Raw genomic sequence first — 46,043 nt, forward strand, 5'->3', positions numbered from 1 at the left:
CGACTTTTTGAATTGTATGTAGATCGGTACGGTGACCGTCGAAAGCTTGTCGGCACCCGTTTCTTGCTCGTCGATATCAAGAAGCCGAAAGGGCATCTCGTTTGAGCACCAACCTAGATAAAACGACACGTCCGCTTCGATCTGCTTTTCCGAAAGCTGGCTTTTTAATAAGTACGATGGAGACATGCCGTTACTCTTGACTAAGTGATTTGATCGTTGCCGGAGAGAACTCGACAAGTTGCTTGTTACCGAAGGCTGAAGCTGGCGGTGCTGTGCACTATTCTGCGACGTCGGGAAAGCCGGTAAAATTTAATCGGAACTTTCGCGGCGCGGAATTCTGTGGCCGGCCTCATTTCGGCCGTTACGTTAAAGACCAGTATACCTCTGCGGCCGAGCAATTTCAGCGCGTTAGCTCTATATAAATAACAGGGTTGAAGGTTCCTATCCTTTCAAGGCGCCCATTACATCACCTTCCGAACCTCCACCTCGAAGACCGCCACATGATCCGTTGCGATCTTCTCGGCCCGATCCGCATCACCTGAGCAAACCGCCTCCAGCATCAGTACCTGCTCGCGAAGAACGTCCTCGAGACGAGGGACTAACGTCGGGCACCACTTCATCGCCACGTATAGGATCCTTAGCGACAGGTTGTGATAGTGATCCAGCGTGTTAGAGAGATATGGGTTCTTCGCCGCCTTGTAGACGAAACGGTGAACGCGCCGGTCCAGAGCCAGGATATCTTCCAGCGCCATTGGTCCAGTCGTCTCCTTCAGCTCCTCGATCAACTGACGAGCGTCCAGCCTGCGAACTCGCGTAGACGTTCAGCGGCAAGCCGCGTAGCCCAAGATTCGATTCGTGCGCGCGCTTCGTAGACATCCGTCAGGTCGTTGATGTCGATCGTGCTCACGAAGGTGCCTCGCCGCGCGCTGACGAAGACAAAGCCGTCATACTGCAGACGTTGGATCGCTTCGCGAACCGGCGTGCGACCGACGTCCAGCCGCTTCATAAGCTCGGCTTCGCGTAGAAGGGTCCTGGAGGGAGAACGGTCGTTATGATGTCATCGCGTGTGTCACTTCTTGGTCTCGGTGGAGGTAGCGAGCACCTCAAACGGGTTTATGTTCTCGCCACGCTCCAGCACCTGGAAGCCAAATTCTTCGTCTGCTACCTTGCCGAGGAGGTCATCCGCATCGACCATGTCGCCTGTTTGTTATTGAACGGCGGTCAATCCCTGAAGTACCGATACAAAACCGTTTTGATGATCAATCTCGATCGTTGAGCGGTTCTCTGATTCTTTCTTGACGGTGATCATCTCAATTCCTGTCGCCCAAACCGCAGCTCCCCGTACGTTCTCGAATTCCAGAACAACATTTGAGTTGGGCTTTATCGTTCCCACGATTGGCCAGTTCAGTTTTCCCGTGACGAGTGGAACCTTGAGCACTTCTCCCGGAACGATCCCCAGGTCGCTAACGCCACCATTTTGTAGCCACAGGGAATCCGTTGTGACACCAAATAGAGCGGCGATATCCGATATGTCGCCGGCCCTCTGCTGGAAATGTAGCCACCAGTGCCAAGAGACGTATCTAGAGTCCGAATTACGAGACGAGCATCTGAAACACGCAAAAAACGTGCGCGTCGAAGGTGGTTCGCCAGTTTGCAAATGGCGCGTTGCTATCGAATCAACACATACCCATCACAACACGAAAAGCCGTCGCCTCTGGCCACCGGATGTGGAGAGCCGTGACGCCTCGCCAGCATCCCCTCAAGGGCGACGATAATTGATCGCCGAAGACTGATTGAAGGAAGTGCGCATGGGCAATATGAAGCGCGGCACAAGGTTGAGCAAAACTGCCAGCATGGCGTTAGCAATCGCGTTGTCCGGCATTGGACTGGCTTTTCTTAAAGCTGACGTCACCTGGGCCGATCCTGATGGTATGACCATCATCACCCAGACGGGCACTGGCGCTCATCGTAGCATAAAGTTGGGTTTGAAGAAGGCGCTCGTCGTTGACCTGCCGGTCGACGCCCACGATATTCTCGTAGCTGATCCCACCATGGCCGATGCAGTCACACGTAGCTCTCGTCGCATCTATCTTTTTGGGAAAACTGTCGGTCAGACAAATATATTTATCTTCGGCTCCGATGGTCAGCGCATCGTCAACCTTGATATCGCTATCGAGCGCGACGTTACCGGTCTCGAAAGTAATCTCCGACGCTTCATCCCAGATTCCAACATCAATGTTGAAATCGCGTCAGACAATATTGTTCTGACAGGCACGGTACGCACACCGCAGGACGCCGCACAGGCCACCCAACTCGCACAAGCCTTTCTGAAGGGCGGTGAAGCAACGACTCGCAACGAAACTGCCACCGCCTCCGGCGGAGACAACGCTGTGCAGCTATTTGCGGAAGGCCGGCAGAGTTCGCAGATCGTCAATTTGCTTCGTATTGAAGGAGAAGATCAGGTCACACTCAAAGTTACCATCGCAGAGATCCGGAGAGACGTGCTGAAGCAACTCGGATTCGATAATTTGATTTCAAACTCCGCGGGCTTGACTGTTGCCCAACTGGGAACACCCGCGGCCGACGGTGCAGCAGCAACAACCGCTGGCGGCTTGGCAGCGCTTTTCAAAAGCTCTATCGGTAAATATGACATCTCGAACTATCTGAACGCGCTGGAGCAGGCCAAGGTCGTCAGGACGCTAGCTGAGCCGACATTGACTGCAGTATCCGGCCAGGCCGCTACCTTTAATTCGGGCGGTCAAGTGCTCTTCACCACCACCGATAATGACGGTAAGGCGACGGTCACTCCTTTCGACTTCGGCATCAATCTTTCCTTCAAGCCTGTGGTCTTGTCGTCCGGCCGCATCAGCCTACAAATTACGACGAATGTCTCCGAGCCGGCGCCGTCTGCGTCCGGCGCGCAACCGACCTTTCAACGTCGTTCAGCTGAAACGACGGTAGAGCTTCCGTCGGGTGGCGCGATCGCGCTAGCAGGCCTTATCCGCGACAACGTTGCTCAAACTACAAGTGGTACTCCCGGCGTGAGCAAGGTTCCGCTTCTCGGCACATTGTTCCGGCAGCGCGTCGTCCAGCGTGATGAAACCGAACTCGTCATCATCGCTACACCCTATCTCGTCCGCCCGACGGCCCGCAGTCAGCTAGATCGTCCCGACGACAATTTCAGCCCGGAGAATGACGCCAAGACTTTCATGCTCAACCGCATCAACAAGCTTTACGGCGGCCGGGATATGCCAGCACGCGAGGGGCAGTTCCACGGGTCAATCGGTTTCATTTACAAATAGGGAAGTTGAGCAGCAGACCGCGAACGGAAATCAATGCATAAGAGCAGAAGATATCTGTTAGGATCAATTAGTTAAATATTGGTTACGCGCCTACGCCATTGACAAGGTTGCTGCCCTCGTCGCACGAGCGCAGGCCGAGGACGAGCAATTTGCACGCGACATGGCGACGTTCCTCGCTGACCTCGATTGAGGTCAGCTTTCGAGGGAGGCGTCATCCTCCCTCGAACTTCTTTTGTCCGCTACAAGCCGTAACGTTGTGGCGGGTGCTTACTCTTTGTCGTTGCGTCACAGTCGGCAAGTCTATCCATTTGCAAGGAGTTCGACCGCGGAGATTCGGCAATCGCGGCCGCTGCGGGTCTTGGCATCGCGCTTCTGATAGGAGACCGAAAGTAAACTGCGCTTGGCTGAAAATAAGTTGTCATCGAGATTGGCTTCCACGAGCCAATTTCGATGATCCCGAATTTTGATGGCCAGTGTCACCAGGACGCACTAATAGGGACGGGAACAAGAGGAGTGCAAAATCGTACGCGGCATTTATCAACCAAAGACAGCTACGGCTGATTTGATGCTGATGCCGCCATCCGGGCTTCGACGCATCTGCCGCCCGATCGCCGCGCGAAAGACATTCGGCAACTGCAGGGCTGGAGGCACGCGCGACCAGAGGGTTCGCACGATTGCGCGGCCATTCCGGGTTTTGCGAACGGTACTTCCTGTGACGACACGCTGCGACCAGCGGAAGCCGATCTCGTGGAAATACAGATCGGCATGCTGCGGACTGATGTGGTGAAAGACGCCGGCAATCGTGCGGCGAACACGCGAATTGAACCCTTCTACCGAATTGACGTGGACAGCGTCGCGAACATATTCGCCGCTGGAGTGCTTTACGGTCTCATGCTCGGCGAAACGCTCACCAATGGCCATGAACGCCTTCGCCTCGTCGCTCATCAAGCGGGCATCGGGCGTGATCTGCGTTTCGATGACGCGCGCCGCGCCGCGGAACGAAAGGCCGGTCACGACCGCGGCACGAGCATCGCCCGCCGGAGCGCCCGGCGTGTCGTCGTTCGGCCGCTGTACCATCGCCATGACAGGCGTTTTCTGCGTATTCGGCTGACCTTTTCGGCCTCTTCCGGGCGGTGGATCATCTGGATGCTTCTTTGGGCGGCCACCGAGATGGAAATGGTCGATCTCCACAGTGCCATCAAGCATGTGCTCGCGCGCAACCATCAGGCGCAGCGCATGCCCCATGCGCCAGGCGGTGGGCTGGCTCACCCCGAGAGCCTCGGCGAGGCGCACCGAGGACAAGCCCTTGTCCGACTGCAGCATCAGCCACATCGCTTTGAGCCACATACGCAAGGGAAGCTTCGTGGCGTGCAGGGGCGTGTGGGTCGTCACCGTGAACTGGAACCGGCAATCACCGCTGGAGCATTGATAGAGACCCGGCCGTGCACGACGCTTGCCCATGTCGCGGCCGGCTATCGCGATCGAGCGTTTGTAACCACAGGCTGGGCAGATTCTCCCCTCCGGCCACACCATGCCTTCCAGGAGTCGCCGACAATGCTGCTCATCCTCGAACGCCACGATCATGTCTTCGACTGTCCGAATGTTGGAAAGCGTTGCCAGCATCGTTTCAGACATCCTGATTTCCTTCGCTTCAAGCCCGAAGAATCGCATGGAAAGCAGTGGAGTACAAGGGTATTGCTGTCTTTGGTTGACAAAGGCCTCGTACGCTAAGGGCGAACGGAATGAGAACTTATGCGACCCGCCGCAGCCCGCCTGGCAGGCGGGGCGATCGAAATCCGTTCAGCATCTGATGTTCGGCATCCCAGGTGTAGATGCCGGTAAGGTTGATATGCTCCCAACTGAGCGGCGAGATGTGCTTCAACAGAGTATCAGGAATATCTCGTTCTACTCGTTTCAGCTGTGTGACCGCGCGGTCAAGATAGACTGTATTCCAGTGGACGATCGCACTGACGACGAGGTTGAGACCAGAGGCGCGGAACGCTTGGCTCTCCTGAACCTCGCCTATCGGTGGTTCTGCCGGCTCGGCCTGGAAGGCGATGTGCCGGATCGTTCGACTTTCTCCAAGAACCGGCATGGCCGCTTCCGGGATAGTGATCTGCTGCGCGAGCTATTCGAGACGACAGTAAGGCGTTGCATCGACGAGGGTCTTGTCGGCGGCGAAGGCTTCGCCGTCGATGCGAGCCTGATCAAGGCGGATGCGAACAAGCAACGCTCGGCGGAAGGGTCGGAAACTGTCGACTGGAGTGCGATGGCCGAGACCCGTCGCTCGGTCCAGGAATATCTCGACACGCTCGATGACGCGGCGTGGGGTGTGGCCAGTGAGGTGAAGCCGAAGTTCGTATCGAGGTCTGATCCGGCGGCGCAGTGGACCGGAGCGCAGAAGGGCCATGCCTTCTTCGCTTACGCCACCAACTATCTGATCGATATGAACAATGCCATTGTTGACGTCGAAGCGAGCCGGGCGATCCGACAGGCCGAAGTCGGCGCGGCACGCACCATGATCGAACGCACCCAGGATCGCTTCGACCTTTATCCAGAACGGCTGGCCGCCGATAGCGCCTATGGTTCTGCCGAGATGCTGGGCTGGCTGGTGCACGAGCGGGGGATAGAGCCGCATATCCCGGTCTTCGACAAGTCCGAGCGGCGCGACGGCCCTTTCGAAAAAGCCGACTTTGTCTACGACCACAAACGCGATCTCTATACCTGCCCTGGCGGCAAGGAGTTACGCTCGCGACAGATCACCTACAAAAATGAGCGTCCGCTTGTCGACGAGGATGGCATGGTACGCTACCGAGCCAGCAAGCACGACTGCGATCCCTGCGCCCTGAAACCCAAATGCTGCCCGAACACCCCCGGCGCGCAAAATACCACGCTCCATCCATGAGGGCGCTCGCGACATGGCTCGCGATATCGCCAAAACGGAAGCCTATGTCACTTCGAGACGGGAGAGGAAAAAGGTCGAGATGCTCTTTGCTCACCTCAAACGCATCCTCAGATTGGATCGCTTGCGACTACGAGGGCCGAATGGAGCTAGAGATGAGTTCCACCTCGCAGCCGCAGCCCAAAACCTCCGGAAACTCGCAAAGCTAATACCGACGCCGATGCCGAAACCAGCATAAAGGGAGCTGCACCTTGGCGCGCCAGCCGCAATCCAGATGCTGCCGCACGATCTCGACGCGACTTTATCAACGGTATCGGTGCTTCTCTACCATGACGGCAGTCGGCCCTAAGCCGCCGTTGACAACTCGCCCGTCTGCCATTCATTTCCTTTGGATGATCAGCGTCCAGAAAGCCTGCCCTATCGTCACCAGAGCTACCGAGCATGGGCTCGAAGTTCTCGACTTTCGGCATCCGTCGGCGGGGTGCCAGTTTGTGAAGGTACCATTGAGGAAGGTGAACTGCCTCGAGATGCGGCTAGCCGTGAACTTCTTGAAGCAAGTGGTTTGGTATGTCCGGTGGAGATGGCTGCCTTGGGAACAACGGATGTAGGGCCGGAACGGATAACCTGGCACTTCTTCACTTGGGGCTCGACAGGGCTCCCGGACTGCTGGGAATATGCTACGGACGACGATGGCGGCCACACATTCGCATTCTTCTGGCATCCAATCAGTTTGCCGCATTCCAGTTCGTCTGCAGTCGTCGAGCTGCTCGATGACTGCCTCTCGCGCGTTCTGGCCATCAATAGCGTAGCGGCGTTTGCGGAATAGCTATTCGAACTTGGTCAATGTGCGAGGAAAAGATCGCTTACCCTCAACCTGCATGCAGCGTTTGCTTAGTGATGGCAGAAACCGTGCCAGGGTACCACCAGACGACGACAATCACTCAAGTTGAAAATCCCTGTTTTAACGCGCCTTGACAGGAATTTAGGGAAAAGAGTATATTGGGTCGGTGTCCCGAGTAGCGGGACATTCTTCACGGCAGCGTCGTTGGACGACGGTCACTTGAAGGCTGAAGACGGGATGGAGAAACGGATGGCCTTGGTGGCTGACCTTTGGGAGCGAGGAAATGATGACGATCAGCAGACGAAATTTTATCGGTGGCGTTTCGCTATTGGCGGCCGCCACGACGTTCAGTGTAAAGCGCTCTCAAGCGGCGGAGTTCTCCTACAAGCTTGCCCTTGAACTTCAACCACAAGAGCCGATGCCAAAACGCATGCTCGAAGCGTGCAAGCTTATCGAAGATGACACCAAAGGAAGGCTTGTCATCCAAGGCTTCCCCAACGGCCAACTGGGAAATCCGGTCGAGGAACTCAGCCAGGTCCGATCAGGTGCGGTAGAATTCCTCACGTCTTCTTTTGGGATTTTGTCGAATATCACGCCCGCGGCCGGACTGCCGACTTTGGGCTTTATCTTCGAAAGCCAGGAGAAGATTTGGCCGGCCATCGAAGGAGAACTCGGGAATTATCTGGCCGATCAGATCAACAAGCGCGGTGAGATTGTTGTGTTGCCAGGGGTCCACGATCTCGGCATGCGGCACGTCACAAGCAACAAGCACTTCATGCTCGAGCCGAAAGACCTTCACGGTTTCAAGGTGCGAACGCCCCCTACACCCTTCCTGACGTCGCTTTTTTCAGCCCTTGGCGCGTCTCCGACCCCGATCCCTTTTGCTGATCTCTATACTGCACTGCAAACAGGCCTGGTTGACGGGCAGGAAAACCCGCTCACCGTGGTCGACACCTTCAAGTTCAACGAGGTGCAGAAGTTCTGCACTCTCACCGGTCACTCCTGGGATGGGTGGGTACCGGTTGCCAACAAGGACGCTTGGGAACGCTTGCCCACCGATATTCGAAACGTGGTCTCCCAGCGATTTAAGGAAGCAGCGCTCAAGCAGCGTCAGGATTTTGCCGGTCTCAACCAGACTGTACAAGTCGATCTGGAGAAACGCGGCATGCAGATCAAGGCTCCGGCTGCTGGCCTTTTCCGCGAGACGCTTCGTTCGACCTCATTCTATGTCGACTGGAAGAAAAAAGTCGGGGGCGAGGCCTGGTCGGTGCTGGAAAACGCGGTTGGAAAACTCGTCTAGTCTCGACTGGCGGTCTGCAATGTCTGAGCGAACTCCGCTCGTTCGCTCAGGCGCTTTATTCACCGTGTGAGGTGCTGCTAAGTTGGCCGCTCGATTGTTCGGGACTGACAACCGGCAGACAACTCGCTGGTGCAAGCACCGCCCGCGGATCTAGCCGGCGCTGGGACAAGACATAGATGCGGGTTGAAATTTCTCCCGAGCAATCTTTGATAGTTCCGTCGTCGTCTGGGCGCGATGCCGCATCCATCGGGCTGGAACAGCTACGGCTGAATTGCTGTCGCTAGCGCTTGCCTGCACGGGGCTTCGCGCCCGCCACAAACAACCCTCACCGGACGCGCCGGTTGGCGACGGCGGTCTCTAACGCTGCAGCCGCCAGCTTTTATTTCCGAACATGCTACAGAGCACGAAGTTCGTTCAGCGACACGTGGACCCGGATTATCGCATAGCCTTCGTCATCCACGATTTTACGCCCTCCCGCGGACAATCGGTCGGCTGGCCGAACTTTCAGTAAACGCCAATCATCACGTTGCAGTCCGTCCGGCATCATCGCGTCAGTCGCTATGACCATGCGGTAGTCAGGGTGGCGTATGTGCACGTAGTCCGAATAGGTTTCAGCCATTTTATTGTTCCTCATGCCGGGTTCATTTGCAGTTCAGTTCATTTGAGAGAATGTCCTGTTGATAGGATCCAAACCCTTGAGCATCCACGTCCTCGAGCACGGCTTCATTCACTCGATCCCTCGGTCGCTGCTCAACGAGGCGCCAATCCTCGAAGATGAGCTTTTCTGGAAAGGGGGTGCCCTCCTTCACGACAAGCCGATAGCTCTTGGCTCTGACATGTGCGTAGTAAGAATATTCTAGCATCGGGTCCTCCGGAAGAATTCAATGGTCCGTCATCGCAAGGCCCTCGAATCCGGAGGATACGAGAATCTTGCGCGCGGCGTTGCCCAGTTTCGCGCCTTGGCTCTCGACGAGCCAATCCCGACTGGAATTGAGGTTATCAAGCACCTTGTCCACCTCTGGATAAATCAGTTTACCGTCTTCCTTGACGATTTTCCCGTTGATCATCACCAGGGAAACGTCGGCCGGGGTGGCTAGCAAAGTGATTGTAGCGATTGGATTATTGGCTGGCGACAAACGCGGCGATCGCGTGTTGACGAGGACGATATCGGCGGCTTTTCCGATCTCCAGCGAGCCAACCCGCGCTCCCAGACCCAAAGCGTCAGCGCCAAGCTGGGTCGCCATTTCAAATATGTCGCTGGTGGTCACCGTCCAGGGCGCGACACCCTCATCGCGGTCCGTCGCTTCGGCTGCGATCGTGCCGCGCAGCGCGGCCAGCGTGGAACGCATGGTGCCGAACATATCTCCGGCAACGAACGTCACCGAGTCCGTCGACAATGCCGGCTTGAGGCCGGCTTGGAGCGCGTTGCGTGTTGCGGGCATTCCGAACCCGACATACATTTCGGCGCATGGCGACATAGAGATGTAACCGCCGCTGTCGCGGATCATCCGATATTCATCGTCCGCCAAATTGTTGCAATGAACGTAGACGGTTCCTGGCCAGAGCAAATCGTCTTGAGCGAGGAGGCGGATCGGAAATTTACGCCCGCCCCACAGACCGGCGCCGATCCCGCCATCCGTCACGATTCTCAGATCGAGTTCTCTTGCGAGCTTCCAGTCATGGTTTCGCACTTCGCGCTGAACCAGTTGTGGCGCTCGTGCGCCGAATGCCATGGTGACAAGCGCGTGTTCATCTGACAGGATTTCTCGCAGCCGTCGTACGTCGCTGGGGTGAGGTCTAGCACTATCGGACCACCACAGCGTTGCCTCGAAATCGTTTGGAGCGCTGGGTGCAAAAACCGCTCGTAAGCCGGACGCCTGGAGAGCGGCAATCGACGCATCGGCATGCTCGGGGCTGTTCAGGATATGAACCCAGTCTAGGACCGTGGTGATACCACAATCAATGAGTTCAAGCGCGCCTGCCAATGTCGCTGCGTATACATCCTGAGGACGGTATGCTGGCACCAGCGCCTCGCGAACTTCGTGACGATATTCCGGCGCGATCAGATCCGAACACATTCCCCGCAATGTGGTCTGCCATAAATGCCGGTGCGAATCGATAAGACCAGGCATGACGATCGAATGGCGCGCGTCAACAACCTCGCAGCCCGGGGGCACCTCTGTACCACTCGGCTTTATCGCTGTGATTTTCTGACCGGATATCCAGACATCGTGTGATGGGAGGATTGCCTTGCCGGTCACGACGGTACCGCCATGAATAGCGCAGGTAGGCCGTTCAGACGATTCCATGAGACCCTCCCTCATTGACCGAAAGCCGAACCGTCCCTTTTTGCGGGACGACGACCCAGTTAGCACTTCAATCAAAGGGCGTCAATTCCACCAAGCAATCCTTCGCAGAATTACCGATTTTTCGCCGTGAGGACGTGCACCGTCTTTCGCGTATTCTTGACCGCGCATAAAGGGGGATACACGCTCGTCTTGGGTCAAGGTCCCGATAAACGGGACGAAATGGCGAGGAGAGCCTATGAACCGTTTTATTTATTACCGACACATTCGCTGCCCGGACTATCGGATGGTCTTGATGATCGGCACCGTTTTTCCCAGCTCCTTGGATCAGACCGATTGGGTACGTGTCGAAGAGCGCGCGGATGAAAGAGTGCATGGCGAAGTACGAGACGAAATCTCTCTTCGGGGCGTCAGCTTTTACAAGCAGAATGTCACCGTCAAAGACATCGACGACGATTACACGCAACTCAAGCCCTGAACATGAGGTCCCGATGACGTTTTATTGTGATTTTGTGCACAAGCAAAGCCCGTCTTCTGGTTGGTTATCGAGGAGGGCGCCAAGTTTCCGGATGGTCTTCACGCCGACGACTGGCAACTGGTGCGAACGAGAGATGGCCGGTTCATGTCGGACGGCGGCGCCAAGCAGGTCGCTCAGAACGGCTACGCGGTCATCCGCGTCAATGTGCCGCTTGCCGAAGTCCTGACGCTGTAGCGGCTGGCCACCGGTGTTTAGCCTTGATTAACCCGTTGCGGCCAGTCGAAACAACTTTGTCGGTCTGGTCGGGCCGTTGACAGGCAGTAGAGGGCGATATAAATAAGCTGGGTCGATGTCCCGTTAAAAGGGACGTGCTTTCGGGAGGAGGCGCAGAAAGGACACGGAAACGAGGCCGCGGCCTGTCGCAATCGTTCTGAGCGACGAGGGGAGGGCGGTCCGTCATTGTTTCTTAATTCAATGGATCAGTTCGCCGGTCCGTGACACCGGATCGAGTCCGCAATCGCGGGAGGAGACTTTAATGGACCTGAATGCAACACTTGCCGAGGGACCGTCGAGCACGTCGTCGCGGTGGCTCGACCATCCCATTCAGTGGATCGAGCATGCCGCGGGAATCCTCGTGATCGTCGAGCTTATCGTTCTGGGCGCCGCTGTCATCTTTCGCTACGTCTTGGATATGCCCTTGACCTGGTCTGATGAACTTGCCGAGCTTGTGATCGTTTGGCAGGCCATGCTTGGCGCCGTCATCGCCTTTCATCGGCGTCAGCATCTCGGTTTGAGCAGTATCCTCGGTCGCCTCGAATCCACGAAAACACAACAGAACCTTGAAATGTTTTCGTCCCTCATAGTGTGTATCGTCTGCCTGCCGCTTGCTTACTTCTCGCTCATGCACGTCATCGGCGACGCAGACCTCATGTCCCCATCGCTGGGCATCTCACCCTCATGGACTTCAGGTGCCCTGACGGTTGGCTTGACCTTGATCGGCCTGCTCAGTCTATGGCGATTGGCTTCATCGACAACGGATATCAAGACCCTTGTCTGTGCTGTGGCACTCGTCGTGGTGTTGGTGGCCGCATACTTTTTCGGCAGGGGGGCTTTCGTCAATCTGGGCAACTGGAACCTGCTCATCTTTTTCATCGGTGTTGGCGGCACATCGATGGTTTTGGGAGTTCCTATCGCCTTCGCGTTTGGCTTGGCTGCGATGGCATATGTCGGTTTGGCCACGTTTGCTCCCATGAGTATCGTCGTGACCCGGATGGAAACGGGCATGGCCCACGTCCTGTATCTGGCTGTCCCCCTTTTTGTCGTTCTGGGGTCCCTCATCACGTCAACAGGAATGGCTCGCCGTCTGGTGGAATTCCTGGCATCGCTGCTGGGCCACGTCAAAGCCGGCCTGCAATATGTGCTGATCGGGGCGATGGTTCTCGTGTCAGGCATATCCGGAGCAAAGGCAGCCGATATCGCTGCCATTGCTCCCGTGCTGCTGCCGGAAATGAAAAAACGAGGAGAGGACGAGGGAGAACTTGTCTCGCTTCTTGCAGCGTCCAGTGCGATGTCAGAGACGATACCGCCAAGTCTCCTGCTGATCATGATCGGCGCCCTGACCGGCGTGTCGATCGGCGCCCTGTTCACGGCCGGCTGGGTACCGTCCTTGTTGCTGGCTCTTATGCTGTGCGCTCTCGCCCGGTGGCGCAGCCGCGGTTCAGATACATCTCACAACAAGAAATTCGATTGGCGTCTATGCGTGAAAACCGGAATCGCCGCCATTCCGGTCCTGGTCCTGCCATTCTTGATCCGGATCGTAGTCGTCGAGGGGATCGCAACCGCAACAGAGGTTGCCACCGTCGGTATTGCCTACATCCTTATCGCATCGCTTATCATCCAGCGGACCCTCAATCTCAGGGCCGTTTACCACGCCATGAAGGAAGCCGCAGTCCTCACGGGAACAATTTTTATCATCCTGGCCATGGCGAATGCGATGGGCTGGGCGTTCATCCAATCCGGCTTCGGCAATACTATACAAGCATTCGCCAACGCTCTACCTGGAGGGGCAGCGACCTTCATGCTCGTCTCGGTCGTCATCTTCTTTGTTCTAGGAAGCGTGCTCGAAGGCGTGCCCGCCCTTGTCATTCTCGGACCGCTGCTCTTTCCTGTTGCAAAGAACCTCGGTATTTCCGACGTCCAATATGCAATCGTGGCTGTTTTGTCATGTGGCCTTGGCCTCTTCACACCGCCATTTGGTGTCGGGTTCTACATGACCTGCGCGATAAGCCAGGTCAGCCCGGCGACGGCTATGAAGGCAATTGCACCCTACCTTTTCGTTATCCTTATCGGCGTGGTCATCGTCGCACTTGTTCCTTGGTTCTCGACCGGGTTCCTTTGATGGTGAACTCTGGGCGGAGAAGCGCCATCACAATGCTGCTTCTCAGCCGGACGTTAGTCGCACCTGTCACCTTGTGCCGTTTGCTGGATCGAAAAGCCAGAGTTCAAATTCCGTCGCCAATGCGGCCCAGTTCTAAGACGAGGGCCGGTCGTCCGCATGGATGCTGGCAGCCGTGAAGGAGATCCTCAGGCGAAGAAATTGGGATAATCCGGTCGTTTACGGCAAGTCATGCAAATAGTGGCTTGCTGGTCAGCAGCTTGACGCATTCTTCATCTTCATCAAATCGTTCATGTTGACATAGCGGTTGGCTTCAAGCCGGTTTTCGTGGTTTCTCGACGGCGAGCGAGCGGATGAGGCGTAGGCAACTGTCTACGTTGGGCAAGGTGCGCAGCACGGTTGTCCGTTTGATCGCCTCATTGAAACGCCCAAGCATGCTCGTAGACTTCATGTGTTTCGGTGCTGGCGCGGTGGACGGTAAAAGTGAAAGTCTCATCGACGGTCTCCTCCGCCCAACCGGCGAGTTTGGGGTATCGCGGCGACCATTTCCTCAGCCAGGGAGCGAGGTTGCTCTTGGCCTCTGATAATTCGCGGCGGTCATGATCCAACGCTGTTCCTGGAGGCAAGCGTCGTCTGTTTTGTGGGGCACGTGATCGAGTGCGTTGCGGAGGAAGTGCACATTGCAGCACTGGAACCATGCGTCGGGCAGAACCTCGCGAACGGCTGCATGCAGGCCGGCATGGTCATCGGCCATGATGCGACCCTTCGGAGCGTTGATAGTGCTCGAAATAGCTCAGTTGAAAACCGCCCATCGCGATCCTGCGGCACCCGCAGCTCGAGCTTGCTGACCCGCGTAATCAGCGTCCGATTGTAACGCCCAGCCCGATAGCCGATCCGTCCCTCAAACCCTGCGCAAATTGCGTAAAATGGCGCGGTGAAACCGCGGCATTCGTGTAGTGGCATAGCCTAAGCCATGCCAGCTGCTTTACGTCACGCGTCGCAGGATTTGGATCTCCACAGCTCACTAACCAATGCATCGCATTTCCTGGTTGCAGAAGATGCGAAACGGCATTGGGCGCGCCGGTTCGCAAGCTTAATGCTTTAGAGCCTTGACGATGTCTTCATTCATTTTTTTCGCATCCCCCAGCAGCATCATTGTCCCATCCTTGTAGAACAATGTGTTGTCGATGCCGGCATAACCGGAGCCAAGCGAGCGTTTGACAAAGAGGCATATCTTTGCCTTATCGACGTCAAGGATCGGCATGCCATAGATCGGGGATGATCTGTCGTCGCGGGCCGCCGGATTAGTCACGTCATTTGCGCCGATAACGTAGGCCACGTCCGCTTGTCCAAACTCGGTGTTGATGTCTTCGAGCTCGAAGACTTCATCATAGGGAACATTTGCCTCGGCGAGCAGGACATTCATGTGGCCAGGCATACGACCGGCGACCGGATGGATCGCGTATTTTACTTGCACGCCCTTGGCCTTCAAGGTGTCGCTCAATTCGCGCAAAGCATGTTGGGCCTGCGCTACCGCCATGCCGTAACCAGGAACGATTATCACCTTTGACGCATTTTGCATCAGGAAGGCTGCATCATCGGCTGAGCCCTGCTTTACCGTCCGCTGCTCCCCGTCCTCCCCAGGACCAACCGACGTATCGCCGCCAAAGCCGCCCAGGATGACCGAAATGAACGAGCGATTCATGCCTTTGCACATGATGTAAGATAAGATAGCGCCCGACGAACCGACCAGTGCACCGGTGATGATCAACGCGAGATTGCCAAGCGTAAAACCGATACCTGCCGCAGCCCATCCCGAATAGGAATTCAGCATCGACACCACAACGGGCATATCTGCGCCACCGATTGAGATGATGAGAAGGATCCCAAGGACCAAAGCCGGGGCCACTACGAGCCAGAAATCCATGTGGCTTTCGGTCTGCACAAGGCCGAATATAAAAATCCCAATCACTGCAAGCAGTGCGATATTGATCGCGTGTCTGAAGGGTAAGATAACCGGCCTGCCCGACATGCGTCCTTCGAGCTTCAGGAATGCGATGATGGAGCCAGAAAAGGTCACCGCTCCGATTGCCGCTCCGAATGCGATTTCGACCAGAGCTTGGGAATGAATATGACCTTTGTCGCCAATCCCGAAGGCCGACGGCGCGTTAAGCGCTGCCGCCGCGACCATCACGGCGGCAAGGCCAACGAGGGAATGGAAGCCTGCCACAAGCTGCGGCATCGCTGTCATCGGTATGGTGCGGGCGATGTAGGCGCCCGTGGCGCCGCCGAGAACAAGAGCTCCCAGGATCAAGGCAGACCCGGTCCAAGTCGGCGTGGTCAGAAGAAGCGTCGTTGCGATGGCTATGGCCATGCCGACTATGCCGTACAGATTTCCCCTGCGCGCAGTTGTCGGGTGAGAAAGGCCTCGGAGAGCTACGATAAAAAGGACCCCAGAAATGAGGTAAAGCAAGGCTGCGAGATTTTGCGTCATGTGTGTCTCTGATCCCGTCAGCGTTCTTTTTTCTTGTACATGGCAAGCATTCTGCTGGTCACGAGGAACCCGCCGAAGATGTTTACCGACACGAGAACCAGCGCCACGAAACCAAAGCCCGTGGCAAGACCGCTCGACGGAATGCCGACGGCCAGCAGAGCCCCGACGACGATGACCGATGAGATCGCATTGGTAACGGCCATCAGAGGCGTATGCAGCGCCGGCGTCACCGACCAGACGACGTAATAACCGACGAAGATCGACAACACGAAGATAGCCAACCGAAAGACGAAGGGATCGATTGCGCCTCCTGTCACAGCGCTCGCGGCCTCGGGAGCCTGGGCCGCTGCGCTCACTACGGCGTTGACGGCATTGTCGAGTTGCTCCAGCGCCGTATTCATGGCTTGATTGGCCATCAGATCCTCTCCTCACTATTGGGCGGGGTTGCATTGACGATAGTCGCGAAAGACGGGTGCACGACCTTGCCTGAATGGGTCAGCATGGTTGCTTTGATAAGTTCGTCTTCCGGATCGATTACGAATTGTTTGGTATTTCGCTCGACCATCGTTTCCAGAAAAGCGAAAACGTTGCGGGCATAAAGTGCCGATGCGGATGCCGCTATCCGTCCCGCAACGTTGACATATCCGATCACCGTCACGCCCTCGACTGTCGTCGTTTCGCCCGGTTGGGACCCCTCGATATTGCCTCCGCGTTCCACGGCAAGATCGACGGCAATAGACCCTGGCTTCATTGTCGCAAGCATTGCTCGACTGACCAGCCTCGGCGCCGGTCGGCCCGGAATAAGGGCCGTGGTGATGACGATATCCTGTTTCGCAATATGGTCGGCCACCAAGGCGGCTTGCTTGACCTGATACGCTTGCGACATCGGCTTGGCGTATCCCGCGGTGGTCTCGGCTGCTCTGAACTCGTCGTCTTCGACTGCAATGAACTTAGCACCCAGAGAGGCAACCTGTTCCTTTGCTGCCGGTCGCACGTCAGTCGCTGTCACAACAGCGCCAAGTCGGCGAGCCGTCGCGATCGCCTGCAATCCCGAGACCCCAGCTCCCATGACAAACACCTTCGCCGCGGGAACGGTCCCAGCCGCTGTCATCATCATCGGCATGGCGCGACCGAACGCGTGCGAGGCATCAACGACGGCGCGATAGCCCGCAAGGTTTGCCTGGGACGACAGGGCATCCATGGATTGAGCACGCGTAATCCGGGGCATCAGATCGATCGCGAAGGATGTGAGCCCGGCCTTTGCCATTTCGGAAAGTGCCGCCTCATTGCCATAAGGGTCCATGATGGCAATGACGACCGATCCCGGACGGTATGATGCGTGTTCGGTAGGCGTTGGTCGGGCAAGCTTGATGATAATGTCTGCCGACTGAACATCGCCAGACGACGCGATCGTCGCCCCGGCAGCCACGAACTCGGCGTCGGGGATGCCAGAGGCAATGCCTGCCCCTTCTTCGACCCGTACTGAAAAACCAAGTGCCGTGAAACGCTTCACCGTGTCAGGGGAAGCCGACACGCGGGGCTCTTGCGAGCCTTCGCGGCCGACGAACAGAACTTTTGTCATCTCTGGCTCGCTTACAATGCTGTTTTTAACTGGGGGAGGGCCTCAAAGAGGTCGGCGACAAGGCCATAGTCTGCGACTTGAAAGATTGGAGCGTCTTCATCCTTGTTGATGGCAACGATCACCTTGCTGTCCTTCATGCCGGCGAGGTGCTGTATGGCACCTGAGATACCCACCGCGACATACAGATCCGGGGCGACAATCTTGCCCGTTTGCCCGACCTGCCAGTCGTTTGGCGCATAGCCCGCATCGACTGCGGCACGCGACGCACCGATTGCGGCGCCAAGCTTGTCGGCCAGGGGCATCAGCATCTCGTTGAATTGATCCGCAGAGCCCAAGGCACGACCTCCGGCGACAATGATCCTGGCAGAGGTAAGCTCCGGCCGTTCGGAGGCGGCAAGGTCCTCGGATACGAACCACGACAATTCGGGATCGGCGGCGGCCGCTATGATGTCAATCGAAGCAGACCCATCGCCGCCGGCTGTTGCGAAAGATCCCGTGCGCACCGTAATGACCTTTTTTGCCTCGTTCGACTGAACTGTCTGAATAGCATTGCCGGCATAGATCGGGCGTTTGAACGTGTCCTGAGACACAACGTCCACGATGTCCGAAATCTGCATGACGTCGAGCAGGGCAGCGACGCGCGGCAGGATAGTCTTTGCCGAGGCCGTTGCCGGCGCGATGACTACGTCATAGGGACCCGCAAGCGATACGATAAGCGCCGCAAGCGCCTCGGCCAATTTGTGACCATAGGACGGATGCTGTGCGAGAAGCACCTTGGAGACGCCGGAAAGCTTGGCGGCCGCGTTCGCAGCGTCAGTCGCGTTGGCACCGGCGACAAGGATATGGATCTCTCCGCCGATCTGCTGTGCTGCAGTCAGCGCTTTCGCCGTCTGGTCATTCAGTCCGGAATCGTCATGTTCCGCCACAAGAAGAATAGTCACGGTATTGTTTCCTCAGTCCATTCGGTTCTAAATCAGAGCACACCGGCAGCGTTGAGACTGGCGATGAGGTCCGCTACCGACGCCACCTTCACGCCGGCTTTGCGGCGGGAAGGCTCCTCGGTTTTCAACACAACCAGGCGCCGCTCGACGGATATGGCAAAGTCAGCCGGGCTTTTCTTTTCAAGCGGTTTCTTCTTCGCCTTCATGATATTTGGCAAAGATGCGTATCGCGGCTCATTGAGACGCAGGTCGCTCGTGACGACAGCCGGAAGCTTGATTCCGATCGTCTGCAGCCCGCCATCGACCTCGCGGGTCACTGTGGCGCTGTCCCTGTCCATCTCTATTTTTGAGGCGAAGGTCGCCTGCCCACTGCCAAGAAGAGCCGCAAGCATCTGTCCGGTTTGGTTGCAATCGTCATCGATTGCCTGCTTGCCCAAAATGATCAGGCCTGGCTTTTCCTCGTCGGCGATCGCCTTGAGGATTTTTGCGACAGCAAGCGGTTCAACGACCTCATTTGTCTCGACAAGGATGGCGCGGTCGGCGCCCATGGCAAGTGCGGTGCGCAACGTCTCTTCGGCCTTGGCTGGACCGATGGAGACAACGACCACTTCCTCTGCCTTGCCCTTTTCTTTCAAACGCAGTGCCTCTTCGACGGAAATTTCGTCGAGCGGGTTCATCGACATTTTCACATTCGCAAGCTCGACACCGCTGCCGTCCGGATTGACCCGGATCTTGACGTTGTAGTCCACCACCCGCTTCACCGGGACGAGTATCTTCATGTGGCAGCTCTCCTTGGTCGTTCGTCTAAGCTGGTTGTTGCCGAAGCATGTCTTTGATGATGTCCGACATGCGCTCGCCAATCATCATGGTTGGAAGGTTCGTGTTCGCCCGTGGGATGCTGGGCATGATCGATGCGTCACAAACACAGAGCCCGCTCAGGCCTCTGACGAGACCGTCGGATGTCACCACAGCGGCATCGTCGTCACGAGCGCCCATCCGGCAGCTCCCGACCGGATGAAAGAGCCCCGTGACCATGTTCGACAACCCTTGCGAAGCCAGCATGATGTCGCTTGGGCCTGTGTCTTGCGGGGCAGTCCGGAGGATCTGTCGGATGATCTGAGCCTCGACGGCAGGCATGCGGGGCAGAAGGGCTCCGGACACATGGTCGAAGATAGAATTGGCGGTGCTCCGCTTGGTGATGCGGCGTATCAGGTTACTCATCTTTACAATCCCAGTCTGGCGCACCAGCGGACGGACCGACGTGGATTGAATGAGCGCATCCGCCAGAAGGAGTGCCCGAAACAGACGTGGACCGTCGCGCTCGTCAGACAGGAATTGAAACTCCGGAGTGACCTTTAGTCCGCCAGAGATACGCTCCAGCATCACTCTCCCGCGTGAGAAGGGTTTGTGGAGAACCGTATTGATGGCGGCAACGCGCGCCCCAAAGTAGCTCCAGCTCGTTCGGTCAAGGACAGAAAAATAAAGGTCTGACCGCATCATGGTCGACGAGGCTCGAATGGCGACAAAGGCAGAATTCTGGCTGATCGGCGTAGACGCTGCAGCCTGGGAAAGATGCACCCCCAATGTCACTCCGGCGTGATTTTGCAGATTCTTTCCAACCGCCGGAAGATGGTGGACAACATCTATTCCGACATTTTTGAGCTCGATCGCATTTGCAATCCCCGATTTCATCAAGAGGCGGGGGGACCCGATCGCACCTGCTGACAAAACCGTCAGCCGAGTCCGAACGTGGACCGGTCCGTTCCTCCGACGCAAGACAGCGCCCGTGACATTCTTATCGGCCACAAGCAGCCTCTCACATTCGGCGTCAGAGAGAATGAGGAGATTGCGTCGCCTTCTCACCTCCGCCGACAGATATGCCCGGGCCGTCGAAACTCGGCTCGAATGCGTGGCGGAGATAGGAACCCTGTAGATCCCGTCCTCAAACTGCGTGTTTATATCCGGTATATATTTGAGCCGCTGCTGCTTGGCCGCTTCAACGACCCGGCGTGTGAAGACGGGCCATGTCGCCTCTTTCTGTCTGTGGATGGCAACAGGTCCCGGATCGCCGGCCCGCGGAAAATCGAGATCGTTTTCAATGCGATCGAAGTAAGGAAGGAGGGTCGTCCAGTTCCAACCCGTCGCGCCCCCCTGTTCCCATTCATCGTAGTCCTGAGGAAAGCCTCGCAGAGCCCACATTCCCATAACCAGGGAACTGCCCCCAACGCCCCGCCCTACAGGAAACGGTGTCTGGGGCGACGCCTGCGACCACCTCGCCATCGTGTTCGGCCATAAATAGTCTGGGTTGAAGTAGGATAGCGGATAGAGGTTGGCGATTTCCGCGTTTTCGTCGGGGCCAAAATCCGATCCTGCTTCTGCCAAGACTACCTTGAGGCTGGGGTCCTCAGACAACCGACTGGCGACAACGCAACCGGCAGAGCCTGCGCCGATTATCAGAACGTCACAGCTGATCTGACGGGCCTCGCTCAAGACTTGTCTTTCTCCAGACATGCAAGTGCTTGTCCGAGCAGATGTTCTATTTTCTGCTTGGCCGCCGGGACGTAGCGTTTATAGAAGTGGGCATTAAATGGCCCGATGCCGTGTTCAGCGCTAAAGCTTCCCCCATGGCTGGCGACAAGATCATAAACCGTGGTTCGCAGCTCTTCGACCAGTTCCACATCATATGGAACATCGTGCGGCCAGATCATGTTGAAATGCACACCGCCGTCACCCAGGTGGCCGAAATCCACGATCATGACGAAATCTGCCTGGCGCAGGACCCGCTCGCAGGCTTCTTCACGAAACTGGATGAAACGGTCGCGAGGGACCGAGACATCGAGCGCGATGACCTTTCCCCTCCGTTTCAAACTGTCGGAAATATGATGGCGAATAGACCAAAGGTTCACCGGATCTTGCGTAAACGCATTTTCGATCATGCCGTCTTCGAAGGCGCGTTCCAGTTCTCGCGCAAGGTCATCTTCAATGTCACCGCCGGTGCCACCACTATTCCAACTGCTCACTTCAATCAGCAAGGCATAAGGTGGAAGCGGCTCGGTGAGGAACGGATTGCGCAACTGGGGCACTTCACCGAAGACCACGGCAAGTGCCGTCTCCGATATTCCTTCGAACGATGTCAGCTGCGGACCGAAGCGATCTTCCAGACGAACCAGGATATCAAGCGCGCCGGCGCTGGAAGTTGGGACCATGAGTGCAGTTGCGGTATTCTTGGGAAGCGGTTGGACCTCGAGCACGGCCCGCGTGACAATGCCGAACTGGCCGCTGGTGCCAATGAACAATTGCTTGGCGTCAAAGCCCGTATTGTTTTTGCGAACCTGATCCATCAAATTCAGGATCGTCCCGTCATAAAGGACTACCTCTAGGCCAAGCACGTTTCGTCGCACATCGCCGTAACGAATGAACCGTGTCCCGCCGGTGTTGGTGGCGATCATTCCGCCGATAGTGGGATCGGCGCCCAGATCGATCGGAAACCATAGGCCGGCGTTTTCGAGGACCGTGTTTAACGTCGACAGAGATAGTCCCGCCGACACACCAACCGAGCGGTTTATCGCGTTCAGCTGTATACCGCTCGCCATTCGTTCAAATGACAGTACCGCCTGATGCCCGCTTGCATCAGGCGTCGAAGCGCCGACCAGACCGGTATTGGCGCCTTGCGCGAGCACGGCGACGTTGTGGTCAAAGCAGGTTCTCAACGCAAGTGAAACGTCCTGCGTCGAGGCGGGCCTCATAACGAACGCAGCTTGTCCCACTCCGTAGCGGGCCCCCGTTTCATAGCGGGCCAGGTCTTCCCTTTTTGTGTAAAGGCCATTCACGCCCAGAAGTTTCAAAAGAGCGGTGAGGCAGCCTTCGACGTCAGGGCGCGATGCTCGCGATCGTGTTGTCATGGCGCGGAGACCACCGGATTGGTCAATATACCGATGTCGCTCACTTCAACTTCGACAGTGTCGCCGGGTTGCATATAAAGCGGGGGCTCCCGGCGGTCGCCGACGCCGCCAGGGGTCCCGGTGACGATGACGTCGCCGACAGCCAGTTCGGTGAAGGTCGAAATATAGGCGATCAGCTCCGGAATCGAGAAGATCAACAGGTCTACGCCTGACTGCTGCACAGTCTCGCCATTCAAACGAGTCGTCAGGGTCAGGGTACTGGGATCGGGAATCTCGTTAACGACGAGCCAAGGTCCGAAGCCCGCGCTTGCCACGAAGTTCTTTCCCGGCGTGAATTGACTGGTATGTTTCTGCCAGTCGCGAACTGATCCGTCATTATAGCACGAATAGCCGACAACGTGCGGCAGGGCCTGATTGGCAGAAATGTGCCGACCGGCCTTGCCAATCACAATCGCTACCTCGCCTTCATAGTCAAACCGCGCAGATTCATTTGGCCGAACAAGAGCCTGTCGGTGTCCCACCTGCGTATTCGGCCAGCGGATGAACAACGTAGGATAGGCGGTCTCGGGACGCTTGGTCTCTATGCGATGATCGAGGTAATTGAGCCCGACGCAAATAATCTTGTCCGGGTTTGTGATCGGCGGCAGCAGCTCAGCCCCGTTCACCGATGTCGCAGCCGCCTCCTGGTAGCGAATAGCCGCGACATCGCTCAGCGCTGCCTTGATGTCCGTGTGGCTCGAAATCTCATGAATATTGTCGCCAATGACAACCCCCGGGCGGGCCGTACCTTGATGGTGAAATGTTACCAGACGCATCGTTCTCTCCAAACGTTGGTGCTTGGCGCGGCCAAGTCGCGTATCGTGCGAGCACATCTTTAATTGGGACACTGTCTTGTGAGGGAGGACAGGCACACACTCAATCGCCACTTTTGGAGGCACTGTCAAGAGGAATGATGGGACATCGTCCCTATTGACGGGACCTCGTCCCGGATGATAGACAACTCTCAAGGCGGTTCCTGCTAAGAGGTACTCATGGACAAGCTCATCATCACCGTAACCTGCGACAGCGACTCGGCGTATCCGGGCAACCCACACAACCCCACCCCGAAGGGAATGGACACAGTTGTGAAGGAATATGTCGGCGGCATTGATGCCGGTGCTGCGATCAGTCACATCCACGGGCCGCGCAAGCTGGACGATGCGCCTCAGCCGGATGGCTCGCGGCTTTCGAGCCTGCAGATCCCCGGATGGGGGACGATGCAGGAGGCTATCGTGTCCCAGCGCGACACGATCATGCAGTTCGGCATTGCCGGTGGTCGTTTCGAGCAACGCAAAGAACTCATCCGGGCCTATGCGCCGGATATGCTTTCGGTGGCCTTCGTGGCGCATGATGAGTGCTTCGACTATGATCCAAGCCGCGTCCCCAAGGAAATTTATGGCATTCACTCACGCACCGAGCTTGAAGAATACTGCGCCTTGTGCAACGAGCTGGGAATCAAGATCGAGGTCGAGGCATTCCACACGGGAGGTTTCTGGAACGCACAACGTATGATAAACAAGGGTCTGCTTCCGCAGCCCGTTTACATCACCTGCTTTTTTGGATGGAAGGGCGGAGCGTGGACGCCACCGACTGCCGACGCGGTGCTGTACATGAAAAGCCACCTGCCGAAAGGCGCAAACTGGAACGGAAGCACAATGGACCCCGACGAGCACTGGAACGTCCTGACGTCCGTCATTTTGGCGGGTGGCCACGTGCGCGTCGGCATGGAGGATAACCCTTTCATCCGTCCAGGCGAATATGCTCGAACCAATGCCGAGCTCGTTGACAAGATCGTCAGGATTTCTCGCGATCTGGGTCGTGAAATTGCGTCTCCCGACGAGGCGCGTGAGATTATTGGGATTAAAAAGAAAGCAACACAGAGCGATGGCGGAATCAAACAGTACGCAAACACCTGAAGAGGCGGCGCCACAATCAATCGGGCTTGTCAATCTCGTTGTCGAAACGCTCTACTCTCTGGCCGCCCGGCCAGAGGGTTCAAGCATTCGTGCGATTGCCCAGGAAACAGGCAATAGCCGCAGCTCGACCCACAGGATCCTGCAATATCTTGCGAAAAGCGGGTATGCGGAACAAACGGAAAATGGAAGTTACGTCGTTGGTTCCAGGCTCGTATCGCTGTCCGCCCGCGTATTCGGTGTCGTGCCTGTCCTCCAGATAGCGCGATCGATCATGCGCAGGCTGGTGGACGAGGTGGGTGAGACCTGTTACCTCGCGACCTATCTTCCAGGGGACAATTTTTGCACCTATGTGCATCGTGTTGAAAGTGCCAACCTCGTACGACACGTCCAGCCGCTGGGCGTGCGCCTTCCTTTGCATGCCGGCGCGGTCGGCAAAGCTATCCTGACGGCCTTGCCCGATTTCGATTTCTCCAAGCTGGAGCTTGTTCCATTTACGGTCCACACCCTGACAACAGAGGCCGCACTTCAGCAGGGCCTTGAGCTGGTCAGGTCGAAGGGCTACGCCGTCAGCGTGGAGGAGAGGGTGCTCGGCATCGCCGGCGTCGCAAGCGTCCTCAAGTCGGAAGACATTGTCGTTGGAGCGTTAACCGTCTCGGTGCCGCTTTCACGCGTATCGCCGCCTGATCTCGATGAAATCGGCAGGGCAGTCAAAGCGCATGCCGACGAACTGTCATCGGCCCTGACTGGCATCGGTGTGACGCGCATTTAAAGCCGAGACGCTTTGCGACTTGGGCATTTTGGTTATGTCTCACCGGGCTTGACGACGGCCGCGGACCTCTCTTGGGTGATCGCAGCACGTGCTTGCACGTTGCCGCGTACTTAGAGCGGGACCAAGCCGTGCTCGGTTGATGCCGTGAGTTCATCTTTCGCATGTGGCCTGGTGGGCGGAGCCTAGCGTCAGGGTCAGCCGCGGCCCGACCTGATTTGTCCGCCCAAGTCCAGGATCTCAGTCGGTCACTACGGCAGGCGAGCGGTTCACTCGGCACAGACACCGAGTTTTCCACCGTCAGCGTGGCAAAATGTTGGCCTGTTGCAGTCGATCCAGCCAATAGAGGATCGCGTCCTCTGTGTCGTAGCAATCTGCAAAACCTGCTTGTCGCAGCTTGATCGGGCTCATGAGCCGGTCGAAAGGCCTTTCCTTTCCGTAGCCCCATGTCAGGTCGGCGCTTTGCCAAGAGGCTCCCACGATATCGCTCATCGTCAGCGGCTGCAGCTGGTACTTGGTCACGATGGCGTCCCAGCAGTGGGCAAGGAGAGGCATTTCCTCGCTCAACTTTAAGGGCTGGTCGGAGCCAACCGGCATGTTGAAGTGGGCAGCAACGGGCGTCCAAATGTCGCGCCAGTTCACGGCATCCCCATTGACCACGTTGTAGGTCTCGCCGGCGGCCTTGCTCTCCACAAAGCAAAACTCCGCGGCACGGGCGATCAAGCGGCTGTCTGCGCATGCCGTGACATACTGACCGCCGCCTGGGAAAAACAAAGGTCTGCCCAATTCGCGCATGACGCTTGCATAGACACCGAGCGCAGCGATGATGTTGATTGGGCTGCCCAGCGCGTCGCCGAGAATCAGTTGCGGCCGAAGAACGGAGTAGTTCCAGCTCGCACCTGCCGATCGGCTCTTGAGATAATCTTCCTGCTGCCAATAAAAGATGTGATGGTCCATCCGCGGCCACCGCTCCTTGGCAGGGACTGGAACCCTGCCAAGATGCGAACCGTAGGCTTTGCCGCCTTGCAAGATCGTCAGGTGCCGGAAACCGGATCCGGCAACATTGTCGACGACGTTTTGAAGCATGCTAAGATTGATACCTGCCTGGGCGGTGCTTTTCCACCCTTCCAACAAGTCTTCGTGCTCGTACAATGCGGCGTAAAGCACGTGTGTGATCGCAGGAGCTTCGGAAAAAGCAGTTCTACACGCCACAGCGTCGGTCAGGTCCGCCGATATGTGATGCACCGGTTTGCCCCGGCGCGGTAGACGCCTTGAAAGGGTGACGACGTCCCACCCGGGCAAACTTGAAAAATGCTCCGTTGCTGCAGCACCAACCAGACCGGTTGCGCCAACGATGGCGATCGTATTGATGGCCGTCATGTCATCTCCTCCCTGAAGCACCGATCTCTTAAAGTCCAGCGCCGGTCTCTTCTTCGATGATATTGACGAGATCGCGGAAGCGCTCGGGAACGATGTTCGGGTGACCCACCACCACAACAGACTGGAACAGAACTTCCAGCACTTCACGCGGCGAGGCGCCTTGCTTCATGGCCGTTCTCATATGATGCCGGGTCTGGACAATCTCGCCGATCGCCAACGTGTTGCCGACCATGCAAAGCAGGCGGGTTTTGTGGTCGAGGATTTGCCGGCCATACATATCGCTATATCCGAAATCGTAAAACGCTTCGGCAAACGCCTCGTCGAGGCCGCCGATAAACGTGGCATTGTTGAGCGTGTGGCGCGGACGCAGCGCAAGAGCGATGCTAATGCCCGGCCATCCGTACTTGCTCATCAGCTCATCGGCGCGCGGATCGGCTGAATCTTCAGGATGCCAGGTCTTGCGTTCGTCTTCGAGGCTACGCTCGGTTTCGCGTTGCCCGGTCCGCAGGCTTCGCGTCGCAACCTCATCCAGCAGACCACGTGCATTGAGTTCTTCCGTAAAGATCGAGAGTGGCTCGTCGACAATGGATTCACCGCCGTAGATCGAGCATTGGAACATGACTTCAAGAACTTCGCGAAGGTCAAGCCGCTGCTCACACGCCGCAATGATTGTCTCCCTCAGACGTGGGTGGCGACGGCTCATCGTATACTGGCCTATCATCACCAACAGCCTTGTGCGGGTATCGAGGGTGGTCCGGCCAAAGAGCCGCGCGGCGTAACGCAATGAGGCTTCGGCAAAGGCCGCGTCGATCTGGCGACGGCTTTCGAAACGCCCGCGAATGCCGGGTTGGAAGCGCTCGACGATCGACAGCATCTTCTCGATAGAGGATTCTCCGTCGAAGTTTACGGTATTGATGGGCATGGTCTGATCCTTGTTCTACGATATCTGGGGTGTCACTCATTCGGTGAACCGGAGTGGTCTTGGTCGGCTGCAGATTGCGATATCTACTTGATCGCGACCGCGTTGCATGGCGAACCGACGCCGCCCACCAGGGTGAGCGGCTTGGAGGCGACCATGCACTCGTAGACCTTGTCGGCTGCGCAATCGCGCGCGAGGTCATCGAGTTTCCACATTTCACCGAGACAGAAGCCAAGCAGCGCGATCAAATCGGGATGCATCATGCCGCGCACATTTCTATCAAACGGAGAGGTCGACACGGTTGGCATCACTTCGACGGCGACGGTGTCGCTGGCGACCACGGAAAAATGATTGTTCCAAAGCCACGCGAGCATTTCCTCGCTTTGCGAGAGGCCGCAAAAAGTTCTCTTTTCAATCAACTCTTCCTGATCTCTCGACGACAGACTGAGGAAATGCTCTGCCCAACCGGTATGCAACAGAAGGATGTCGCCTGTTTTGAACGACAGTCCCTGGGATTGTACAGCGCCTTCAACGTCAGCAAGGCTGATCGGATCACCCGTGTTTAGATCGAGTGGACGACCGACCGACAGGCGGTAACGGGAGATATCAACCAACACCCCCCGTCCAACCATGCCGCGGCGACCGATTTGCTGGACGCCAAGATCTGGCGTGCCCGAGCCGACCAGAAATTCGTTGACGTTGTTGTAAAACCCGTGGACGCTATGTTTATGATGGCGCAGGCCATCAATATGGGACCCAGCCTGGGGGAAAAAGTCATTGATATAATCGTCATGCACTTGCCCATCCAGCCGGCATACTTCGCAATGGACCAGCGCTTTTCGAAAAGGCGAGACGGGCGGCTTGAACGCATTCAGTTCGTAGTCCAGGCCGAACGAGGCGCCTTTGCGGACCAGGCTGGCGGCATCCGCAGCGACGCTTTCCGTGAGCAGGTTGACCGTGCCGATCTGATCATCTGCGCCGAATAGTCCCCAGGCCGAACCGGCAGGAGCGTCGGTACGCGCCTTCAGCTCCGCGTAGGACGGCAGCGATTCGCTGGTCTTGAGATGAGTCAATTGGTCCTCCTTGCGTAAATCCGGTCCTGTCCGCTCCATTCCTCAGCAGACGTCGGGACGATATAGCATGATTGTCCCAGTTGTAAAGACAGCGTCCCATCTGACGCAAATTCTTCAATGACAGCACCCGTCTCAGAAAGCACGACGCCAACGAGCTAGGGCACGCCAGGGGGAGAGCAGACCCGTCTGGCCGAGCAGAGTGACGAAGGGTTCGGAAGGCAGATACCCGTATCAACTGCTGGTGAAATGGGAGAAACCACCACGTGGCCGAAAGGCGGGCAGGGCATCTTACTGTTGCCCCTTCGTTCTACCGAAGCGGACCCGGTTACGAGAACTCAAAATCAACAGGGGCCTGGAAAGGGCGAGCGTAAAGCGATGATGACCAATCCAGATGACACGCCGCGCGAAAGCATGGAATTCGACGTGGTGATTGTCGGCGGCGGACCTGCCGGTCTTTCGGCGGCCATTCGCCTGAAGCAGGTCAACCCGGACGTCTCCGTCGTCGTGCTGGAGAAGGGTGCTGAGGTCGGCGCCCACATCCTGTCAGTCGAAGTCCCACGCATCGTGACGCTCGTGCAACCGTTCTGACGGCTCACCGTAAACGCGGTTCACTCATCTGCCACGTTTGACGGCGGGCCGGTCGGCTATCTCCGCTGTCCAGCGCTGCAAATTGCTGTAGCTTTGAACGTTCAGAAAGATGCCCGCATCGCCGCATGCGTTGCCCTGTGCCAGATTTCCATACCAGGGCCAGATCGCAATATCGGCGATAGAATACTCATCACCGGACATGAAATGATGGTCCGCCAGATGCCGGTCAAGAACGTCAAGCTGACGTTTAACCTCCATGGAGAACCGATAGATCGCGTTCTGAATACGCATGGGAGCATAGAATTTAGGCTTGGACATTCTTTATCTCTCTCAAATCTTGTTGGGCGGGCAGATGGCGTCGCGGCGGCGCCATCTGCCTGTGGTTAAAGCCGGATCCTTGCTCGTCGCTCACGGAGCGGTGGAGGCCGCCAGCGCACGGTAATTATCATCCTTCATCTGGCTGTTATCCCAAACGGTCGTAAAGCGAACAATCTTGCTGCTTTTGTCGAGGTCCAGCGCTATCACGCCGCGTTTTTATGCGGGCAGCGCCAGCAAGGTGCTGAATGCCCGGTTCCTCAGCGAGGAAGAATGGAATTCGACCGTCAACGTCAATCTGACGGCGGTTTTCAATCTCACCCAGGCGGTTCTTCCCGATATGATCGCAAAGGGCGAAGGGACGATCATCACCGTCTCCTCGCTTGCCGCGCTCAATCCGAATCTCCTTGGCGGCGCGGCCTATGGCGCTGCCAAGGCCGGCGTGAAGAACTTCATGACCTTCCTGCACAATACTTACAGAAACCAGGGCATTCGGGCGACCACCATCCTGCCCGGCGAGACGGACACGCCGATCATGAACAACAGGGCGCGGCCACCGCTTGAGAGCGAGCGCGCCGTCATGCTGAACCCGCATGATGTCGCCAGAGCGATCGCGCTCTGCGCCAGCCTGCAGAAGGGCGCGGTCATCCCGGAGCTGCATATCTGCCCGACCTTCATGCGCGATACGGCCGCCGATATTGAGATCGCCCGCTGGGTGGGCGCACCGGCCGACACCCCGGACTTGCCAAAGAAATAATCAGGAGGAAACACATCATGAACGGTGCAAAATTGCGCGCCCGGCTTCAAGCCGGCGAACCGATAACCATGTTCACGCCGCACCACTCCTCCTCGGGCATTGCCGCCCGCCTGGTCGAACTCGGCGCAGACTCGGTCTTTGTCGACTGCGAGCATGGCACTTGGAGTTTCGAGGACGTTCGCGAAACCTCCCAGATCGTTCGCTCCGTAGGCGGCGCCGCGATCATCCGTCCTCACTCCCACGAGCAGCCGATCATCATCCGGTATCTGAACGCCGGGGCCGATGGGATCATGGTGCCGATGGTGGACAATGCCGATGAGGCGCGCGCCATCGTCGATGCGGCCCGATACGCGCTGCCGGCGGACTATGAAAAACGCCTGATCATTGCGATGATCGAGACCGTCGAGGCGATCGACAATCTCAATGAGATCGTCAAGGTGGAGGGGATCGATGTCTTCTTTATCGGACCGGTGACCTCTCACAGAACATGGGCTTTCCGCCGGCTCCCCCCTTCGGCGAGCCGCGCCCGCTCGAGATAAGGGAGAAGGTGGCGGAAGCCGTCAGGAAAATCCGTTCTGCAGGCAAAGTGGCTGGTACACTCACCACCCTGGAAGAAATTCCCCAACGGCGAGACGATGGCGTTCAATTCTTCTATGTCCATTCCGACCCGTTCCTCCGCCGAGGGGTGAATGCGGTGAAGAGCGCCCTAGCTTCGGACTGATCGGGCACCTTCCTGGCGGCCCCTGCTGAACGAGGATGGGTGCACTGGATGTTTGATCCCAGGCTTTGATGGGGCATCTTTGTCTTCCGAATCAAAGAATGCGCTATGGGCCAGGTTCTTCATGGGAGCGCCACGACGACAGAGGCAGTCCGTCGAGCGATATAACATGGTCAAGAGAGCCTGAGGACGCTTTCGAAACGTTAAGGAATCAATCAGAAGACCGTCGCCAAGTGGCGGAAACGGCCCTCGGTGGCTGATCTTCCGACCGGCCCGAAGGAGCCGAGATCGACGGTGCTCTCCGTCGAGGAGGAGGCGGTCGATGACTGCCTCTATGCATTGCAGCCGACAATCCCGCATCTTACGCGGTCGTCGCTGCACCGCAGCCTGCTGCGCCACGACATCGGCCGCCTGCCGGATATCGACGGCGACAGGCCGGAAAAAGAAGTTCAACGACATTGCCGAGGTGCGCACCGAACAGGACAAGTTACACTTGTTTGTTGCCATCAACCCGGTAGGGTGTCGCGCCGCCCTGTGAAGCTATCCAGCGGAAGTGCCGAACTCGAAAGCCATCGATCCCGTGGCATTGTTAATAGAGGCTGCCGTTCGTGCTTTTGCCCGGGCTGCACGCATGCTTAGATACTTCGCACCGTCCATGCGAACACTCGCAACTGTCTCACCGCTGGACAATTAGGAGGCACTGCGGACGTTAATGGACAAGGCCTCGGCTACAACCCCCACTCATCGCAGCTAGGGCGCCGGCGTGCGACATGGCAATCACCTCTTTGAACGCCTTTATGTGAAATTATTCCTCGCTCATTTGAGGGGGGAAAACGCGGTTGGCGAGAGTATTCTAATGTTTTGAACATCGATCAGCCCTTTGATGCTGTTCAGATAGCCGGGCCACCGAGGATCGCTCAGCATTCTGGACCGCTTCGATGCGCGTTCCGCGAGGTCGGCGTAGCGCCACATCGATACTACGTGATTGAGTTCGCCGATCTCCGACGTAAAGAATGCGTGTGGATCCCCCAGGTGTTCCTGCTGGACCGGAAGACCTAACTCCCGATATTTGTCGAGAAATTCGGAGAGATAACCGGCCCGGATTCTGTAGTCCCGCTCTTCGATGATCATCGCTCGTCTCCACGATCACCAGGCTGCCGCGCCACCGTCGACGGTCAACATCGATCCGGTTGCAAAGCGCGACTCATCGCAGGCGAGATACAAAATGGCATTCGCGATATCTAGTGGCTCCCCGTAACGCCCCATCGGAGCGCGTGCCTTCAGGCCGTTCACAAAGGCGTCGGGATCCGGGACTTGTGTGAGCATTTTGTTGTAGTAATTTGACCAGATGACGCCCGGTGCGACAGAGTTCACGCGGATGTTGTCGACTGAATGGTCGAGAGCCATCGCACGGGTGAGGGCCGCAACGCCGCCTTTCGCCGCGACATATGCGGCACGGTCTTTGATCGCGAATTGTACGATGTTCGAGGCGGTGTTGACGATGGAGCCGCCGCCTCGGGCTCGAATTGCGGGGACCGCATGTTTCGAGCACAAATAGACGCCCTTCAGGTTGACGGCGATAATCTCGTCCCAATCGTCTTCTTGAATGGTTTCGACGGTCCCAAGGCAGCCACGGCCAGCGTTGTTCACGATAATGTCCAGGCCGCCGAATTTGCTTACAGCGAGATCAACCATCGCCTTCACTTCAGTGCTGTCGCGGACGTCCACCTTGCAGCCCACTGCGTTCGAGCCCAGTTTGGCCACCACCTCTTCAACAGCGTCCGCGTTGTAGTCTGCCACCACGACGCGGGCCCCTTCGTTTACGAATAATTCAGCAGTGGCGGCACCGATACCGGCACCCGCGCCGGTGATGATTGCAACTTTGTCGGAAAGACGCATGGCTAGGTTCCTTAAAGCTCGATGTTCTGGAAGTGGCGTACGATGCTTTGCTCGACGCTCAGCGCCGCAAGCCACGAAGTTTTAGGATTGTCGGGAAGCGGACGGTTCTCAAGCGTGATCGAAAAGCGGCCGAAGGCACCACTCGCCTGGACACGATGGATGTTGCTCGAGGAAGCCGGGTCAGCAGTGAGGGTGACTTTGGTTTCGTCGAATCCGATTCCCGCAAGCGCGATGGCTGCCGTGACATTGGCGTTCTTGGGGTAGAGCCTCGCTGCGTCTGCAGCAGTCCCGTCGAAGATTACGGTATTCTCGCGCAAGGAGCCTAGATCAAAAGCCTCCTCGGCAGGAGTTCCCTTCCAGGCACCCGGGGGCTTGCTCCCCGTGTAGGAAACATCGTCAAGCCCTGCGATCTTCGCTGATCTCAGGACGTCAAGGCCGCCAACGGCTCCCGACGCCACGGTCATTCGGCTTTTGCCTCGTCTGGCGGATTCTTCAAGCCGTTCCAACAGTCCCGGATCAGCAAGACTGCCGATGGAAACCACAACGACATCTACACCCGCTTCCAGAACCGCTGGTACCAAGGTGTGTACCGCTTGATGTCCCGCGCATTCCACCACCAAAGACGGTTTCCAGGCGATCAGTTCGTCCGCAGAGCTGAGGAGAGTGATCTCGTGCTGATCCTCGGTTCCATTTCTAAATTCCGTGGGCAGCAAAGCTGCGCCGATTTCGAGTCGCGAATTGGACCGGCGGAGCGACGCCAGCAAGCTTTGCGCCATCGCGCCGAAACCGATAACGGCGATCTTCTTCGGATCGTCAACCATCTGCGCACTCCACAAATTGCCGGACGATTTTGACGAACCGGTCCGGGTGAACCTTCGGGAAAAAATGAGCTCCGTCCAAGGCCTCCAAGCGAGCGCTCGGAATGAGCGTTGCAAGACGCTGCGAGTGGTAGAAGGGCACGAGCGCGTCATCGGTAGCGCCGATGATCAGCGTCGGGGCACGAATTGAAGCGAGTTCCGACGCGCGATGGTCGGATAGCAACATCTCGATTCTGCCTGCCGCGACGGAGAGCGGTGATAGCGCCGCTTCTGCACCCTCAACGGTTCTGAGGAGGTCTTGGCGATTATCTTCGAGGTATGCGGCGGGGTAGCCGAGTGCGTGCGTCAGCGTCTGGTAGGTTTGTGGCCCGGCGTCAAGCAAGACCCGGAGCCGGGCCTCGAACATCGCTCGAAATCGCGCATCCGGCTGTTCCCAGCTGCCGCTGATCACGAGACGGGCAACGGTATCCGGGTGGTCCAGGGCGAGATACTGAGCTACCATTCCACCCGTCGAATGGCCGACGATCGTTGCACTGGAGTGCCCCACTGCTCCTAGCAGTTCCCTCGCGTCTTGCGCGATCCGAGAGATGCTGCCTTTGAAATTCGGGCGGTCGCTTCGACCGGTGCCTCTATGATCAAAGCGGATAACTGTATAATTGTCGATCAGCCGTGCGGCGACGGCATTCCAGAACGAGGCTGAGCCGCCGAGCCCGGGAATAAGAAGCATTGCTTCGCCAGCGCCGGAAACATCGTATGTCACCCGACATCCATCTGATGCCATCAAAGTAGGCATTTGTAACCTTCTAGGGTCTATTCCTTGCTTCCAGCCGAAAAGGCAGTCTGCTGTTCGATCTCGAGTACGTTGTCAGGCCGGGGAAACGGGGTCGGATCGGGCTGACCCGGCTCCATCGGTCGACCAATTTGCTCGAAGAAGTCTTCAAGACCATTGGGCTGAATGAACCATAGCCAATGAAGTTCTTGGTCCGTGCTGGTATTGATGAATTTGTGCCTGCGGTTTCGTCCAACGAAGATTGTGACGCCTGGCTCCGCATCATATTCAACGCCCTCGACCACGGCTTTCCCGCGGCCGGAGATAAAGTGCAGGACTTCGTCGTGGATCGGGTGGGCGTGCTCCCTTACACAACCTTGTGGAGGAAGCGTCTGCGTGCCGAGGCTGAACGGCGTTTCCACGTTCACTATTCCCGGAGCGATCCTGACCGAGATGTGCCCGTTAGCGGGCACTGGTTGCCAGAAGTTCTTGCCTTCCTGAGGCCTAAGTATGAGCATGTCGCCTTTTTCGGGGGCAGTATCCGTCATTTTCAGGGTCTCCGGTCTACGCGGGCAGATAATATTCAGCAGGCTCAGAAGGCATCCTCTTCCTGAGGATATCGTCTGCCAATTTCTCGGCCATCATGATGACTGGGGCGTTGAGATTGCCGCTCACGATCGTTGGCATGATCGACGCGTCGATTACCCGGAGGTTATCGATGCCGTGGACCTTCGCGTGTGCATCGACAACCGCCATTTTGTCGTTGCCCATCCGGCACGTGCAGCAGGGATGATAGTTGGTTCCCGCTTCCTTGCGCAGAAAAGCCAGGATATCTTCATCGGACTGGGCTGCTTTGCCTGGCGTCACCTCCTCGCCGCGGACTTCGTCCCAGGCTTTCTGCGCCACAATGTGACGAATGGCTCTGACGGCCTCGATCGCCTCTTTTCTGTCCTCCTCGTTCTCCAGGAAGTTGAAGACGAACTTGGGGGCGACATCTGGGTCCGCGCTGGAAAGCCAGACCCTTCCTTCGCTTCTTGGCCTCATCAGACTGAAGAAATACTGGAAGCCGTTCTCAAGGGCCACGCTGCCATGTTGCATCTCGCCAATCAGCGGGACGAACTCCAACTGTACATTGGGCACCGGGTGCTTATTGTTCGTGCGCAAAAAGCCACCGACCTCAAAGAAGTTGGTCGCGCCAAGACCCTTCTTCGCCACGAGCCACTGAAGCCCGAGCTTTAACCGCCCAAACCGCGACAGCTTGCTGACAACGGAGACGGGCTTTGTCGCGCGATACTGGACGGGAGCCGCCACGTGATCCTTCAGTCCGCGGCCGACACCAGGGAGATCGGCAACGACCGGGATCGAAAGTTTACGAAGTTCCTCCGCATCGCCGATTCCGGAAAGCATCAACAATTGTGGAGAATTGATAGCTCCAGCTGCCAGTAGGACTTCCTTTCCCACATTGACAGGAAAATGCTTCCCGTCGATCCGAGCGCGGACGCGGACGGCACGCTTCGCATCGAATTCGATTTTGAGGACCTTCGCCTTGACCACAACGTCGAGATTGGGCTGAGGAGGCTGCGCGTGGATGTACGCTTGCGACGAGCTCCACCGGATGCCATTCCCCACGTTTCGCTGAGTGATGTGCATTCCTTCCTGGCGATAGGCATTGTGGTCATCAATGTACTTATAGCCGGCTTGCTCCCCCGCTTTCAGGAAGGCGCGGTACAGCGGACTGTCTGCTTTGCAGGTCTCGATCTTCATCGGACCTTTCCCACCGCGATATGTGTTGCTTCCTTTGTCTGAGGTCTCAGCCCGGCGGAAATAGGGGAGGACGTCCTTGTAGCTCCAGCCTTCGAGGCCCATTGACGCCCAGTTGTCATAGTCCCACGGACTGCCCCGGACCCAGTTCATACCGTTGATCGATGACGAGCCCCCCAGGACGCGTCCACGTGCCTCCAGGATGATACGGTTATTAAGGTGCGGCTCTGGCTCGGAATTGTAGAACCAATTGAATCGGTCGTTAGCCAAGGGCAACGGAAGCGCCGCGGGCATACGGATGTGGATGTGTTGATCCGACGGTCCCGCCTCGAGAAGGAGTACGGTGTTCTTTCCATCTTCCGCAAGCCTCCCCGCAAGCACGCTACCTGCAGAACCAGAGCCGATGATCACGTAATCGTACGTAGAGCGAGACGGCGCTGCCGATATCTTCCCCATTCGAATTCACCTTTTCAGAACCACACCGTGGGCATTGAGAATCGGACCTCTATTGGCCCGACCGATGTTTTCTAATCCTGGATCTTCCAGGTGTCGCCGAGCCTGTAGCCCGTAGGGAACGGATCGGTTGGATCAAGAACATACTGGTGGAAGGCGGATATCCACGCAGTTCCCGTTATCGCCGGCCGAATTGCCGCGCGGCCTGCCACGGACGTTGTCTCGGTGATCTCGCCAATGAACTCGGTGTTGATGATCGACTCGTGAACGAACTTCTCTCCGACGCCGATCAAGCCCTTGGCGTGCATCACAGCAAGACGAGCGCTTGTACCCGTACCGCATGGCGAGCGATCATGCCTACCGGGTGACACGATGACCGTGTTCTTCGACCGCTTAAGGCCACCCTCGACCCGGATGGGGCCGGCGAAGAGCGTTTGATTGATCGTGTGTATTTCCGGATTTTCCGGGTGAACGGCCGGAACTTGTTCGGCCGCTGCCAGCTTTATCTTCTCGCCCACCTCGACAAGTTCTGCAGCTTCGTCTTGCGACAGGGAGTATCCGAGGTCCGTGGCGTCGACCAAGGCATAGATCATTCCGCCGTATGCGACGTCCACCGATACCGTTCCAACACCGGGGACCTCCACGGGCTTGTCCAGAGCTATTACGAACGACGGAACGTTCGAGAACGTCACTCCCAGTACTTTCCCTTCCTTGCAGTCAGCCCTTACCTCGACAAGGCCCGCTGGCGCTTCGAGGTGAAGTACCGTGACCGGTTCGACCATCGGTACCATCCCGGTCTCGAGCAATACCGTTGCAGTGCAGATTGTGTTTGTGCCGGACATCGGCACGTAATACTCCGACTCCATGATGATGAACCCCGCGTCCGCGTCGGCGCGTGTGGGCGGAACGATGAGATTCACGCATTGCGTAACCTTGCCGCGCGGTTCGTGGAGGAGAAACTGCCGGAGTTCGTCGCCGTGCTTTTCCAGATATTGCATCTTCTGGAACATCGTGTCTCCCGGAGGAGGCAGAACGCCGCCAGTGATGACCTCGTTGAGCTCGCCAGCCGCGTGTGCGCCTACGACTGTCACCATTTTGCTGAAACGCATTTCTCGTCACCTCTAGGTCGCCGGGCGCATCACCCATACATGCAGCGACCAAGACGAGTAAACGTTTTCTCGAAAACCGTCAAGCGGCTCTGTTTGAGCCACCTGGTGCCTTCGAGATAGACTCCCTTACAATGAGGCTGGTGTCGAACTGCATCGAGGTCAGCGTCTGGCCCTCTTCGAGGTGCGCGATCATCGCTCTTGCAGCGTAGCGGCCCATATCGCCGGAAGGAACAGAGAGCGTCGTGAGCGGCCTGTAAAGCAAGGGCGCGAAGCTAACATCTTCAAAGCCTGACACCGATATGTCCGACGGAACGGAGATCCCCATCTTCCTGCATTCGGCAAGCACGCCGCACGCCAGCAGGTTAGTGTTGCACATGACAGCGGTCGTTGAAGGGCTTTGTTCCATTATACGCCTGAACGCCTGTCCCGCGTCGTTGATCGAGTAACCCGGCTGAACGACCTGAACAGTCGTCTTGAGGTCATGGGCGCGCATCAGGTCTTCGTACGCGCTCAAGCGCGACTGTTGACGATCGTTGCCTTTCGTCGGTCCGGAGATCAACGCGATATTGCGGTGCCCGAGTTGTAGCATGAGTTCGCCCACCTTCCGGCAGGAGTCATAGTTATCGATCCCCACAGATGGCAGCGCATTGCCCTCGAGATATGAGTAGATCTGAATGATGGGAACGTGATTTTTTTTAGCAAAGTCAAGGAGTTGCTTGTCATCTATTCTCCCGAATACAAGTAGCCCCTCGGCTCCGCGGTTCAAGAGCTTGAAGACGGCATCGAAGATCTTGCTGTTGTCGTAGCCGGACGTCTGCAAGAAGCCGACGTAATCGTGGGCGTACAGTACTTCCTGCACGCCATGCGCTATCTCGGAGAAGATCGGATCGTCCAAGCGGGGAAGCAATGTGCCGATCGTTCGTGTTCGCGCCATCTTCAGCGCCTTGCCCGCGGAATTGGTCGTGTAACCGAGCTGGAAGGCCGCCTCCATCACGCGCTTATACATATCGCGGTTCACGTTGTCCGGCTTGTTGAGGACGCGCGACACGGTCGCAATGGATACCTGTGCTGACTTGGCCACATCATGAATCGTCGCACGGCGCGGGCTTTCTTGCGTTTTCTTCATTCTGGTTCGCGACTCCTGCATATTGGATGGCACAAGGTGCTCGACCCTAATCGTTTTATATTTCTCCAAGCCTAAGGCGTCCACAAAAACCGGATTGACAAAGCTAAACGCGAGTGTTTCTGTGTAAACGTTTACTCGAAGATTGTCAAAATGACTGGGTAAATCCACGAAAAATGAGGGAACTGTCATGAAGCAAGGCCCACTTTCTAGCGAATTATCGCGCCGTGCATTGATGAGAACGCTCGCGGCGGGCGCTGCGGCTTACGCGCTACTTCCGGCAGGCCGTAGCGTTGCGGCGGCGACTGGCATCAATATTCTAAACAGCAACGTAGCGTGGTCGAACGTCCTCACAGATAGCGTCGCCAAGGCCTACAATGCCGCTAAGGTGACCGGCGAATCCAACCCATACGAAGCCCATTACGAAAAGCTACTGATCGAACTGAGCCAGGGATCGAGCACGTTCGATATCTTCACCACCGATAACCTCTGGATCCGCCAGCCGCTCCGCAACGGTTGGGCAAGCGCTTTCGAAGACATACGCGCTAAAGATCCGTCTCTACCGGAAATATCTGTAGGGAAGCTTGCCGCGGCTTCGACGACCTACACCGAATTCGAGGGCAAGCGATGGGGTCTTCCATTGGTGATGACCACCCCGGTATTCGTGTACCGAAAGGACCTTTTCGAGAAGGCGGGCATCACCAAGGTTCCCGAAACTTGGGACGAGTATCGTGATGCCGCTCAGAAGTTGCACTCCGATGAAGTCGCCGGGAATGTATTGATGCTTGGCGGTCAGGATGCCCACGCCAGTGGTGACTGGGGAAGCCGCCTCATGGGCATGACAAAGATCGAGCCTCAGGACGACGGCGTTCTCGACGACAACAACAAGATGGTTTTCAATTCGGAAGGCCAAGGTGCGCGCGCAATCGAACGCCTTCGCGAAGTGTTGCCGTTCTGCCCGAAAGGTGTAGACGGCTTCGACTACGCGGAAGGCTCCTCCGCCATGCAACAGGGCAAGGCGGCAATGATGGTAACCTGGTCCGACGTTATCGTTGGGATCGAGGATGGACCTAACAAAGGCAAATTCGGATATACGGTTTCCCCGACCGAAAAATATCAGCAGCAGATGATCGGCGGGTGGTCGATTCTCATCAATGCGGCTTCCGAGAACAAGGTGGAAGCATACAAGTTCCTGAAATGGATGAGCGATGGAGAGGCATACAAGCTCTTCCGCGAAGGCGGCGAGTCCTCGCTGTGCCTGCAATCTGACATCGACAGCGACGAAGTCCTTGCGAAAGTGCCGATGCTGCAGGCGTTCCGTGATTTCAAGGCCAGAGGCACAACGTCCGTCAGTATTCCTCCTTACCGCCTGACCAACGCGGTCGAAGTTCAGCGTATCCTGTACGAGAACATTCTCGCCGGGGTCAATGGACGTAAAGCTCCGCAGGAAGCAATGGAAGACGCCGAGAAGGCTCTGGCATCCGTGATCCGTTCGTAGTCACTCATCCCAGTCACGGCGCATCGCGCCGTGACTCATTTATGAGGTAAACCTATATGGCTAAGGCTGGCTCGATCGCGATGCCTCCATCAGCGCTGAGTGCGACGAAAGCGGTCAGGGCAGGGGAAAAGAACGTTCCCCGCCTGCTTCTTGCGCCTACGCTCATTATAATGAACGTTGTGGGCCTGTACCCGCTGCTACACTCGCTTTACATTTCGCTGACTAACTACAATCCGACCTTCGGCACCAGCTATTCGTTGATTGGATTCGGGAACTACGCGCGGGCGTTCAGTGACGGCCAATTCTGGCACTCCGTCGGTCTGACGCTTTTGTTCACCGCCATCAGCGTAACCGCTTCACTGACGCTGGCGGTTCTGCTTGCGCTTCTTTTCAATCGGAACAGGCCAGGGTTCTTGTTCTTGCGTACGTTCCTCCTTATCCCGATGCTGATAACACCAATCGCGGTCGGCATCGTTTGGCGCACGATGATGATGCCCGATCTAGGGATATTGAACTACCTGTTGTCGTTGATCGGTTTCCCCGGCCTTGCCTGGGCGGGATCGCCTAGCGGAGCTCTCGCGTCCGTCATCCTTGTCGACGTCTGGCAATGGACCCCGTTCATGTTCATTATCATATTCGCGGGACTCCGATCGCTACCGCGCAGCCCGTTCGAGGCCGCGCAGATCGATGGTGCGGGTCATGTAAGCACCTTCCTCAACGTAACCCTCCCGATGCTGAAGCCTGTCATTGTAATCGCCACGTTGCTGCGCATCGTTGACGCATTCAGAACTTACGACACGGTTTACATAATCACGCGGGGCGGGCCCGATTTCGCGACCGACTTGCTAAGCGTGTATCTGCAACGCGTGAACTTCCGAATTTTCGATCTTGGATATGGCTCGGCGCTTTCTTGGATCGCCCTCGTCATCATCCTCCTGATCGTCATCGTCTTCGTTAACGTGACCGGCTTTCTCAAGTTGGTTGCTGACAAAGAAAGCCGATAGGAGCGTGAGATGCCCAATGTAAGACTGATAAAAAAAGGCGTCGGCGACTCGGCCGCGTACCTGACAGCTATCGCGGCCGCGGCATTCTTCGCGTTTCCCATCTACTGGATGGCCTCGTCATCCTTCAAGTCAGAGGTCGACATTTCGGCCTTTCCTCCGGTCTGGTCGTTTACGCCGGTTCTCGACAACTACAAGCAGCTGTTTACGGAGTTGAACGCCTGGGATGCGCTGGTCAACAGCGCCTTGATCGTAGGCTTGTCAACGTGTGTAGCCATGGCCGCAGGTACGATGGCAGCCTACGCACTCGCTCGCTTCCCACTAAAAGGGAAGGAGTTCCTTGCGTTCGAAATCCTTTCAATTCGAATGCTGCCCCCTATCGTGTCGGTGATTCCGATGTTCATCATCGCTCGCCAACTGGGTGTTTTCGACACGCCGTGGCTTCTGACCGCCGCCTATGCGCTATCGGGCTTGCCTTTCGTCGTCTGGGTCATGCGGGTGTTCATCCAGGACATCCCCCAGTCCATCGAGGAGGCCGCAATGATCGACGGCTGCAGCAGGTTCGAAACCTTCTGGCGCGTTACGCTGCCGCTCCTACTTCCGGGTTTGGCGGCTACGATGGTCATTGTCTTTATGTTTGCTTGGAACGAATTCCTGCTTGCAAGCATGCTGACGTCCCAGGAGGCTAAGACACTTCCGGTGATCGCAGCCAATGCAATTAAGCCCAAGGCTATTGCCTGGGGTCTCGCCTCGGCCGCTGGAGTCGTGATGTCGCTCCCGGTAGTCGTCCTCGTCCTCCTAATGCAACGGTACCTTGTCCGAGGGCTGACACTAGGCGCGGTCAAAGGTTAAGGAGCCCCAATATGGCTATTCATATCGATACAGTTACCAAGCAGTTCGGACCACTCAAGGTCGTGAACGGCGTGTCTGTCGACATCAAGGACGGCGAGTTCTTCTGTATGCTCGGTCCGTCGGGCTGCGGCAAGACGACCACGTTGAGAATGGTTGCGGGGCTTGAGCTCCCCACCTCCGGACGTATCAGCATCAATGGCGCGGACATGACCTACGCCGAGCCGCGCCACCGCGACATCGCCATGGCATTTCAAGATTACGGCCTCTACCCCAATATGACCGTGTTCAAGAACATTGAGTTTCCGCTTAGGATCCGCAAGGTAGATGAACGGAGCCGTAGGCGAAAAGTGGAGGAAACCGCCGAGAAGCTAGGTTTGCACGAATATCTGCAGCGCAAGCCTTCGCAGCTTTCCGGCGGCCAACGTCAGCGCGTTTCCCTCGCGCGAGCGTTGGTCCGAAATCCTAAAGTCTTTCTTATGGATGAGCCCCTTTCCAATCTCGACGCGAAACTGCGAGCCGTCATGCGCACCGAGATCAAGAAGCTCGTGACCAGCCTGGGGATCACGACGATCTACGTCACTCATGACCAGATTGAAGCGATGGCGATGGCTGATCGAATTGCAGTCATGAGCAAGGGAAACATGGTTCAGGTCGCCTCGCCACTCGAGGTCTACGATCGTCCTAAAACGCGGTTTGTCGCCGAGTTCATCGGCTCCCCGCCTATGAATCTGTTTCCCGCAACGCTTAAGCAGGGCGCGGCCGTTACATGCGTCATTCCAGCCTTCGCCCACTCGCTCAGCGAGGAGGAGCGTGCATTCGCCTCGCGAGTAGTGGACTCGAACGGAGGATTGCTTCTGGGAATTCGCCCGGAGCACCTCGTTGTCACGGCACCGGGTAGCTCCGGTGCGACCGAAGCCCTTGTCGAGCTGGTCGAACCGCTTGGGCAGACGACGAATGTTTACGTCAGTGTCGGCGACATCCGGTTCGTTATCGTAACTGACAGAACGCAGGTCAGGGCCGGAGATAGCATCGGCATAATCGCGCCGCCGGACCTGCTTAGGGTAGTCGCGAACGATGATGTTGCAGTCCGCCAATAACAAAAAGCAAATCGAGAAGGAGACAAGATGACGAACGTCCGCGATTATGGGAACTGGATTGAAGGGGCCTGGCTAAGAGGCGCGTCGAGCGTGGAACGTAGATCCCCGGCGAACGGCGAGCTGCTGGCGCGATTTGCTGATAGCGGAGAGAAAGAAGTCGATCTAGCGGTTCAGGCTGCGAGAAGGGCCTTCGACGATCGTTCGGTCTGGTCCGCTCTTCCGGGGTCTGAGCGCGGAAAGGCTATTGGGCGGTGGATCGACTTGCTTGTCCGCGATACCGAGAAGCTGGCCAGGATGGAGGCCGAAGAAGTCGGCAAGCCAGTACGATTTGGACGGGGCGAAACGGAGTGGTCCATCGAACTCGCGCGTTACGCGGCAGCTCTTGCCTGGCAGATTCCCAGCGATCTCGTCAATCATGCCGGCGATGCCAACCTTGGCCTGATCGTTCGGGAACCGCGCGGCGTCATCGGAATGATTACCCCGTGGAATTTTCCTCTCGTTACGCTTTTCCAAAAGCTTCCATACGCGCTGGCAGCGGGTTGTACCGTTGTCATAAAGCCGTCCGAGCTTACTTCCAGCACAACGCTGGAGATCGCTGCGCTCGCGAAGGAGGCGGGTATCCCAGACGGCGTTATCAACGTGGTAACAGGCTCGGGAAAAACAGTGGGGGAGGCGCTGACAGGGCATCGCGGGGTCGACATGATTTCGTTTACCGGCTCCACTGCGGTAGGCAAGCGCATCGCGGCGCGCGCCGCTGAACAAATGAAACGGGTTGGTCTCGAGCTCGGCGGGAAAGCAGCCAACGTGGTGTTCGCTGACGCGGATATCGATGCTGCTCTAGACGGAGTGCTCTTCGGTTACATTCTCAATCAAGGCGAGGAGTGCGTCCAGGGAACTCGGCTGCTGATCGAAGAATCGATCGCCGGGGAGTTCGTTTCTAAACTTGTCGAACGGTCGAAGAGGATCCGAATCGGACTGCCGGAGGACCCGGAAGCCGATTTGGGAGCGCTGATCCATGAGCAGCACATGGAAAAGGTCCTTGACTACATTCAATCTGGCTTGGATGAGGGCGCAAGACTTGAACTGGGCGGAAACAGGCTAACCGATGCCCCGTTCGGGCGGGGCTACTACGTAGCTCCAACCATTTTCTCAAATGTCACACCTGGGATGAAGATCTTCCGGGAGGAGATTTTCGGACCCGTACTTGCCGTAACGACATTCAAAACGGTATCGGAGGCTATCGTATTGGCCAATGACACCAATTATGGTCTTGGCAACGGGCTCTGGACCAAAGATATCGACAAGGCAATCCAGGTGTCGCGTGAACTGAAGAGCGGCACGGTCTCCGTGAACACATTCCTCGAGACCTCGGTGCAGATGCCTTTCGGCGGCTACAAAGAGAGCGGTGTGGGCCGAGAGAACGGGCTCGACGGCTTGCTCGAATACACCGAAGTCAAGTCAATCTTCATAAAAGTTGGCAAACGCGCCCATGCGTTGCCTCATACCGCAAGCTGACCTCCCAGCGGCGGGCGACGGCCGTCTTGAAGCTTTGCTGACAGCGGCCATAGCGGGTGGCGGGTCTCCGCCACCCGCGCTCTTTCCGGAATCAAAGATGCTGACGATTGATTTTAAGAAGCTACCCGAAGCGATCATATTCGATTTCGACGGGGTTATACTCGATACAGCGCGAAGCAAGACCGATGCATTCGCCCTGTGCTACCAGGGCGAGAGCGAAGAGAAAATCCGGCAGGTCATCGACTACCAAGAGCGCCACGGCGGCATAGGCCGGAAGCAGAAGTTTGAGTATTTTGAAGCTCACGTCTTCGGCAGACGAGTTGACGCTCACCGCATTGAGCTACTGTGCGAACGGTTCGGGGCGATTGTGGAACAAGGGATGCGCGATGCTCCGTTCGTCGAAGGTGCTCGCGAACTACTTGCAGTACTCAGAGGGAGGCTTCCCCTACATATCGTTTCGGGCATGCCGGAAATCGATCTCTTGACGGTCTTAGAAGACCGGGATCTCAGCCAGTTCTTTGTCTCGGCTGCGGGCTCGCCCAAGACGAAGATCGATGAATTTCGTCGTATTATGGAGCAGGGCCATAACGCGCCGCATTCGATTCTTGCGATCGGCGACTCCCGCACGGAATTCGACGCTGCGGTAGAGCTGGGAATACCCTTTCTTGCCATCGTTGCCGACGACGCTCCGGACTTCTTTCCGCAGGACGTAGTGCGGTACAGAAACATTGCGGATCTCGCAAAGGGCGAATGGCGAACCTGACTTTCAATGCAAGGGAATCACGGCTTGAGAACCGCTTGGTTAGAAGCCGAGATGGGATCGGTCCTGTCGAGGAGCCATCTCACCACCCCCGCCATCCCTCCGTCATCTGCCGGCGCGCCAATGTACTCCGAAATCTCCTTGATGCTCGTGATCGCGTTGCCCACCGTGACGGCGGTGCTAGCCCAACGTAAGAGACTCAGGCCGTTCTCCGCATCCCCGGCCGCGACGCAATGCTGCCGGTCCAGTTTGAGGTGAGCCGCTAGGCGGCGCGCTCCGTCGCCCTTAGAGACACCCTTCGGTGCTATTTCCAGGAGACGTTCGTTAGAACGAGAGACCTCGCAGCTTTCGGAAAGAAATGCCCGCATGCTGTCGAACCGTAAGCACCCGATTGGCACCGCCTGCCGAATAGCGCCTTGATGGCCTAAGACACGTCCTTAACGACGTCGTTAGCGACGTATCTTAGGCGAGGTA

Annotated in this window: 41 protein-coding genes and 8 pseudogenes (1 of these 49 cut by a window edge); 19 read left to right on the forward strand and 30 right to left on the reverse strand. The window is 57.1% G+C overall.

Going from position 1 to position 46,043, the window contains the following annotated elements; translation table 11 throughout:
- The 3 genes from FHT71_RS13520 to FHT71_RS31630 all read right to left on the reverse strand — a co-directional run.
- Positions 1–186, reverse strand: the 5' portion of a protein-coding gene (locus FHT71_RS13520; protein ID WP_183720215.1) for a hypothetical protein. Its footprint begins 756 nt before the window's first position; the window shows 186 of its 942 coding nt (coding positions 1–186); its start codon is at positions 184–186; its stop codon lies off the left edge, out of view.
- 275 nt (positions 187–461) lie between these two features.
- Positions 462–752 carry an FCD domain-containing protein gene (locus tag FHT71_RS31625; protein WP_246718001.1) on the reverse strand — a complete coding sequence of 97 codons (291 nt, stop codon included), beginning with the start codon at positions 750–752 and terminating at the stop codon, positions 462–464.
- 29 nt (positions 753–781) lie between these two features.
- Positions 782–1,006, reverse strand: coding sequence for a GntR family transcriptional regulator (locus tag FHT71_RS31630; protein WP_246718002.1), 225 nt, complete (start codon positions 1,004–1,006; stop codon positions 782–784).
- A 45-nt stretch (positions 1,007–1,051) separates the two neighbouring features.
- Here FHT71_RS31630 and FHT71_RS13530 point away from each other — a divergent pair, with 45 nt between their 5' ends.
- Together FHT71_RS13530 and FHT71_RS13540 are read left to right on the forward strand one after the other, a co-directional pair.
- Positions 1,052–1,276, forward strand: a complete 225-nt coding sequence (locus FHT71_RS13530; protein ID WP_183720381.1) for a hypothetical protein — start codon at positions 1,052–1,054, stop codon at positions 1,274–1,276.
- A 532-nt stretch (positions 1,277–1,808) separates the two neighbouring features.
- Positions 1,809–3,302, forward strand: a complete 1,494-nt coding sequence (locus tag FHT71_RS13540; protein ID WP_183720220.1) for a type II and III secretion system protein family protein — start codon at positions 1,809–1,811, stop codon at positions 3,300–3,302.
- Positions 3,303–3,839: 537 nt separating this feature from the next.
- On the opposite strand, the gene FHT71_RS13545 is transcribed toward FHT71_RS13540, so the two are convergent.
- Both FHT71_RS13545 and FHT71_RS13550 read right to left on the reverse strand, forming a co-directional pair.
- Positions 3,840–4,937 (reverse strand): IS1595 family transposase, encoded by a 1,098-nt coding sequence (locus tag FHT71_RS13545; protein WP_183720223.1) that lies wholly within the window; start codon positions 4,935–4,937, stop codon positions 3,840–3,842.
- A gap of 115 nt (positions 4,938–5,052) precedes the next feature.
- A pseudogene (locus FHT71_RS13550) lies at positions 5,053–5,325 on the reverse strand (Tn3 family transposase); the annotation flags it as partial.
- Here FHT71_RS13550 and FHT71_RS13555 point away from each other — a divergent pair.
- Positions 5,314–6,442, forward strand: a pseudogene (locus tag FHT71_RS13555) (IS1182 family transposase); the annotation flags it as partial. The pseudogenes FHT71_RS13550 and FHT71_RS13555 sit on opposite strands and share 12 nt — an antisense overlap.
- Positions 6,443–7,328: 886 nt before the next feature.
- On the forward strand, positions 7,329–8,345 hold the full coding sequence (locus FHT71_RS13565; protein ID WP_183720228.1) for a TRAP transporter substrate-binding protein: 1,017 nt from the start codon (positions 7,329–7,331) through the stop codon (positions 8,343–8,345).
- 394 nt (positions 8,346–8,739) lie between these two features.
- Here FHT71_RS13565 and FHT71_RS13570 read toward each other — a convergent pair whose 3' ends face one another.
- The 3 genes from FHT71_RS13570 to FHT71_RS13580 are packed head-to-tail and all read right to left on the reverse strand — an operon-like array spanning position 8,740 to position 10,654.
- Positions 8,740–8,964: a hypothetical protein gene (locus FHT71_RS13570; RefSeq protein WP_183720231.1), complete on the reverse strand. Its 225-nt coding sequence runs from the start codon at positions 8,962–8,964 to the stop codon at positions 8,740–8,742.
- Between the two features lie 22 nt (positions 8,965–8,986).
- Positions 8,987–9,208: a hypothetical protein gene (locus FHT71_RS13575; RefSeq protein ID WP_183720233.1), complete on the reverse strand. Its 222-nt coding sequence runs from the start codon at positions 9,206–9,208 to the stop codon at positions 8,987–8,989.
- A gap of 18 nt (positions 9,209–9,226) precedes the next feature.
- On the reverse strand, positions 9,227–10,654 hold the full coding sequence (locus tag FHT71_RS13580) for an amidohydrolase family protein (RefSeq protein WP_183720235.1): 1,428 nt from the start codon (positions 10,652–10,654) through the stop codon (positions 9,227–9,229).
- Positions 10,655–10,889: 235 nt separating this feature from the next.
- Here FHT71_RS13580 and FHT71_RS13585 point away from each other — a divergent pair, with 235 nt between their 5' ends.
- The 3 genes from FHT71_RS13585 (at position 10,890) to FHT71_RS13595 (ending at position 13,527) form a co-directional block, all read left to right on the forward strand.
- The gene (locus tag FHT71_RS13585) at positions 10,890–11,129 is read left to right on the forward strand and encodes a hypothetical protein (protein WP_183720238.1); all 240 of its coding nucleotides are present in this window, start codon (positions 10,890–10,892) and stop codon (positions 11,127–11,129) included.
- A gap of 60 nt (positions 11,130–11,189) precedes the next feature.
- The gene (locus tag FHT71_RS13590; RefSeq protein ID WP_183720241.1) at positions 11,190–11,363 is read left to right on the forward strand and encodes a hypothetical protein; all 174 of its coding nucleotides are present in this window, start codon (positions 11,190–11,192) and stop codon (positions 11,361–11,363) included.
- 301 nt (positions 11,364–11,664) lie between these two features.
- Positions 11,665–13,527 (forward strand): TRAP transporter large permease subunit, encoded by a 1,863-nt coding sequence (locus FHT71_RS13595; protein WP_183720244.1) that lies wholly within the window; start codon positions 11,665–11,667, stop codon positions 13,525–13,527.
- 249 nt (positions 13,528–13,776) lie between these two features.
- On the opposite strand, the pseudogene FHT71_RS31635 reads toward FHT71_RS13595, so the two are convergent.
- From FHT71_RS31635 to FHT71_RS13645, 9 genes and pseudogenes are all read right to left on the reverse strand, one after another.
- Positions 13,777–14,421: pseudogene (locus FHT71_RS31635) on the reverse strand (transposase); the annotation flags it as partial.
- A 196-nt stretch (positions 14,422–14,617) separates the two neighbouring features.
- Complete coding sequence (locus tag FHT71_RS13610) at positions 14,618–16,018, reverse strand: NAD(P)(+) transhydrogenase (Re/Si-specific) subunit beta (protein ID WP_183720253.1); 1,401 nt, start codon at positions 16,016–16,018, stop codon at positions 14,618–14,620.
- 17 nt (positions 16,019–16,035) lie between these two features.
- Positions 16,036–16,434, reverse strand: coding sequence for a proton-translocating transhydrogenase family protein (locus FHT71_RS13615; RefSeq protein ID WP_183720256.1), 399 nt, complete (start codon positions 16,432–16,434; stop codon positions 16,036–16,038).
- Complete coding sequence (locus tag FHT71_RS13620) at positions 16,434–17,600, reverse strand: Re/Si-specific NAD(P)(+) transhydrogenase subunit alpha (RefSeq protein WP_183720259.1); 1,167 nt, start codon at positions 17,598–17,600, stop codon at positions 16,434–16,436. Before FHT71_RS13620 ends, FHT71_RS13615 begins: the two co-directional genes overlap by 1 nt.
- An 11-nt stretch (positions 17,601–17,611) precedes the next feature.
- Positions 17,612–18,541: an electron transfer flavoprotein subunit alpha/FixB family protein gene (locus FHT71_RS13625; RefSeq protein WP_183720262.1), complete on the reverse strand. Its 930-nt coding sequence runs from the start codon at positions 18,539–18,541 to the stop codon at positions 17,612–17,614.
- 32 nt (positions 18,542–18,573) lie between these two features.
- Complete coding sequence (locus tag FHT71_RS13630; protein WP_183720265.1) at positions 18,574–19,320, reverse strand: electron transfer flavoprotein subunit beta/FixA family protein; 747 nt, start codon at positions 19,318–19,320, stop codon at positions 18,574–18,576.
- Between the two features lie 25 nt (positions 19,321–19,345).
- Entirely contained in the window at positions 19,346–21,052 is a 1,707-nt protein-coding gene (locus FHT71_RS32340; protein ID WP_348649304.1) for a GMC family oxidoreductase N-terminal domain-containing protein, read from the reverse strand.
- Entirely contained in the window at positions 21,028–22,443 is a 1,416-nt protein-coding gene (locus FHT71_RS13640) for an FAD-binding oxidoreductase (protein ID WP_183720271.1), read from the reverse strand. The genes FHT71_RS32340 and FHT71_RS13640 overlap by 25 nt, the downstream gene beginning before the upstream one ends.
- A complete protein-coding gene (locus FHT71_RS13645; RefSeq protein ID WP_183720274.1) occupies positions 22,440–23,258 on the reverse strand; it encodes a fumarylacetoacetate hydrolase family protein in 819 nt (272 codons plus the stop codon). Before FHT71_RS13645 ends, FHT71_RS13640 begins: the two co-directional genes overlap by 4 nt.
- Positions 23,259–23,474: 216 nt before the next feature.
- On the opposite strand from FHT71_RS13645, the gene FHT71_RS13650 reads away from it, so the two are divergent.
- Together FHT71_RS13650 and FHT71_RS13655 are read left to right on the forward strand one after the other, a co-directional pair.
- Positions 23,475–24,398 (forward strand): 3-keto-5-aminohexanoate cleavage protein, encoded by a 924-nt coding sequence (locus tag FHT71_RS13650; RefSeq protein ID WP_183720277.1) that lies wholly within the window; start codon positions 23,475–23,477, stop codon positions 24,396–24,398.
- On the forward strand, positions 24,367–25,167 hold the full coding sequence (locus FHT71_RS13655) for an IclR family transcriptional regulator (protein ID WP_183720280.1): 801 nt from the start codon (positions 24,367–24,369) through the stop codon (positions 25,165–25,167). Before FHT71_RS13650 ends, FHT71_RS13655 begins: the two co-directional genes overlap by 32 nt.
- A 297-nt stretch (positions 25,168–25,464) precedes the next feature.
- Here the strand turns inward: FHT71_RS13655 and FHT71_RS13660 are convergent, their stop codons facing one another.
- The 3 genes from FHT71_RS13660 to FHT71_RS13670 form a co-directional block, all read right to left on the reverse strand.
- The gene (locus FHT71_RS13660) at positions 25,465–26,544 is read right to left on the reverse strand and encodes an NAD-dependent epimerase/dehydratase family protein (RefSeq protein ID WP_183720282.1); all 1,080 of its coding nucleotides are present in this window, start codon (positions 26,542–26,544) and stop codon (positions 25,465–25,467) included.
- 28 nt (positions 26,545–26,572) lie between these two features.
- Positions 26,573–27,466 carry a carboxymuconolactone decarboxylase family protein gene (locus FHT71_RS13665; protein ID WP_183720285.1) on the reverse strand — a complete coding sequence of 298 codons (894 nt, stop codon included), beginning with the start codon at positions 27,464–27,466 and terminating at the stop codon, positions 26,573–26,575.
- An 83-nt stretch (positions 27,467–27,549) separates the two neighbouring features.
- Entirely contained in the window at positions 27,550–28,536 is a 987-nt protein-coding gene (locus FHT71_RS13670; RefSeq protein ID WP_183720288.1) for a cyclase family protein, read from the reverse strand.
- A 378-nt stretch (positions 28,537–28,914) separates the two neighbouring features.
- On the opposite strand from FHT71_RS13670, the pseudogene FHT71_RS13675 reads away from it, so the two are divergent.
- Positions 28,915–29,082, forward strand: a pseudogene (locus tag FHT71_RS13675) (FAD-dependent oxidoreductase); the annotation flags it as partial.
- Here FHT71_RS13675 and FHT71_RS13680 read toward each other — a convergent pair.
- A pseudogene (locus tag FHT71_RS13680) lies at positions 29,080–29,424 on the reverse strand (glutathione S-transferase C-terminal domain-containing protein); the annotation flags it as partial. The pseudogenes FHT71_RS13675 and FHT71_RS13680 sit on opposite strands and share 3 nt — an antisense overlap.
- A gap of 238 nt (positions 29,425–29,662) precedes the next feature.
- Between FHT71_RS13680 and FHT71_RS13685 the strand changes: the two are divergent.
- The 3 pseudogenes from FHT71_RS13685 to FHT71_RS13695 all read left to right on the forward strand — a co-directional run.
- Positions 29,663–30,196, forward strand: a pseudogene (locus FHT71_RS13685) (SDR family NAD(P)-dependent oxidoreductase); the annotation flags it as partial.
- Positions 30,197–30,213: 17 nt separating this feature from the next.
- Positions 30,214–30,917, forward strand: a pseudogene (locus tag FHT71_RS13690) (aldolase/citrate lyase family protein).
- 105 nt (positions 30,918–31,022) lie between these two features.
- Positions 31,023–31,425, forward strand: a pseudogene (locus tag FHT71_RS13695) (IS481 family transposase); the annotation flags it as partial.
- Between the two features lie 29 nt (positions 31,426–31,454).
- Here FHT71_RS13695 and FHT71_RS31645 read toward each other — a convergent pair.
- From FHT71_RS31645 to FHT71_RS13740, 9 genes are all read right to left on the reverse strand, one after another.
- On the reverse strand, positions 31,455–31,571 hold the full coding sequence (locus tag FHT71_RS31645; RefSeq protein ID WP_348649305.1) for a hypothetical protein: 117 nt from the start codon (positions 31,569–31,571) through the stop codon (positions 31,455–31,457).
- Between the two features lie 159 nt (positions 31,572–31,730).
- Entirely contained in the window at positions 31,731–32,045 is a 315-nt protein-coding gene (locus tag FHT71_RS13705; protein WP_183720291.1) for an NIPSNAP family protein, read from the reverse strand.
- A 15-nt stretch (positions 32,046–32,060) separates the two neighbouring features.
- Positions 32,061–32,813: an SDR family oxidoreductase gene (locus tag FHT71_RS13710; RefSeq protein WP_183720294.1), complete on the reverse strand. Its 753-nt coding sequence runs from the start codon at positions 32,811–32,813 to the stop codon at positions 32,061–32,063.
- 11 nt (positions 32,814–32,824) lie between these two features.
- Positions 32,825–33,634, reverse strand: a complete 810-nt coding sequence (locus FHT71_RS13715; protein WP_183720297.1) for an aspartate dehydrogenase — start codon at positions 33,632–33,634, stop codon at positions 32,825–32,827.
- A complete protein-coding gene (locus FHT71_RS13720; protein WP_183720300.1) occupies positions 33,627–34,391 on the reverse strand; it encodes an alpha/beta fold hydrolase in 765 nt (254 codons plus the stop codon). The genes FHT71_RS13715 and FHT71_RS13720 overlap by 8 nt, the downstream gene beginning before the upstream one ends.
- Positions 34,392–34,441: 50 nt before the next feature.
- Positions 34,442–34,948, reverse strand: coding sequence for a cupin domain-containing protein (locus FHT71_RS13725; RefSeq protein ID WP_183720303.1), 507 nt, complete (start codon positions 34,946–34,948; stop codon positions 34,442–34,444).
- Positions 34,949–34,964: 16 nt separating this feature from the next.
- Entirely contained in the window at positions 34,965–36,617 is a 1,653-nt protein-coding gene (locus FHT71_RS13730) for a choline dehydrogenase (RefSeq protein WP_183720306.1), read from the reverse strand.
- Between the two features lie 71 nt (positions 36,618–36,688).
- On the reverse strand, positions 36,689–37,723 hold the full coding sequence (locus FHT71_RS13735; protein ID WP_183720308.1) for a proline racemase family protein: 1,035 nt from the start codon (positions 37,721–37,723) through the stop codon (positions 36,689–36,691).
- A gap of 79 nt (positions 37,724–37,802) precedes the next feature.
- On the reverse strand, positions 37,803–39,038 hold the full coding sequence (locus tag FHT71_RS13740) for a LacI family DNA-binding transcriptional regulator (protein ID WP_183720311.1): 1,236 nt from the start codon (positions 39,036–39,038) through the stop codon (positions 37,803–37,805).
- Between FHT71_RS13740 and FHT71_RS13745 the strand changes: the two genes are divergently transcribed.
- The 6 genes from FHT71_RS13745 to FHT71_RS13770 all read left to right on the forward strand — a co-directional run bounded on the left by FHT71_RS13745 (position 39,037) and on the right by FHT71_RS13770 (position 45,572).
- Positions 39,037–40,344, forward strand: coding sequence for an extracellular solute-binding protein (locus tag FHT71_RS13745; protein ID WP_183720314.1), 1,308 nt, complete (start codon positions 39,037–39,039; stop codon positions 40,342–40,344). The two genes, FHT71_RS13740 and FHT71_RS13745, sit on opposite strands and share 2 nt — an antisense overlap.
- Before the next feature lie 56 nt (positions 40,345–40,400).
- Positions 40,401–41,348, forward strand: coding sequence for a sugar ABC transporter permease (locus tag FHT71_RS13750; RefSeq protein WP_183720317.1), 948 nt, complete (start codon positions 40,401–40,403; stop codon positions 41,346–41,348).
- Between the two features lie 9 nt (positions 41,349–41,357).
- Positions 41,358–42,197: a carbohydrate ABC transporter permease gene (locus FHT71_RS13755; RefSeq protein WP_183720320.1), complete on the forward strand. Its 840-nt coding sequence runs from the start codon at positions 41,358–41,360 to the stop codon at positions 42,195–42,197.
- Positions 42,198–42,208: 11 nt separating this feature from the next.
- Complete coding sequence (locus tag FHT71_RS13760) at positions 42,209–43,294, forward strand: ABC transporter ATP-binding protein (protein ID WP_183720323.1); 1,086 nt, start codon at positions 42,209–42,211, stop codon at positions 43,292–43,294.
- Between the two features lie 27 nt (positions 43,295–43,321).
- Entirely contained in the window at positions 43,322–44,809 is a 1,488-nt protein-coding gene (locus FHT71_RS13765; RefSeq protein WP_183720327.1) for an aldehyde dehydrogenase family protein, read from the forward strand.
- A gap of 97 nt (positions 44,810–44,906) precedes the next feature.
- Positions 44,907–45,572, forward strand: a complete 666-nt coding sequence (locus tag FHT71_RS13770) for an HAD family hydrolase (protein WP_183720330.1) — start codon at positions 44,907–44,909, stop codon at positions 45,570–45,572.
- Positions 45,573–46,043: the final 471 nt, after the last annotated feature.

Origin of the sequence: Rhizobium sp. BK060 (genome assembly GCF_014193145.1) — a bacterium.
In the GTDB taxonomy this organism is placed as follows: domain Bacteria; phylum Pseudomonadota; class Alphaproteobacteria; order Rhizobiales; family Rhizobiaceae; genus Rhizobium.

What these genes read in the sequence shown, in the direction of transcription:
- FHT71_RS13725 (WP_183720303.1), bottom strand. Translation starts at nt 34,948, where the DNA reads ATGACGGATACTGCCCCCGAAAAAGGCGACATGCTCATACTTAGGCCT.
- FHT71_RS13715 (WP_183720297.1), bottom strand. Translation starts at nt 33,634, where the DNA reads ATGGTTGACGATCCGAAGAAGATCGCCGTTATCGGTTTCGGCGCGATG.
- FHT71_RS31645 (WP_348649305.1), bottom strand. Translation starts at nt 31,571, where the DNA reads ATGGACGGTGCGAAGTATCTAAGCATGCGTGCAGCCCGGGCAAAAGCA.
- FHT71_RS13545 (WP_183720223.1), bottom strand. Translation starts at nt 4,937, where the DNA reads ATGTCTGAAACGATGCTGGCAACGCTTTCCAACATTCGGACAGTCGAA.
- FHT71_RS13735 (WP_183720308.1), bottom strand. Translation starts at nt 37,723, where the DNA reads ATGCGTTTCAGCAAAATGGTGACAGTCGTAGGCGCACACGCGGCTGGC.
- FHT71_RS13750 (WP_183720317.1), top strand. Translation starts at nt 40,401, where the DNA reads ATGGCTAAGGCTGGCTCGATCGCGATGCCTCCATCAGCGCTGAGTGCG.
- FHT71_RS13615 (WP_183720256.1), bottom strand. Translation starts at nt 16,434, where the DNA reads ATGGCCAATCAAGCCATGAATACGGCGCTGGAGCAACTCGACAATGCC.
- FHT71_RS13765 (WP_183720327.1), top strand. Translation starts at nt 43,322, where the DNA reads ATGACGAACGTCCGCGATTATGGGAACTGGATTGAAGGGGCCTGGCTA.
- FHT71_RS13755 (WP_183720320.1), top strand. Translation starts at nt 41,358, where the DNA reads ATGCCCAATGTAAGACTGATAAAAAAAGGCGTCGGCGACTCGGCCGCG.
- FHT71_RS13580 (WP_183720235.1), bottom strand. Translation starts at nt 10,654, where the DNA reads ATGGAATCGTCTGAACGGCCTACCTGCGCTATTCATGGCGGTACCGTC.
- FHT71_RS13740 (WP_183720311.1), bottom strand. Translation starts at nt 39,038, where the DNA reads ATGACAGTTCCCTCATTTTTCGTGGATTTACCCAGTCATTTTGACAAT.
- FHT71_RS13570 (WP_183720231.1), bottom strand. Translation starts at nt 8,964, where the DNA reads ATGGCTGAAACCTATTCGGACTACGTGCACATACGCCACCCTGACTAC.
- FHT71_RS31625 (WP_246718001.1), bottom strand. Translation starts at nt 752, where the DNA reads ATGGCGCTGGAAGATATCCTGGCTCTGGACCGGCGCGTTCACCGTTTC.
- FHT71_RS13730 (WP_183720306.1), bottom strand. Translation starts at nt 36,617, where the DNA reads ATGGGGAAGATATCGGCAGCGCCGTCTCGCTCTACGTACGATTACGTG.
- FHT71_RS13655 (WP_183720280.1), top strand. Translation starts at nt 24,367, where the DNA reads ATGGCGGAATCAAACAGTACGCAAACACCTGAAGAGGCGGCGCCACAA.
- FHT71_RS13650 (WP_183720277.1), top strand. Translation starts at nt 23,475, where the DNA reads ATGGACAAGCTCATCATCACCGTAACCTGCGACAGCGACTCGGCGTAT.
- FHT71_RS13745 (WP_183720314.1), top strand. Translation starts at nt 39,037, where the DNA reads ATGAAGCAAGGCCCACTTTCTAGCGAATTATCGCGCCGTGCATTGATG.
- FHT71_RS13640 (WP_183720271.1), bottom strand. Translation starts at nt 22,443, where the DNA reads ATGACAACACGATCGCGAGCATCGCGCCCTGACGTCGAAGGCTGCCTC.
- FHT71_RS13645 (WP_183720274.1), bottom strand. Translation starts at nt 23,258, where the DNA reads ATGCGTCTGGTAACATTTCACCATCAAGGTACGGCCCGCCCGGGGGTT.
- FHT71_RS13630 (WP_183720265.1), bottom strand. Translation starts at nt 19,320, where the DNA reads ATGAAGATACTCGTCCCGGTGAAGCGGGTGGTGGACTACAACGTCAAG.
- FHT71_RS13620 (WP_183720259.1), bottom strand. Translation starts at nt 17,600, where the DNA reads ATGACAAAAGTTCTGTTCGTCGGCCGCGAAGGCTCGCAAGAGCCCCGC.
- FHT71_RS13610 (WP_183720253.1), bottom strand. Translation starts at nt 16,018, where the DNA reads ATGACGCAAAATCTCGCAGCCTTGCTTTACCTCATTTCTGGGGTCCTT.
- FHT71_RS32340 (WP_348649304.1), bottom strand. Translation starts at nt 21,052, where the DNA reads ATGTCTGGAGAAAGACAAGTCTTGAGCGAGGCCCGTCAGATCAGCTGT.
- FHT71_RS31630 (WP_246718002.1), bottom strand. Translation starts at nt 1,006, where the DNA reads ATGAAGCGGCTGGACGTCGGTCGCACGCCGGTTCGCGAAGCGATCCAA.
- FHT71_RS13565 (WP_183720228.1), top strand. Translation starts at nt 7,329, where the DNA reads ATGATGACGATCAGCAGACGAAATTTTATCGGTGGCGTTTCGCTATTG.
- FHT71_RS13575 (WP_183720233.1), bottom strand. Translation starts at nt 9,208, where the DNA reads ATGCTAGAATATTCTTACTACGCACATGTCAGAGCCAAGAGCTATCGG.
- FHT71_RS13595 (WP_183720244.1), top strand. Translation starts at nt 11,665, where the DNA reads ATGGACCTGAATGCAACACTTGCCGAGGGACCGTCGAGCACGTCGTCG.
- FHT71_RS13540 (WP_183720220.1), top strand. Translation starts at nt 1,809, where the DNA reads ATGGGCAATATGAAGCGCGGCACAAGGTTGAGCAAAACTGCCAGCATG.
- FHT71_RS13585 (WP_183720238.1), top strand. Translation starts at nt 10,890, where the DNA reads ATGAACCGTTTTATTTATTACCGACACATTCGCTGCCCGGACTATCGG.
- FHT71_RS13660 (WP_183720282.1), bottom strand. Translation starts at nt 26,544, where the DNA reads ATGACGGCCATCAATACGATCGCCATCGTTGGCGCAACCGGTCTGGTT.
- FHT71_RS13770 (WP_183720330.1), top strand. Translation starts at nt 44,907, where the DNA reads ATGCTGACGATTGATTTTAAGAAGCTACCCGAAGCGATCATATTCGAT.
- FHT71_RS13665 (WP_183720285.1), bottom strand. Translation starts at nt 27,466, where the DNA reads ATGCCCATCAATACCGTAAACTTCGACGGAGAATCCTCTATCGAGAAG.
- FHT71_RS13530 (WP_183720381.1), top strand. Translation starts at nt 1,052, where the DNA reads ATGATGTCATCGCGTGTGTCACTTCTTGGTCTCGGTGGAGGTAGCGAG.
- FHT71_RS13710 (WP_183720294.1), bottom strand. Translation starts at nt 32,813, where the DNA reads ATGCGTCTTTCCGACAAAGTTGCAATCATCACCGGCGCGGGTGCCGGT.
- FHT71_RS13760 (WP_183720323.1), top strand. Translation starts at nt 42,209, where the DNA reads ATGGCTATTCATATCGATACAGTTACCAAGCAGTTCGGACCACTCAAG.
- FHT71_RS13705 (WP_183720291.1), bottom strand. Translation starts at nt 32,045, where the DNA reads ATGATCATCGAAGAGCGGGACTACAGAATCCGGGCCGGTTATCTCTCC.